General features: G+C 68.0%; 47 protein-coding genes and 1 riboswitch (2 of these 48 cut by a window edge). Of the genes, 36 read left to right on the forward strand and 11 right to left on the reverse strand.

All coding sequences use genetic code 11. The features are described 5' to 3' along the window. The 13 genes from AC1MEQ_RS15990 to AC1MEQ_RS16050 form a co-directional block, all read left to right on the forward strand. Nucleotides 1–108, forward strand: partial view of an Ig-like domain-containing protein gene (locus AC1MEQ_RS15990; protein ID WP_479792097.1) — the 3' end only. The gene continues 5,994 nt to the left of window position 1, outside the view; the window shows 108 of its 6,102 coding nt (coding positions 5,995–6,102); its start codon lies off the left edge, out of view; the stop codon is at nucleotides 106–108. A gap of 192 nt (nucleotides 109–300) precedes the next feature. Further along, nucleotides 301–6,414: an Ig-like domain-containing protein gene (locus tag AC1MEQ_RS15995; RefSeq protein WP_479792098.1), complete on the forward strand. Its 6,114-nt coding sequence runs from the start codon at nucleotides 301–303 to the stop codon at nucleotides 6,412–6,414. A gap of 55 nt (nucleotides 6,415–6,469) precedes the next feature. Then, nucleotides 6,470–7,453, forward strand: a complete 984-nt coding sequence (locus AC1MEQ_RS16000) for an AAA family ATPase (protein ID WP_479792100.1) — start codon at nucleotides 6,470–6,472, stop codon at nucleotides 7,451–7,453. Nucleotides 7,454–7,480: 27 nt separating this feature from the next. Continuing rightward, nucleotides 7,481–8,887: a DUF58 domain-containing protein gene (locus AC1MEQ_RS16005; RefSeq protein ID WP_479792101.1), complete on the forward strand. Its 1,407-nt coding sequence runs from the start codon at nucleotides 7,481–7,483 to the stop codon at nucleotides 8,885–8,887. After that, a complete protein-coding gene (locus AC1MEQ_RS16010; RefSeq protein WP_479792103.1) occupies nucleotides 8,884–11,280 on the forward strand; it encodes a transglutaminase TgpA family protein in 2,397 nt (798 codons plus the stop codon). The genes AC1MEQ_RS16005 and AC1MEQ_RS16010 overlap by 4 nt, the downstream gene beginning before the upstream one ends. 3 nt (nucleotides 11,281–11,283) lie before the next feature. Further along, a complete protein-coding gene (locus AC1MEQ_RS16015; RefSeq protein ID WP_479792105.1) occupies nucleotides 11,284–12,438 on the forward strand; it encodes an RDD family protein in 1,155 nt (384 codons plus the stop codon). Then, nucleotides 12,435–13,271, forward strand: a complete 837-nt coding sequence (locus AC1MEQ_RS16020; protein ID WP_479792108.1) for a PP2C family protein-serine/threonine phosphatase — start codon at nucleotides 12,435–12,437, stop codon at nucleotides 13,269–13,271. Before AC1MEQ_RS16015 ends, AC1MEQ_RS16020 begins: the two co-directional genes overlap by 4 nt. Then, the gene (locus tag AC1MEQ_RS16025) at nucleotides 13,268–14,956 is read left to right on the forward strand and encodes an FHA domain-containing protein (RefSeq protein WP_479792110.1); all 1,689 of its coding nucleotides are present in this window, start codon (nucleotides 13,268–13,270) and stop codon (nucleotides 14,954–14,956) included. The genes AC1MEQ_RS16020 and AC1MEQ_RS16025 overlap by 4 nt, the downstream gene beginning before the upstream one ends. Continuing rightward, nucleotides 14,953–16,692 carry a serine/threonine-protein kinase gene (locus AC1MEQ_RS16030; RefSeq protein ID WP_479792112.1) on the forward strand — a complete coding sequence of 580 codons (1,740 nt, stop codon included), beginning with the start codon at nucleotides 14,953–14,955 and terminating at the stop codon, nucleotides 16,690–16,692. The genes AC1MEQ_RS16025 and AC1MEQ_RS16030 overlap by 4 nt, the downstream gene beginning before the upstream one ends. Before the next feature lie 56 nt (nucleotides 16,693–16,748). Then, a complete protein-coding gene (locus tag AC1MEQ_RS16035; RefSeq protein WP_479792114.1) occupies nucleotides 16,749–17,450 on the forward strand; it encodes a hypothetical protein in 702 nt (233 codons plus the stop codon). Nucleotides 17,451–17,649: 199 nt separating this feature from the next. Then, nucleotides 17,650–17,949 carry an RHS repeat-associated core domain-containing protein gene (locus AC1MEQ_RS16040; RefSeq protein WP_479796159.1) on the forward strand — a complete coding sequence of 100 codons (300 nt, stop codon included), beginning with the start codon at nucleotides 17,650–17,652 and terminating at the stop codon, nucleotides 17,947–17,949. Nucleotides 17,950–18,719: 770 nt separating this feature from the next. Then, nucleotides 18,720–21,110: an NAD-dependent DNA ligase LigA gene (gene ligA / locus AC1MEQ_RS16045; RefSeq protein WP_479792116.1), complete on the forward strand. Its 2,391-nt coding sequence runs from the start codon at nucleotides 18,720–18,722 to the stop codon at nucleotides 21,108–21,110. Next, entirely contained in the window at nucleotides 21,107–21,943 is an 837-nt protein-coding gene (locus tag AC1MEQ_RS16050) for an inositol monophosphatase family protein (protein ID WP_479792117.1), read from the forward strand. The genes ligA and AC1MEQ_RS16050 overlap by 4 nt, the downstream gene beginning before the upstream one ends. A 7-nt stretch (nucleotides 21,944–21,950) precedes the next feature. On the opposite strand, the gene AC1MEQ_RS16055 is transcribed toward AC1MEQ_RS16050, so the two are convergent. After that, nucleotides 21,951–22,766: a sulfite exporter TauE/SafE family protein gene (locus AC1MEQ_RS16055; protein ID WP_479792119.1), complete on the reverse strand. Its 816-nt coding sequence runs from the start codon at nucleotides 22,764–22,766 to the stop codon at nucleotides 21,951–21,953. A gap of 40 nt (nucleotides 22,767–22,806) precedes the next feature. Here AC1MEQ_RS16055 and AC1MEQ_RS16060 point away from each other — a divergent pair, with 40 nt between their 5' ends. From AC1MEQ_RS16060 to gatB, 4 genes are all read left to right on the forward strand, one after another. Continuing rightward, entirely contained in the window at nucleotides 22,807–23,331 is a 525-nt protein-coding gene (locus tag AC1MEQ_RS16060) for a GNAT family N-acetyltransferase (RefSeq protein ID WP_479792121.1), read from the forward strand. Between the two features lie 86 nt (nucleotides 23,332–23,417). Further along, nucleotides 23,418–23,714 carry an Asp-tRNA(Asn)/Glu-tRNA(Gln) amidotransferase subunit GatC gene (gene gatC / locus AC1MEQ_RS16065; protein ID WP_479792122.1) on the forward strand — a complete coding sequence of 99 codons (297 nt, stop codon included), beginning with the start codon at nucleotides 23,418–23,420 and terminating at the stop codon, nucleotides 23,712–23,714. A gap of 3 nt (nucleotides 23,715–23,717) precedes the next feature. Beyond that, a complete protein-coding gene (gene gatA / locus AC1MEQ_RS16070; RefSeq protein WP_479792124.1) occupies nucleotides 23,718–25,265 on the forward strand; it encodes an Asp-tRNA(Asn)/Glu-tRNA(Gln) amidotransferase subunit GatA in 1,548 nt (515 codons plus the stop codon). Between the two features lies 1 nt (nucleotide 25,266). Further along, a complete protein-coding gene (gatB, locus tag AC1MEQ_RS16075; RefSeq protein ID WP_479792126.1) occupies nucleotides 25,267–26,778 on the forward strand; it encodes an Asp-tRNA(Asn)/Glu-tRNA(Gln) amidotransferase subunit GatB in 1,512 nt (503 codons plus the stop codon). A 237-nt stretch (nucleotides 26,779–27,015) separates the two neighbouring features. On the opposite strand, the gene AC1MEQ_RS16080 is transcribed toward gatB, so the two are convergent. Beyond that, nucleotides 27,016–28,029, reverse strand: a complete 1,014-nt coding sequence (locus tag AC1MEQ_RS16080) for an EcsC family protein (protein ID WP_479792128.1) — start codon at nucleotides 28,027–28,029, stop codon at nucleotides 27,016–27,018. A gap of 321 nt (nucleotides 28,030–28,350) precedes the next feature. Here AC1MEQ_RS16080 and AC1MEQ_RS16085 point away from each other — a divergent pair, with 321 nt between their 5' ends. Next, nucleotides 28,351–29,259 carry an aminoglycoside phosphotransferase family protein gene (locus AC1MEQ_RS16085; protein ID WP_479792130.1) on the forward strand — a complete coding sequence of 303 codons (909 nt, stop codon included), beginning with the start codon at nucleotides 28,351–28,353 and terminating at the stop codon, nucleotides 29,257–29,259. A 65-nt stretch (nucleotides 29,260–29,324) separates the two neighbouring features. Further along, nucleotides 29,325–30,101 carry a type 1 glutamine amidotransferase domain-containing protein gene (locus tag AC1MEQ_RS16090; protein ID WP_479792132.1) on the forward strand — a complete coding sequence of 259 codons (777 nt, stop codon included), beginning with the start codon at nucleotides 29,325–29,327 and terminating at the stop codon, nucleotides 30,099–30,101. Between the two features lie 45 nt (nucleotides 30,102–30,146). On the opposite strand, the gene AC1MEQ_RS16095 is transcribed toward AC1MEQ_RS16090, so the two are convergent. After that, nucleotides 30,147–30,632 carry a hypothetical protein gene (locus AC1MEQ_RS16095; RefSeq protein WP_479792134.1) on the reverse strand — a complete coding sequence of 162 codons (486 nt, stop codon included), beginning with the start codon at nucleotides 30,630–30,632 and terminating at the stop codon, nucleotides 30,147–30,149. A 91-nt stretch (nucleotides 30,633–30,723) separates the two neighbouring features. Next, a complete protein-coding gene (locus AC1MEQ_RS16100; protein WP_479792136.1) occupies nucleotides 30,724–31,632 on the reverse strand; it encodes a LysR family transcriptional regulator in 909 nt (302 codons plus the stop codon). Between the two features lie 128 nt (nucleotides 31,633–31,760). Between AC1MEQ_RS16100 and tdh the strand changes: the two genes are divergently transcribed. Genes tdh through AC1MEQ_RS16115 form a run of 3 tightly spaced genes read left to right on the forward strand, consistent with a single transcriptional unit; the run spans nucleotide 31,761 to nucleotide 35,290 of the window. Next, complete coding sequence (gene tdh, locus AC1MEQ_RS16105; protein WP_479792138.1) at nucleotides 31,761–32,810, forward strand: L-threonine 3-dehydrogenase; 1,050 nt, start codon at nucleotides 31,761–31,763, stop codon at nucleotides 32,808–32,810. Between the two features lie 24 nt (nucleotides 32,811–32,834). Continuing rightward, nucleotides 32,835–34,034: a glycine C-acetyltransferase gene (locus AC1MEQ_RS16110; protein ID WP_479792140.1), complete on the forward strand. Its 1,200-nt coding sequence runs from the start codon at nucleotides 32,835–32,837 to the stop codon at nucleotides 34,032–34,034. 5 nt (nucleotides 34,035–34,039) lie between these two features. After that, the gene (locus tag AC1MEQ_RS16115) at nucleotides 34,040–35,290 is read left to right on the forward strand and encodes an MFS transporter (protein WP_479792141.1); all 1,251 of its coding nucleotides are present in this window, start codon (nucleotides 34,040–34,042) and stop codon (nucleotides 35,288–35,290) included. A 4-nt stretch (nucleotides 35,291–35,294) separates the two neighbouring features. On the opposite strand, the gene AC1MEQ_RS16120 is transcribed toward AC1MEQ_RS16115, so the two are convergent. The 3 genes from AC1MEQ_RS16120 to AC1MEQ_RS16130 all read right to left on the reverse strand — a co-directional run bounded on the left by AC1MEQ_RS16120 (nucleotide 35,295) and on the right by AC1MEQ_RS16130 (nucleotide 39,203). Further along, nucleotides 35,295–35,546, reverse strand: a complete 252-nt coding sequence (locus AC1MEQ_RS16120) for a Txe/YoeB family addiction module toxin (RefSeq protein ID WP_479792143.1) — start codon at nucleotides 35,544–35,546, stop codon at nucleotides 35,295–35,297. 2 nt (nucleotides 35,547–35,548) lie between these two features. After that, nucleotides 35,549–35,806 (reverse strand): type II toxin-antitoxin system Phd/YefM family antitoxin, encoded by a 258-nt coding sequence (locus AC1MEQ_RS16125; protein ID WP_479792145.1) that lies wholly within the window; start codon nucleotides 35,804–35,806, stop codon nucleotides 35,549–35,551. A gap of 136 nt (nucleotides 35,807–35,942) precedes the next feature. Further along, complete coding sequence (locus AC1MEQ_RS16130) at nucleotides 35,943–39,203, reverse strand: efflux RND transporter permease subunit (RefSeq protein ID WP_479792146.1); 3,261 nt, start codon at nucleotides 39,201–39,203, stop codon at nucleotides 35,943–35,945. Between the two features lie 118 nt (nucleotides 39,204–39,321). Here AC1MEQ_RS16130 and AC1MEQ_RS16135 point away from each other — a divergent pair, with 118 nt between their 5' ends. Beyond that, nucleotides 39,322–39,786, forward strand: coding sequence for a MarR family transcriptional regulator (locus tag AC1MEQ_RS16135; RefSeq protein ID WP_479792147.1), 465 nt, complete (start codon nucleotides 39,322–39,324; stop codon nucleotides 39,784–39,786). Nucleotides 39,787–39,793: 7 nt separating this feature from the next. On the opposite strand, the gene AC1MEQ_RS16140 is transcribed toward AC1MEQ_RS16135, so the two are convergent. Both AC1MEQ_RS16140 and hutH read right to left on the reverse strand, forming a co-directional pair. Beyond that, complete coding sequence (locus tag AC1MEQ_RS16140) at nucleotides 39,794–40,402, reverse strand: HutD/Ves family protein (RefSeq protein ID WP_479792148.1); 609 nt, start codon at nucleotides 40,400–40,402, stop codon at nucleotides 39,794–39,796. 32 nt (nucleotides 40,403–40,434) lie between these two features. Then, the gene (hutH, locus tag AC1MEQ_RS16145) at nucleotides 40,435–41,997 is read right to left on the reverse strand and encodes a histidine ammonia-lyase (protein WP_479792149.1); all 1,563 of its coding nucleotides are present in this window, start codon (nucleotides 41,995–41,997) and stop codon (nucleotides 40,435–40,437) included. Nucleotides 41,998–42,146: 149 nt separating this feature from the next. Here hutH and AC1MEQ_RS16150 point away from each other — a divergent pair, with 149 nt between their 5' ends. From AC1MEQ_RS16150 to AC1MEQ_RS16190, 9 genes are all read left to right on the forward strand, one after another. Beyond that, complete coding sequence (locus AC1MEQ_RS16150; protein WP_479792151.1) at nucleotides 42,147–42,860, forward strand: IclR family transcriptional regulator; 714 nt, start codon at nucleotides 42,147–42,149, stop codon at nucleotides 42,858–42,860. Beyond that, complete coding sequence (hutU, locus tag AC1MEQ_RS16155; protein ID WP_479792152.1) at nucleotides 42,857–44,557, forward strand: urocanate hydratase; 1,701 nt, start codon at nucleotides 42,857–42,859, stop codon at nucleotides 44,555–44,557. The genes AC1MEQ_RS16150 and hutU overlap by 4 nt, the downstream gene beginning before the upstream one ends. Before the next feature lie 3 nt (nucleotides 44,558–44,560). Next, nucleotides 44,561–45,904 (forward strand): YjiH family protein, encoded by a 1,344-nt coding sequence (locus AC1MEQ_RS16160; protein ID WP_479792154.1) that lies wholly within the window; start codon nucleotides 44,561–44,563, stop codon nucleotides 45,902–45,904. Nucleotides 45,905–45,908: 4 nt separating this feature from the next. Then, nucleotides 45,909–47,204, forward strand: a complete 1,296-nt coding sequence (locus AC1MEQ_RS16165) for an allantoate amidohydrolase (RefSeq protein ID WP_479792156.1) — start codon at nucleotides 45,909–45,911, stop codon at nucleotides 47,202–47,204. Then, nucleotides 47,201–48,445: a formimidoylglutamate deiminase gene (locus AC1MEQ_RS16170; protein WP_479792157.1), complete on the forward strand. Its 1,245-nt coding sequence runs from the start codon at nucleotides 47,201–47,203 to the stop codon at nucleotides 48,443–48,445. Before AC1MEQ_RS16165 ends, AC1MEQ_RS16170 begins: the two co-directional genes overlap by 4 nt. Next, nucleotides 48,442–49,662: an imidazolonepropionase gene (gene hutI / locus AC1MEQ_RS16175; protein ID WP_479792158.1), complete on the forward strand. Its 1,221-nt coding sequence runs from the start codon at nucleotides 48,442–48,444 to the stop codon at nucleotides 49,660–49,662. Before AC1MEQ_RS16170 ends, hutI begins: the two co-directional genes overlap by 4 nt. Before the next feature lie 129 nt (nucleotides 49,663–49,791). Continuing rightward, nucleotides 49,792–50,508 (forward strand): hypothetical protein, encoded by a 717-nt coding sequence (locus AC1MEQ_RS16180; RefSeq protein ID WP_479792159.1) that lies wholly within the window; start codon nucleotides 49,792–49,794, stop codon nucleotides 50,506–50,508. Further along, nucleotides 50,505–51,125, forward strand: a complete 621-nt coding sequence (locus AC1MEQ_RS16185; protein ID WP_479792160.1) for an RES family NAD+ phosphorylase — start codon at nucleotides 50,505–50,507, stop codon at nucleotides 51,123–51,125. Before AC1MEQ_RS16180 ends, AC1MEQ_RS16185 begins: the two co-directional genes overlap by 4 nt. Before the next feature lie 42 nt (nucleotides 51,126–51,167). Beyond that, nucleotides 51,168–51,911 carry a CPBP family intramembrane glutamic endopeptidase gene (locus tag AC1MEQ_RS16190; RefSeq protein WP_479792161.1) on the forward strand — a complete coding sequence of 248 codons (744 nt, stop codon included), beginning with the start codon at nucleotides 51,168–51,170 and terminating at the stop codon, nucleotides 51,909–51,911. 31 nt (nucleotides 51,912–51,942) lie between these two features. Here the strand turns inward: AC1MEQ_RS16190 and AC1MEQ_RS16195 are convergent, their stop codons facing one another. Next, a complete protein-coding gene (locus AC1MEQ_RS16195; RefSeq protein ID WP_479792162.1) occupies nucleotides 51,943–52,530 on the reverse strand; it encodes a hypothetical protein in 588 nt (195 codons plus the stop codon). Between the two features lie 188 nt (nucleotides 52,531–52,718). Here AC1MEQ_RS16195 and AC1MEQ_RS16200 point away from each other — a divergent pair, with 188 nt between their 5' ends. After that, nucleotides 52,719–53,306: a TetR/AcrR family transcriptional regulator gene (locus AC1MEQ_RS16200; RefSeq protein ID WP_479792163.1), complete on the forward strand. Its 588-nt coding sequence runs from the start codon at nucleotides 52,719–52,721 to the stop codon at nucleotides 53,304–53,306. Beyond that, nucleotides 53,303–54,514 (forward strand): SGNH/GDSL hydrolase family protein, encoded by a 1,212-nt coding sequence (locus AC1MEQ_RS16205; RefSeq protein ID WP_479792164.1) that lies wholly within the window; start codon nucleotides 53,303–53,305, stop codon nucleotides 54,512–54,514. The genes AC1MEQ_RS16200 and AC1MEQ_RS16205 overlap by 4 nt, the downstream gene beginning before the upstream one ends. 391 nt (nucleotides 54,515–54,905) lie before the next feature. On the opposite strand, the gene AC1MEQ_RS16210 is transcribed toward AC1MEQ_RS16205, so the two are convergent. Further along, nucleotides 54,906–55,550, reverse strand: a complete 645-nt coding sequence (locus AC1MEQ_RS16210) for a VOC family protein (RefSeq protein WP_479792165.1) — start codon at nucleotides 55,548–55,550, stop codon at nucleotides 54,906–54,908. A 161-nt stretch (nucleotides 55,551–55,711) separates the two neighbouring features. After that, nucleotides 55,712–55,828, forward strand: a riboswitch (SAM riboswitch). Nucleotides 55,829–55,893: 65 nt separating this feature from the next. On the opposite strand from AC1MEQ_RS16210, the gene AC1MEQ_RS16215 reads away from it, so the two are divergent. Next, on the forward strand, nucleotides 55,894–57,261 hold the full coding sequence (locus AC1MEQ_RS16215; RefSeq protein ID WP_479792166.1) for a bifunctional o-acetylhomoserine/o-acetylserine sulfhydrylase: 1,368 nt from the start codon (nucleotides 55,894–55,896) through the stop codon (nucleotides 57,259–57,261). A gap of 17 nt (nucleotides 57,262–57,278) precedes the next feature. After that, nucleotides 57,279–57,671 carry the beginning of a homoserine O-acetyltransferase MetX gene (gene metX / locus AC1MEQ_RS16220; protein ID WP_479796160.1) on the forward strand. The gene runs 783 nt beyond the window's last position, so 393 of the gene's 1,176 nt are visible here — the first part of the coding sequence; its start codon is at nucleotides 57,279–57,281; its stop codon lies off the right edge, out of view.

A 57,671-nucleotide genomic window follows, 5' to 3' on the forward strand; every position in this document is an offset into this window, starting at 1 on the left:
AACTGCGAAAATCCCAAGAACGCGAACCTTCCCCTGAGCGTGAAGTTGACCATGGGAGGCCTCACGGTCTGGTCCAACGAGGACTGGACCTGGCCCTACGCCGACTGAGGTCGCAGAGTTGGGGCCCATCCAGTGAGGTGCTGGCTGTGTGTAACCGGTGTGTTCGCTGGTGTGAAACCGGGCGGATGGGGAGTTCTCCCCATGTCGCCGATTTCATCCATCCATTAGAATCGGCGGTGGCCGGTTCTGCGTCCCGTTGGGGGGCACGGATGAACGCGACATTGATGAGGAAACCACAACATGTCCCGATGGGGAGCGAACCCGGGCAAGAGCACGGGCTTCAAGGCGGCCGCCGTTTCGGTCGTCTCCGCTCTCGCGATTACCGGGGCCGTCATCTACCCGGGGTTCAAGACCGCCGATGTTGATCTGAACGACGGTGGCGTGTGGGTCGTGAACAAGACCCTGAACAAGGTCGGCCACCTCAACTACCAGTCCAAGGTGCTCGACGGCGGTGTCCTGACGCCGCTGCCGAACTACGACCTCGAGCAGAATGCCGACAAGGTCTTCGTCCGCAACAAGGAACAAGGCGCCCTGACGACGATCGACCCGGCCATGGTCCAGTTCGCCGATGACAACGCGCTGCCCGCCAACTCCTCCTTCTCCTATGGGACCGACGTGGTATCGGTGGCTGACGCCGAGCACGGCATCGTCTACGCCACCGCCACCGAGGACCTCGGCAGCTTCGCCTCGCAGGACACCCCGCCGCTGATCGACGTGCAGGGAAAGGTCCTCACCGCGGTCGGCGATGACGACCGGGTGTGGGCCGTGGACGTCGATGCCCAGCAATTCATCAGTTGGATCCGCCAAGCCGATGGAACCTTCACCGAGGAGTCGAAGAAACAGGTCGACGGCATCGCCAGCGGTGCCAAGCTCCAGCTGACCGTGGTCGGGGACACCGCGATCCTCTTCGACGAGGCCTCCGGTTCCGTAATGACCTCCGACGGCAAGAAATCCACAGTGGTGGACCCGAACGGTGGCCAGCTGCAGGCCCCCGGTCCGGATGCCGACCACGTGGCGATCGCGCTCGGCAACAAGCTGGCCAACGCTCCCCTCCGAGGCGGCGAAGCAGAATACCTCACCCTGAAATCCAGCGGAACCCCGATCCAACCGGTCCGCGTCGGCGAGTGCACCTACGCGGCATGGCAGGGCAGTGCCGAGTACCTGCGCGATTGCGAGGACGACGGCCAAGACGTCGCCCAAAAAGTCCCGGAGATGCCGAGCACCGCCGAGCTGAAGTTCCGGGTCAACCGAGATGTTGTCGTCCTCAACGACGTCACGTCCGGCCAGGTGTGGTTGGTCAACGAGGGCATGCAGATCGTTAGCAACTGGAGCGACCTGGAACCGCCCAAGGGCAAGGGGGAGGCGAAGAAGGAGGACTCCAAGGAGATCACCGACGCCATCGAACTGCCCAACCGGACGAAGGACAACAAGAAGCCCATTACCAAGCCCGATGACTTCGGCGTCCGCGCCGGACGAACCACCGCTCTACCGGTGCTGTTCAACGATGTGGATCCCGACGGGGACCTGTTGACCGCGTCGCTGGAAGGCAAGCAGCCCTCCGTCGGCACCCTGCAGCAGATCCACGACGGGACCGGGTTCCAGATGGTCGTCCCCGAGGACGCCTCGGGGCGGACCTCGTTCACCTACAAGGCCAACGACGGTCGTGGCGGCGAAGCAACCGGGACCGCCAACGTCCGGGTGGTACCGGAGGGCGAAAACCACAAGCCCACCCAGGAACGCGTCACGACGCTGCGCGTGCAGCAGGGCGAGTCCGTCACGCAGGACGTGTTGAGCGACTGGAAGGATCCGGACGGCGATGACTTGCAGCTGCTCGGCGGGTCGAGCGAGGACAAGGACATCGTGCGCGTGCGCCCCGACGGCGCGCTCACGTTCCAGGACAATGGCAAGAAGGTCGGCCGCAAGGAGATCACCGTGCAGGTCTCCGACGGTCTGGAGGGCGCCCAGGGCCGCATCGTGGTGGAGGTGTTGGCCAAGTCGGCGACCCCGCCGGTCACGGCCACCGACCACGTGACCGCCAATGTGGGGGACGAAGTGACCTTTTCTCCGCTGGAGAACGACACCGATCCCTCCGGCACCGAACTGCGGTTGGCCAACGTCGAGTCGGTGAACGGGCTGGACCTGAAGGGCAACTCCGACACGGGGACCATCACCATCCGCGGCCAGCGGACCGGGACGTTCTACGCGAAGTACGTCGCCACCAACGGCCCGGCCAGTGCCCCCGGACTAGTGCGCATCGACATCAAGGATCCCGAGCAGAATTCGGGCAACCCGGTTGCCGTGCGTGACGTCGCGCTGCTGCCGGCCGGCCAGGATGTCCTGGTCAACGTGCTGGGCAACGACACCGATCCGGCGGGTGGGGTTCTGGTGCTCACCGGCGCCGAAGTGCCCGAGGATGCCCCGTTCACGGTGTCCGTGGAACGCAACAGCTTCGTGCGTGTCACCGATGTGCGTGGGCTGACCGAACCCACCAAGGTCAAGTACACGGTCTCGAACGGCAATGGAGTTTCCACCGGTGAGATCAACGTGATCCCGGTTCCGGCACCACCGAAGCTCGACCCTCCGCGGCCGAACACGGATGACGTCGTGGTGCGTGCCGGGGATGTGGCCACCGTTGATGTGCTGGAGAACGACGTCCACCCCAATGGTGCCGAGCTCACCCTGCGACCAGGCTTGAAGGAAACCGACGACCTCGGCGACGGCTCGCTGATCAGCGTGGCCGATGACACCGTGCGGTTCCGGGCCGGGGAATTCGATGGCAAGCCCCACACCGTCTCCGCCGTTTACACCGTGGCGGGTCCCGACGGGCAGGAGGCCAACGCCCGCGTGAACTTCCACGTCAAGCCAGTGGACGTGGCGGACAACGCACCGCCGGCACCCGAGCAGATCACCGGACGTGTGTTCGCCGGCGGCACTACGGCCATCCAGGTCCCACTGGGCGGCATCGACCCGGACGGCGACTCCGTCAGCCTCGTGCAGCTCGGCAGTGCACCGAAGCTTGGCTCGGCCAAGGTCAAGGGATCCTCGATCGAATACACCGCCAGCAAGACCGCCAGTGGTACTGACGTCTTCTCGTACGTCGTCGAGGACCGTTTGGGCGCCCGCGCCACTGGAACGGTCATGGTGGGCGTCGCACCGCTGTCCTCGGAGAACAACCCGCCGGTGGCCGTCAATGATTCCATCACGGTCCGACCGGACCGTCCAGTGTCCGTGGATGTGATGGACAATGACTCCGATCCGGATGGGGACAGGACCACCCTGGTCGATGACCTGCGTACCTCCGATGGGGTCGACGCGAAGGTCGTCAACGGGCGCATTCAGGTGACCTCGCCCAAATCGAAGGGCTCCCTGTCGATCCGCTACAACATCAGCGACGGTCGTGGTGGAACCGCCAGCGCGACGCTGACGGTCCAGGCCGATCCGGAGGCCAAGTTGTTGGCTCCGATCGCCCGCGATGACCGGGCTTCCCTGCAGGAGACCGTGGGCAAGGACGAAGTCACGCTGCCCATCCTGGAGAACGACGAGGACCCGGACGGTCGGACCGACGACTTGAAGATCACCTTGCCCGATCGACCGGGTGCCGCCACCGTCACCGGCGACAACCAGCTCAAGGTCAAGGTGGGCGACAAGTCCCAGGTCATCGCCTACACCATCACCGATCAGGATGACTTGAAGTCCACGGCGTTCGCGCTGGTTCCCGGGGCTGGAGGCGCCCGACCGGTGCTGCGCAGCGATAAGGCGCAGGAGATTATGGCGGGGGAGACTCTCAAGCTCAACCTCGGCGAACTGGTCCAGGTCCGCGATGGCCATAAGCCGCGACTGACCGACGAGAACAAGGTGTCCTCGGTCCCGGATAACGACGGCGCACTGGTCAAGTCGGCGACGGAACTGACTTTCAAAGCCGACAAGAAGTACTCCGGGCCGGCCTCGGTGACCGTCGAGGTCACCGACGGCTCCGGTCCCGATGACCGGGACGGGCTGACCAGCGTGCTCTCGATCCCGATCAAGGTGCTCCCGCGTCCGGAGGACAACAAGCCACCGACCATCCAGTCCAATTCGTTGGACGTGGCCCAGGGAGAGGATCCAGCACGCCTGGATCTGAACCAGATCGCCAGCGACCCGGACAAGGACGACGCGGGCAAGCTCAAATTTTCCATCGGTGCGCAGAACATCGAGGGGGTCAAGGTCGGACTCACCGACGGACACATCCTCACCGCGGAAGCCGACGCCAAGACGCCCAAGGGCACCAAGGGATCCGTCAAGGTGTCCGTCACCGACGGGAACAACGACCCGGTCTCGGCCAACATCGCCGTCAATGTGCTGGCCTCTACCCGTGAGCTGCCCGTGGCGGTGGACGATACCGTTGCGAACGCACATCAGGGTCGAACCGAAGTTGTGGATGTGCTGGCCAACGACCACAACCCGTATGCGGATCAGGGGCCGCTGAAGATCGTGGGCGTCACCGGGCAACAAGGCGATGGTGGGGCGGAAATTCGTGGTGATCAGCTCGCCATCACGCCAGGTGAAAAATTCGTGGGGACGATGACCGTGCAGTACGAGGTGGGTGACGTGACCGAGGACCCCGATCGGCAGGTCACCGGTTCGGTTACTCTGAACGTGAAGGGCAAGCCGGACGCCCCCGGCCTACCGCTGGTGGAGTCGACGAGTGACTCCATGGCCGTGATCAGTTGGGATGCGCCGTCGAACAATGGTGCGCCGATCGAGTCGTACACGGTCTCCGGCGACGGGGTACAGCAGACCTGCCAGACGACCACCTGCACCATCACGGGCCTGGAGAATGACCACGTCTACAACTTCACCGTCACTGCCACGAACGCTGTCGGCGAATCAGCAGCCTCGGCGGCCTCTGCTGATGCGCGACCGGACGTCGAACCGGAACAGCCGGGACCTCCGTCTGCCACGTCCGGTGATGAGCAGCTCACGGTGAAGTGGAACAAACCGGCGAGCCGTGGCTCGGCAGTCACCGGGTACACGTTGGAAATTTCACCGGCGCCGGCGACCGGTGTCAGCCAGGTCACCGGCATCTCCGGGACCAGTCACACCTGGAAGGGACTGTCGAATGGCGTTGCCTACCAATTCCGGGTCCAAGCCGTGAACAAGGCGGACAAGCCGTCGCAGTGGAGTACGTATTCCGCCTCGGCGATCCCCGCTGGAAAACCCTTCCAGCCTTCGGCGCCTGCCGCCACACGTGCCCAATCAGCGGTTAATGGCGGCGTGGCCAATGTGGACTGGAATGCCCCCGGCGACAATGGGGCACCCCTGCAGGGCTACACATTGAAGGTCCACGAGGGTGGCTCCACCGTCCGGTCGATAGCGGTTTCGGCGGGGGACACGAATCAGACGGTGACCGGGTTGAAAACCACCAGTTCCTACAGTTTCTCGGTACTGGCGAAGAATAAGGTGGGCACTTCACCCGAGAGCGGTCGGTCGACCGCGGTCACCCCCTACGGCCGACCCAAGACGATCGGGAAACCGGCGGCGACGGCGACAGGTGCAAACAACAAGGTCAAGCTGGCGTTCTCTAAGCCCGGCGCGAACGGCTCGGCCATCACCGGGTACCAATACTCAACCGATGGTGGGGCCTGGCAGCCGATCTCCGGTCCGGGCGCAGTCATCGGCACCAACGCAAACGGCGATTCACACTCGTGGCGGGTTCGAGCACTTAACGCCGCCGGCGCCGGCGACCCCAGCCCGGCTTCAAATTCGAACAGCTCATACGGTCCCCTTCGAGATGGTGGGGGACGCTCGGCATCCCACACCACGACATCCATCACCTTTAATTGGAATGGAAGCGTCGGAGCCTATGAAAATGGGCGCCAGACAACGCTCCGCGCATCTATCAATGGCGGAGTAGGAAGCGTCAGCGCGACCAAGGGTAGCTTCAAGGTCACCGGTCTCGACGAGAACAATCAGCAATCCCGGACTTTGACGATAACGGCCAAGGACTCTGCCGGTCAGACTAAAAGCTGGACGATCTCGGAGACGTCCAACGCCAAGCCCAAACCGAATCCCTCGGTGACCCTCCACTCGGATGAACGGATGTATGAGCCCACATGCGACATCAACTGCTACCGGCTGGCCGTGAAGCTTAGCGACTTCACGGGAGACTACGCCGGAACGTGGGAAGCGCGATGCTACGAAAATGGCAAGAGGGACAAGTTCAGTTCATATGTGCCGACGGTTAGTTCGGACAAGTCAGGGGAACAAGCCCTGACGTGCTGGCATGGGGCCGGATACAAGATGCCGATCTCCGTCAAACTCACAAAGGGCGACATGACCATATGGTCGAATGAAGTCACACAATGGCCCAACTAGACCACGGGCCCACGCGCCTCTACGACAGCCCACCACGAACCAAGGAACACACACCATGACGACGACCATGACCAACGACCAGGCCGAATGGTTTGCCGGTACGTTTGAAAAGCTGGTGGCCAACGTGGGCCAGGCCGTCCTGGGTAAGCAGGACGTGATCAAGCTGATCCTCACGGCCATGCTGGCGGAGGGGCACGTGCTGCTCGAGGACGCGCCGGGCACCGGAAAAACCATGCTGGCCCGCTCGCTCTCGGCCACGGTGCAGGGATCGAACTCCCGCATCCAGTTCACCCCCGACCTGCTGCCCTCCGACGTCACGGGCATCACGATCTACGACCAGAAGACCCAGCTCTTCGAGTTCCACCAGGGCCCGATCTTCGCGAACATCGTGCTGGCCGACGAGATCAACCGCGCCTCGCCAAAAACCCAGTCTGCACTGCTGGAGGTCATGGAGGAGTCGCGGGTCAGCGTCGACGGCAAGACCTACACGCAGGACCGCCCGTTCATGGTCATCGCCACCCAGAACCCCATCGAGCAGGCCGGCACCTACCGGCTGCCCGAAGCGCAGCTGGACCGGTTCCTCATCAAGACCTCCATCGGATATCCGGACCGCGATTCAACGGTGAGGCTGCTCTCCGGCGCCTCGACCCGGGACCGGTCGCTGGCCCTGAAGCCGATCATCACCACCGGCGCCATCGCGGATATGGCCGATCTGGCCACGTCCACCCACGTGGACGATTCGGTACTGCACTACATCGCCGAACTCACCGAACAAACCCGCGAGGCCCCGGAAACCCGCCTGGGCGTTTCGGTCCGCGGTGCCCTGGCCATGGTCCGCGCCGCCAAGGTGTGGGCGGCCTCCGAGGGACGCAACTTCGTGCTGCCCGACGACGTGAAGGAACTGGCCCCGTACGTCTGGACCCACCGCTTCGTGATGGACCCGGAGGCGGAGTTCTCCGGCGCCACGGCCGACTCCGTGCTGGCCCGCGTCCTGGTCGAGACCGCAGCCCCCCAGCAGCGCTCCGGCGCCCACGCCTAGGCCCGGCCGGAAGGTATCCACCCCAGCATGAGCACCCCCACGCAGGACTCCGGACGGAGGTCCGCCCGTAGCCGGCAGCGATCCGGGCGGCGCACCGGCGGATCCTTGGGCACCTTGGCCGCCGCCTGGTTCACGCGTCGGACCGGGCCCCGTCCCGGCTCCACGAACCAACGTTCGCGTCTGCACCCGACGTCGTTGTCGGCCGAAATCGTCAAGCTCATCCGGCTCGAGGTCCAGCCCGCCTGGCAACGGGTCTCCGGCTGGACCGCCACCCGGCTTGAGCCGGCCACCGAAGTGGTCAGCCCGCTCGGGTGGCTGCTGGCCGCCGTCGTGCTCGTCCTGGCGGTGCTCGGCGGGATCTTCGGCTGGCAGGAGGCGAAGATCGCGGCACTGCTCGGCGCCCTGCTGCTGTTGCTGGCCATCGCCTTCATCCTGGGCCGCTCGGTGTACCGGGTGACGCTGGATTTGAACCGCACCCGGGTGGCCGTCGGCGACCGGGCCGTGGGCGGCATGGAGGTGGCGAACGCCTCGCCGAAGGCGCTGTTGCCGGTCTCCATGGAGCTACCGGTCGGTGCATCCACCGCGTTCTTCCGGATCCCGCGTCTGGCCCCGGAGGCCTCGCACGACGAACTCTTCACCATTCCCACCCACCGCCGCGCGGTCATCCAGGTCGGCCCGGTGCGCTCCATCCGGCAGGACCCCTTCGGGCTGCTGCGCCGGCAGGTGAAGTGGACCGACGCGCAGGACCTGTTCGTCCACCCGCGCACGACCGCCCTGGGCGGCACCAGCTCCGGCTTCATCCGCGACCTGGAGGGCCAGCCCACCCGCGACCTGTCCTCCTCCGACGTCTCCTTCCATGCCCTGCGCGACTATGTCCCGGGCGATGATCGACGGCACATCCACTGGAAGACCACAGCCCGCACCGGCGAGCTGATGGTCCGCCAATTCGAGGAGACCCGCCGCTCCCACCTGGCCATCGCCCTGTCATCCAACACGGGGGAGTACTCCTCGGAGGACGACTTCGAACTCGCCGTCTCCGCCGCCGCATCCATCGGCCTGCAGGCCGTGCGCGAACAGCGCAACCTCTCGGTCCTGACCCAGGGCGGGCCGGTGCGCACCGAAACCGGACGCAACCTGCTCGATGACCTCACCCGCGTCGAGGGCAAGGCCCGGCGCAGCGACCTGGTGGACCTCTCGCGCATCACCGCCGACACGGTGCCCAACGCCTCGGTCTTCTTCCTCGTTACCGGCCCGGTCGCCACGCCGTCCGAGCTGCGCCGGGCCAGCACCCACGTCCCCGTCGGGGTCCGTGCCTTCGCCGTGCGCTGCGGGACCGGCCTGGCCCCGGCCCGGGCCACCATCGGGGACCTGACGGTCGTCACCATCGGAGACCTGGCCGAACTCCCGCTCATCCTGCACCAGGTGGCCTCGTGAACAACCTTCTCCAGAACCTGCGCCCCCACCTGCCCACCGCCCGTCGGGCCATCGACGCGGCCGTCCTGCTCGTCTGCCTCAGCCTCGGCGTGCTCGGCCTGCACGCAGCGTTCGGCGGCAACTCCCGCTACCTGTTTGCCGGCATCGGCGGTGCGGTCCTGGGTCTGGCCCTGGCCCACTGCATCGTGCGCTACCGGCTGGGCTTCCTGCCCGCGGCGGGGATCGGCATCGGCATCTACCTGCTGCTGGGCACCGTCCTGGCCACGCCGGCGGAGGCCTTCTCCGGGTTCCTGCCCACCCTCGAATCGCTGCGGACCCTGCTCGCCGGCGTCGTGCTGTCCTGGAAGGACGTCCTCACGGTCGCCCCGCCCGTCGGCATCCGCGCCGGCATGCTGGTGGTGCCGTTCCTCAGCGCCTACGCCACGGCACTGGTCGCCGGGCTGCTGGCCTGGCGGCTGCGTTCGCCCTTCTGGAGCGCGATCCCGGTGATGGTGATGTTCATCGTGGGCATCGTCTTCGGCACGCGGGAGGTCCCGCTGCCGTTGCTGCGCGGCCTGGTGTTGGTCATGGCGCTGGTCTGCTGGCTGGCCTGGCGGCGCCAGGTCGACCGGGCCGTCGGCCCCGAAATGCAGTCACTGCACGACGGCGGCACCTCCCCGCTCGCGCGGGCGGGGCTGCTGCGCCGGGTCGGGATGGGGGCCATCGTGCTGCTGGTGGCCGGTGGGCTCACCGCCATCGCGGCGCCCGCGCTGCAGGTTGGCGAACAGCGACAGGTGCTGCGCGACGCCGTCGTGCCCCCGATCGACCTCTACGACTATCCGAGCCCGCTGATGCGCTTCCGCACCTATGTCAAGGACCAGACGGAGGAGCCGTTGCTCTCGGTCTCCGGGCTGCCGGAGGGCCAACGCATCCGGCTGGCCGCGCTGGACACCTATGACGGGCTGGTCTACAACGTGGATCCGCGCTCGGGCGGGAACTTCACCCCCGTCGGCGACGCGTCGAACGTCAACGCCTCGGCGGCGGATGACCCGCGGCGTGCCCGCGGCACGCTGGACATCACCATCGAGGGCTATGACGGCGTCTGGGTCCCCGGTGGCGGGAAGCTGCTGGGCCTGGACGTGGCGGGGGACCGGAGCAGCGAGCTATCCCGCTCGTTGTTCTACAACGACGACGCCGAGACGGCGTTGGCGACCACGGGGCTGCACCGGGGCGACTCCTATACCGCGAACGTCGAGTTCCCCGTGCAGATCGACCGCAAGAAGCTGCAGGCCTTCGGCCTCTCCGACGTGACGATGCCCCGGCTGTCCAACGTCCCGCAGGTCGTCTCCGGCAAGGCCGCCGAGATGGCCGGTGACGGGGACACCGGCGTCGAGCGGGCCGCGGCAATGGAGGGCATCCTGCATGAGACCGGCTACTTCTCCAACGGCAAGGAGAACGAGGTGCCCAGCCTGTCGGGGCATGGTGCCGCCCGCATCGCCGCCCTGTTGGACGCCGACGCGATGATCGGCGACGACGAGCAGTACGCCGTGGCCATGGCGTTGATGGCCCGCGACCAGGGCATGCCCGCCCGCGTGGTGATGGGGTTCTACCCCGAGAAGTACAACCCGGCGGGCACCGTGCAGCTCACGGGCGCCGACGTCCACGCCTGGGTGGAAATCGCCTTCGAGAACGTCGGCTGGGTGGCCTTCACCCCGACCCCGGACAAGGACAAGGAACCAACACCCCCGCAACAGGAACCGCAGTCCGTGCCGCAACCGCAGGTGTTGCAACCGCCGCCCCCGCCGCAGGACGACGCGAAACTTCCCCCCGAGACCGCCCCGGATCCGCAGGACGCCGATGAAACGGACGACGGCTTCTGGGCCTTCTGGGGTCCGATCCTGACGGTCGTCGGCTACATCGCGATCCCCGTGGCGATCCTGCTGCTGCCGCTGCTCCTGGTCGCGTTGCTGAAGCTGCGCCGCCGCGCGCGCCGACGCCAGCGGGGACGGACCGGCGACCGGGTCAGCGGGGGTTGGGACGAGGTCATCGCCCTGGCCACCGATCTGGGATCGAGGCCCGAGCCCAAGGGCACGCGCCGGGAGAATGCCAAGGCGCTGGCGGGGGACTTCCCCGACACTGCCCGAACCAGTGTCCTGCTGGCCCACCGGGCCGACTCCGCGGTCTTCGGCCACGAGGAACCGAGCGAGGCACAGGTCACCGATTACTGGCACCATGTGGACGGGCACCTTGCGGGGATGAGTTCATCGGTAGGATTCTGGGGGCGCATGCGCGGAAAGTACTCGCCGCGTTCCCTGGTCCTGGACGCCCGTACCCGGATCAGCGCCCGGCGGGCGCACCGCGGGGACCGGCGGGCGGCAGTCCGTAGAGTAGAGACACACAAGGAAAAGGAGTAGCCGGTGGCCCAGAACCTGAACCTGGTCAACGCCGTGGCCGCGAAGCGACTGGCGGCCGGCCTGCTGGACATCGTGCCGGTGCTGCTCGCCTGGATGGTTTTCTACGGAACCAACCTCGCCACGCTGCAATCGAGCTCCTACCTGTCCTCGTCGGACCTGATCTCGGAGATGGCTACCTCATCCATGATCGTCTCGGTCTTCGTGCTCGCCTACGCCGTGGCCCTCTGGGGCTGGGAGGCCAACACCGGCAAGACGCCGGGCAACCTGGCCCTTGGCCTGCGCACCTGCGACGAGGACGGCTTCGCCCCCGGCTGGGGGAAGGTCTTCATCCGCCGGCTGCTGGTGGCCCTGGCGGGCATCATCCCCCTTGCGGGCCCCATCGTCATGCTGCTCTCCAACCTCTGGGATGCAAACCACCAGCGCCAGGGCTGGCACGACAAGGCGGCCCGCACCCTGGTGGTCGACGTGAACCAGGGGCGCAATCCGATCACCACCGGCGGGTTGTTCGGCCCCTCGGCCTTCGCCCCGGGAGGCATGACCGCACCCGGGCAGCCCGGCCACCCCGGTTACCTGGCCTCCGAGCACCAGTGGCCGGCCCTGAGCCCCGAGCTGGCCAACGGCCCCATCACCGGAGTGCCGGGGAAGGCACCGGCTCAGGCCAGCCAACCCGTGCCGGCGGCCCCCGCCGCCCCGGCGGCACCGCAGCCTGCCGATGCCGGCGCCGTGTCGGCGTCGTCCGCCTCACCGGTACTGGACCACGACGCTGCCCAGGCCGAGGAGGAAGCCGGACACACGCAATTGCGCACCGCCACGAGTGCGCCCGTGGCCAGCGGTGCACGCCTGCGCTTCGACGACGGCCAGGTCATGGCCCTGGCAACGACCGCACTGGTGGGGCGCAACCCCTCCGCCCGGGACGACGAGGAGGTCGGCGAGCTCTTCAACTACGCCGACATCGGCCGTTCGGTGTCCAAGACGCATCTGCACCTGGCCGCCGACAGCTCGGGGGTCTGGGTGACCGACCGCAATTCCACCAACGGCTCGGGGATCGCCGCCAAAAACGGGACCCGGCGCGAGCTGGTTCCCGGGCAATCCCAGCATGCCGAGCACGGCGAAACCGTGTACTTCGGCGACCGCTACTTCACGGTCGGTCCCGCATGAGCGGCGCCGAGCCGCTCCCCGCCGGCGACCAGATCTCGCTGGACTACGGGTTCGCCACGGACCGCGGGCTGCGCCGGCCGTTGAACGAGGACGCGCTGCTGGCCGAACGGCATCTCTTTGCCGTGGCCGACGGCATGGGCGGCCACGAGGCGGGGGAGGTCGCCAGCAGCATCTGCGTGGCCACCTTCGCCCGCGGACAGGAGGCGGCCGGCGAATGGCTGAATCCGGACGACCTGCAGGAATTCATGGTCTCCGCCGACCAGGCCATCCGCGACGCGGCCGGTTCGCGGGCCGGCACCACCGTTTCCGGGGCCGCACTGGTCAGACAGGGCGGGGCGCCCTATTGGCTGGTGTTCAACGTCGGGGACTCACGGACCTACCTGCTCTCGGAGGACAAGTTCCGGCAGGTCACCGTGGACCACTCCGAGGTCCAGGAGATGGTCGACAACGGCGAGATCACCGCCGAGCAGGCGCTGACCCATCCGCGCCGCAACGTCATCACCCGGGCGTTGGGCACCGGGGAGGACAGCGACGCGGACTTCTGGATGCTCCCGGCACGCCCGGGGGACCGGCTGCTGATCTGCTCTGACGGGCTGACCAACGAGGTCTCCGACGCATCGATCCGCGACGTGATCATGTCCCGGACCCCTCCGCAGATCGCGGTCGATGACCTGCTGCAGGCGGCCTTGCGCTCGGGAGGCCGGGACAACATCACCCTGATCATCGTCGACGTCAAGCTCGAGCACGACGACGACGAGTTCTCCGATACCGCCCCCCGCGAACAGATCGAGGACGGCATGACCAAACCACGCCTGGAGGGGAGCGCGGAATGACGGCACGGATCACCTATCTGCCGGGGCCCTGGCTGGCCCTGGTGCGCCACGGCCACTTGGTCCTGCTGCCCGATTCGACCGACCCGGGGCACGTCGACGGCCTCTGGGCCGCACTCGACGGATCCACGGGGGTCGAAAAGCTGCTGTCCGCGGTCCTGTCCGCACGGGGGCTGGCCCTGACGGGAATGGATCCATTCGGGATTGTCAGCCTCGAGCCCGACGTGCACACCATCCTGCGCGGACCGGTCTCGTTGGCCGCGGAGGGCCGCGAACTGAGCACCCACGTCAACGGCCACGGCGTCACCACCTGGATGGAACGGCGCATCCCGCGCCAGGAGAGCCTCGACATCGCGTTGGACGATGTACTGCGCCAGCACGACGGCGGTGACCAGCACTGGTTGCCGATCACCGAGGGCATCATCCGCTTCGGCCGCCTGCACGTCGACCTGCCGGAGGAAGCCCCCGGGGAGATCGAACCGCTGTCGGCGCCGCAGCCCATCATCCCGCCGGCCGACCTGGAACATGCCGAGCCCGCAACCGTCTCCCCAGCCGTGGCAGCACCGGCCGCAGTGGACGATGAACCGCGGTCCGTCGAACAGAAGTCCGTGAAAGAGACGGAATGGGAGCCCGATTCCGGCACTAACGCGGATATGGAGTCTCAGCCGGAGCCCGAGCCGGAAGCCGCCAAGGAACCCCAAACCGAGCCGGAACCCGAGCCCCAGCCTTCCGCACCCGAGCCGGAACCCGAACCGGAACCCGAGCTGGAGCACGACCCCCTCTCCGCCGAAGACGCGGACGATGCGAACACCATCATGTCCAGTTCCACCCTCGAGGGCGCTCCGGAGGCCCCCGCCAGCGCGGAGGAGCCGGTCTCCGATGACACCATCGCGGGACCGCATTCTGAGGACGAGGAACTTCCCGACCCGGAAGTACTCATCGACGCCGTGCCCTGGCTGGCCGCCGCCCGGGCCCAGGCGCGGGCCGACGAAGCCGAAGCGGGTGGCACAGCCCCGGGCGTCGAACCCGCCGCGCCGGACCAGGACCTCGACGACCTGCCGACCATCAGTTCCGCCCCGCACGCCGCCGCACCGCAGCCAGCCGGGGGCGTCGACGGGGAAACCCACCCCGGTGACCACGACGGCGATACGGTGATGCGCGGTGACCTGCCCACGCAGGTGCTGCCCGTGGCCCCCGCCGCCGGCGGAGGACAGCCGGACCCGGCGACCGGACCGCAGGTTTTGGGACGGCTCTGCCCCGCCGGACATGCCAACCCTCCGACGTCCTCCACCTGCGCCCGGTGCGGCGAGCCACTGAGCGAGGATCCCCGCGAGGTGCCGCGCCCGACGCTGGGCCGCATGGTGATCTCCGATGGGGAGGCCATCGAGCTGGACCGTCCCGCAGTCGTCGGACGCCAGCCCTCGGTCAGGCGCTCCGCGAGCGGCTCGATGCCGCGCGTCGTGCAGGTCAAGAGCCCCAGCGGTGACATTTCCCGGTCGCACCTCGAGGTCCAGCTCGAGGGCTGGCACGTCATGCTGGTCGACCTGAAGGCCACCAACGGGACCATGCTCGTGCGCGCCGGAATGCCGCCGCGCCGGCTGGGTCAAGGCGAGAAGGTGATGCTGCTCGACGGCGACATCGCCGACCTCGGCGACGGGGTCTCGCTGCGGTTCGAGGGCCTTCTGTGAGCGGTAAGCGTCCGCCGGCACCACCGCCGGCGATCGAGGGCTACGACTACCTGAACCTGCTGGGTTCCGGCGGCTTCTCGGACGTCTACCTGTACCAGCAGGACCGGCCCCGCCGGAAGGTCGCCGTCAAGGTCCTGCTGTCGGACCTGAAGACCGAAAGCGCCCGCAAGCGGTTCGAGTCCGAGGCCGACCTGATGGCCCAGCTGTCCTCGCACCCCTACATCGTGACAATCTTCGAGGCGGACATCACCGCCGAGGGCCACTCGTACCTGGCCATGGAGTACTGCTCCCGGCCCAGCCTGGACGTGCGCTACCGCCGCGCGCGCCTCGGTGTCGACGAGGTCCTCTCCGTGGGCATCCAGGTGGCCTCTGCCGTGGAGACGGCACACCGTGCCGGAATCGTGCACCGCGACATCAAACCCGCGAACATCCTGGTCACCGACTACAACCGTCCCGCGCTGACGGATTTCGGCATCTCCGGAACCACCGATGCGCTCGATGACGAGGCAGGGCTCTCGATCCCGTGGTCCCCGCCCGAGGCCTTCGGGGGAGGATCGCCCAGCGGGGTGCGCATGGATGTCTGGTCGCTCGGCGCGACGATCTACACGCTGCTGGCCGGCCGCTCTCCCTTTGTCCGCGCCGGGGCGGACAACTCCCAACGCGAACTCATCTCGCGCATCTCCTCCGCGCCGCTCGCACCGCTGAACCGCCCCGACGTGCCCGCCGCCTTGGAACAGACGCTGGCCACCAGCATGGCCAAGAACCCGTCGGCCCGCTTCGAATCGGCCCGCGACCTGGCCCTGGCCTTGCAGCGGGTGCAGTCCGAGCTCGGCCTGTCGGTGACCGCCTTCGAGGTGATGGAGGACCCGGCCCCCCGCGAGGACCCGCGGGAGGGGAACGACGGCGAGGCCACGCGGGTGCGCCAGGTCGTCTCGATCGATCCGGAAGCCAGCACCGGTTCCGGCAAACCATCAGCTTCCTGGGCGGGGCCGGAAGCGGACCCCACCGTGCTGCGGCCGGCACGACAAAGCCATTCCGCCGCCGCGGATCCCGATGGCGCCGCGGAGGCAGCGGCCCCCACCTCATCCGGGACGACCGGCACGGATGACGCCACGATCATGCGTGGACGGTTGCCGGACGGTTCACTGGCCGGCTCGCGGCAACGCCAGCCGGACGGGCGTGGCGACGGGTCCCGCCAAGGATCGAGTCGTTCCGGGACGCCGACCTTCGCCCCCGGGGAGGAACCCGGCGCCCCCGGGTGGGTGCCGCAGGTGCCACCGGGCACGCCGTCCCCGGAGCCCACCGGGCAACGGTTCCCCACCGGACTGGTTGCAGGCATCGGTGCCGTGCTGGCAATCATCATCGCCGGGATCTTCGTGGTCGCCGCCCTGAACCGGGGAGTCGACGCCGACCAGGTGTCCTCGGGTGCCCCACCGAGCCAAGGTCCCGCCGACCCGTTGCTCGGCAACGAAGGCGTGATCCCGCAGGTGAAAGGCTTCGCGTCGAAGGCCACCGGAGGCCAGGTCACATTCACGTGGAAGAATCCGGATCCGCGCACCGGTGATACCTACTACTGGGCTCCGGTCACGGCCACCGACCAGGGCGAAAACCGCAAGGTCGAGAAGCCCGCCGCCACGACGGAGCTCGTGAAAGGTGCCCCCACGTGCATCCAGGTGGTGCTGGTGCGGGAAAATGGGAAAGCATCCGATGCCAGCAGGTATTGCGCCAAGAGATAGTCTGGGTGGTGGATAATCCGTTGGGGGACGACCGAACGACGCAGGGGGCGTGACGCATGGCCGAAGTAAACATCGATTTCTGCGGGGAATGGTTCCCGATTGCCGACGAACAGACCTTCACCATCGGCCGCGAGGGCGATCTGGAAGTCGATGACAACCCGTACCTCCACCGCAGGTTCCTCACGATTGCCTGCTACGACAACATCTGGTGGCTCTCCAACGTCGGCTCGCGGCTGGCGGCCACCATCGCCGACGCGACCGGTGGTATGCAGGCGTGGGTCGCCCCCGGTTCCCGCATCCCGCTGGTGTTCGGCCAAACGAACGTCGTGTTCACCGCCGGGCCGACAACGTATGAATTCTCCGTACACCTGGCCACGCCGGCGTTCCGCCAGGAGTGGAGCGCCGACGACGGCGACGGGCAGACGACGATCGGCCCCGTCGTCCTGACCGATGCCCAACGCGCGCTGGTGGTGGCCCTGGCGGAACCGATGCTGCGCCGGGACGGCAACGGGCTCAGCTCCATCCCGACGTCCGCCAAGGCCGCCAGCCGCCTGGGCTGGCCGCTGACCAAGTTCAACCGCAAGCTCGACAACGTCTGCGACAAGCTGGACAAGTCAGGTGTCGCCGGTCTGCGCGGCGGCGCCGGCAAACTCGCCACCAACCGTCGCGCCCGCCTGGTCGAACACGCGGTCACCTCCCACATGGTGGTCCCCGCCGACCTGCCGCTGCTGGACGCGGAACTGAACGCCGACGACTGAAGAGGGCAACACATTCAGCCCCTATGGGTAGACGACCCCGATTCCTAGTCGCATTCGTCACGTCATCGAGGATGCGCAAGGGCTTGTTGACATTGAGTACAACGGCAGCTTGCGACATGGTAAGTGACCCTGAGAGCCGGACCTCACAGGGACTGCCCAATGTCGCATCAGGCTCGGCGCCCGGTACTACGATCTAAGTATTGGGCGCTTCACCCAGCCAGACCCTAGTGGCCAGGAAACCAACACGTACTCCTACGTCAGCTGTAACCCGGTCAACGCATCGGATCCTTCAGGGCTTGCCGGACGGCTCTGTGCTGGCGCTGCTGCCGGCACCCTCGGAGCGGGTGTGGCATTCATTATCTACGCTGACGCCTTCTTGGGCGTCGTGGCGACCGATGGATTGCTGCTACCAGCTGCCATACCGCTCGCCGAGTCCTTCGTTAGCCTTGTTTCGGAGGCCGTAGCCCAAAAGGCCGTCTGTTGGCTATCGAACACATGAAAGCGAGATGCACATGGACGAAGGTTTTGCGCGGCAGAAGTGGATCAGTGGTTATGTCCTGGCAGTGGTCAGCCTCATTTTCCTCGTAAACGCAGTGGTTTTTTTCGTAGCTGCGGGTTGGGGCTGGGGTGCGTTATTCGCGGTGCTGGGTGTTTCGACGGGATTCCGCGCATGGAGAATGCTTCGACCGAAAACAACCCGTTAGGTCGATGACGTCAAACTGTTGAAGCTACCCGCAGAGGTGCAGGCACGCCAGTGGCCTCCATAGATTTCCACGGGGTAACCCATGAAAATCATGTTCGCGGTCTGGGTGTTCTTGGTTGGCGCTGCCGTCGCCTTCATCTTCGTCGGCTGGGGCATGTTGTTTACCCTTTCTTTGGCGTCGTGAACGCCTACAACGCCTGGCACCTGCTCAAGCCGAAATCACCGGGGTAGTCGATGAACGTGCACACAACGACGCTAGCCCTATCCGGTCATGGGCCAGGACGCCGGAATCGTGACGGCGATGCCAATAGGTCTGGGTCCGCATCCCCTCGGGCCGCGGCGATTCCGGCACCGTAGCTGAACAGGTGTCCGAAGAAGCAGTTCCTCGTACGGCCGGTGTTGCGTGCCGTACTCCAAAGGGAGCCACCTCGAAACCGCAGCCGACTTAGAAAGAGTGCGCGCCGCCGTCGGGCTCTCGGGGAACCGCCTGACTAAGGCAAGCGGAAGCACCGCGGGCCGGGTCGCTATTGCTCCCACTCGTCGGGGCCGTGGGGCAAGATAGGGGGGTGACGAAAACCGAGCAGAACACCCCGGACCGTTCCACCCCCGGCTCCTCAGAAGGCGCCACGACCGCGGCCGGCGAGGAGATCATCCCCGCCGGGAAGCTGCGCGAGGAATACCAGCAGCTCATCGAGGACGTCCGCCGCTACCGGACCGCCTACTACGTCGAGGACAGCCCCCTGGTCTCCGACGCCGAGTTCGACGTCCTGTTCCGACGGCTCGAGGAGATCGAGCAACTCCACCCCGAGATCGTCTCGAACGACTCGCCCACCCAGGAGGTCGGCGGAGAGGTCTCCGCCGCGTTCTCCCCGGTGAAGCACCTGACCCAGATGTACTCGCTCGAGGACGTGTTCTCCCTCGAGGAGCTCACCGCCTGGCTGGAACGGGCCACGGTGAATGCCGGGACCCGCGCGGCGAAGCACCAGCTGCGCTGGCTGTGCGAGGTCAAGATCGACGGGCTGGCCATCAACCTGCTCTACCGGAACGGCAAGCTCGTGCGGGCCGCCACCCGCGGGGACGGCACCACCGGCGAGGACGTCACCCACAACGTGCTGACCATTAAGGACATCCCCACCGAACTGGCAGGGGACAACTGGCCCACGGAGGTCGAGGTCCGGGGCGAGATCTTCTTCCCCTCGCAGAAGTTCCGCGAATTCAACGAGGCCCTGATCGAGGCCGGCAAGCCCGAGCTGGCCAACCCGCGTAATGCCGCCGCCGGTTCGTTGCGGCAGAAGGACCCGGCCGAGACGGCCAAGCGTCCGCTGGGTATGTTCGTCCACGGTTTCGGCGTCCGCGAGGGACTCGATGCGGCCTCCCAGTCCGAGACCTACGAGCTGCTCAAGGGCTGGGGCTTGCCGGTCACCCCGTATTCGCAGGTGGTGGACTCCATGGACGAGGTGCTGGCCTACATCGAGAAGTACGGCGCCGACCGGCACTCACTGGTCCACGAGATCGACGGGATCGTGGTCAAGGCCGATGCCTTCGCCATCCAGCGTGCGCTGGGCTACACCTCCCGCGTGCCGCGCTGGTCCGTTGCCTACAAGTACCCGCCCGAGGAGGTGCACACCAGGCTGCTGGACATCCGGGTCAACGTCGGGCGCACCGGACGCGTCACCCCCTACGGGGTGATGGAGCCGGTCAAGGTCGCCGGCTCCACCGTGGAGATGGCCACCCTGCACAACCAGGACGTCGTCAAGGCCAAGGGCGTCCTCATCGGCGACACCATCATCCTGCGCAAGGCCGGGGACGTCATCCCCGAAATCGTCGGACCGGTACTGGCGCTGCGCGAGGGACGCGAGGACGAGCTGCACGAATTCGTGATGCCCACCCACTGCCCGTCCTGCGGTGAACCGCTGGCCCCGGCCAAGGAGGGGGACATCGACATCCGGTGCCCGAACGCCAAGTCCTGCCCGGCCCAGCTGACCGAACGCATCGCCCACCTCGGTGGGCGGGGTGCCTTCGACGTCGAGGCGTTGGGTTATGAGGCCGCCCTGGCGCTCACCATGGGCCCCGGACCGGATCCGGCCGGTCTCGGGGGCATCGCCGAGCCGGCCGGCCCCGGCCCGATCACCAATGAGGCCCAGATCTTCGACCTGGCCACCGGCCACGCCGACGACACCCTGCGCGACGCACTCGCCGAGGTCAAGGTCTGGCGGGAGAAGCGGTCCAAGGGGGCCGGTACCGGGTCATTCGAGCTCGTTCCGTACTTCTGGACCAAGGGCACCGAGAAGAAACCCTCGGCGCCGACCGCCAACACGAAGAAGCTTTTCGACGAGCTGGAGAAAGCCAAGGCCCAGCCGCTCTGGCGGGTCCTGGTCGCCCTGTCCATCCGCCACGTCGGGCCGACCGCCTCCCGGGCCCTGGCCACCCACTACGGGTCCATGGACGCCATCCGGCAGGCCGTGACCGCCGAGGACGCGGTCCAGAAGCTCGCCGACGTCGACGGGGTCGGGCCGATCATTGCCGAGGCGCTCATCGAATGGTTCGGCATCGACTGGCACCTGTCCATCTTGGAGACCTGGGCCGCCGAGAAGGTCCGCATGGAGGATGAATCCCACGGGCAGACCGAACGCACGCTCGAGGGGCTGACCATCGTGGTCACGGGTTCCCTCGAGGGCTTCAGCCGCGACGAGGCCAAGGAAGCGATCATCACCCGCGGCGGCAAGGCGTCCGGCTCCGTCTCCAAGAAGACCAGCTACGTGGTCGCCGGCGAAGCCGCCGGCTCCAAGCTGGACAAGGCCCAATCCCTGGGGGTGCCCGTCCTGGACGAGGACGGTTTCCGTGCCCTGCTGGAGAACGGCCCCGAACCCACACCGGACGACGGCGAAACCACGGGCGGAAACACGGACGACGCAACCACCACCGAGGCAGACACCACCGACGGAGACACCGCATGAGCCAGCAACCCGAGACCACCACCGACCTGGTCGCCGAACTGCTGGCCACCGCGCGGCGGGCCGCCGCCGCCGGTGCCGCCATCCTGGCCGCACGCCACGGCGTCCACATCGAGGCCGACACCAAATCCGCGGCCGGGGACTGGGTCACCGACTACGACCGCCGCGCCGAACAGGCCGTCCGCGAGGTCATCACCGCCGAACGCCCGCGTGACGCCATCACCGGCGAGGAGTATGGCAACACCACGCCCGCCGACGCCAGCCCGTACCGCTGGTCGATCGACCCGCTGGACGGCACCGCCAACTTCGTGCGCGGCATCCTCTACTACGCCACCTCCGTCGCCGTCGCCGGCCCCGCACCCGAGGGCACCGGCGAGCAGGTCTGGCTCGCCGGCGTCGTACAGGCGCCCGCCCTGGGCAGTACGTGGTGGGCCTCCCGTGGTGCCGGTGCCTGGCTCGGCGGCACCATCACCGGGGACGACGCCGGTGCACGCCGGCTGACCGGGCCCGTCGCCGGGGCGGCGGGTACCCTGGTCTCCACCGGGTTCGGATACGATGCCGAGCGCCGCGACTTCCAGGTCCGGGCCCTGGCCGCGCTCATGCCCGGATTCGCCAACGTGCGCCGGATCGGCTCCGCCGCACTGGATCTGTGCATGGTCGCCGATGGCACCCTGGATGCCTACGCCGAATACGGCACCGGCGAGCACGACTGGTCCGCCGGCGCACTCATCGCCGAGGAAGCCGGTTGCCCGGTGCTGCGCCCGGAGTCCGATCCGGGCTGGCAGGCCGCCGGGTACGTGGACTTCGGCAAACTGCCCGCGCCGCCGGCCGGCTGATACCAGCTCAGGCCGGGCGGATCAACAGCATCGACACCAGCACCACGACCAGCAGCGCAATGAACGCGATGGCGTGCACCCGGTCGGGCATCTTGCCCACCAGGCGTTTCGCGACCGCGATCGTGGGCAGCGAGCCGGCCAGCAGCCCAGCTGTGGCCAGCAGGTCGATGTAGCCGAGCCGCCCCGTCGACAAGGATGATGTGGCGGCCGGCAGCGAGAACGCATACACCGCTGCACCGACCACCGAGACGGGGACCGAAAGCGGGTTGGCCATCGCCGCGGAGGTCGCCATCGGCAGGCCCAGCCGGCGCAGCAACGGCACGGTCATGATGCTCCCGCCCACGCCCAGGAAACTAGCGACGGCCCCAATCCCGAGCCCGCCGGCGCTGGTGGTCACCGGGCCGAGTCGGCGTTCGGGGGCGGTCGGTGAACGCGCGATGAATCCGCGCCGCAGCAGCGAGTCGAGGATCGTGACCGCCAGGTAGGCGATGAACAACACGTGGAGCACCGTGTCGGGAACCCGGGTCGCCACCACCGCGCCGATCAGGGCGCCGACGGCGATATAGCCGGCCAGCGGGAACAGCATTCCGGTGCGCAGCCGGCCCGACCTCCAGTGCGCGAGCGTTGCCGACAGCGAGTTGACGATCATGACCGCCGTCGAGGTGGCCACCGCCACCAGCATCGCATCGGGCCCGACGCCGGAGGCCACGGCCACCGCGTAGACCACCGGCACGATCACGAAACCCCCGCCGAAGCCGAACAACACGGTCGTCAATCCGGTCAGGACACCGAAAGCGGCGAACACCAGCAGCGAGATGAGCATGGACCGATCCTAGGGGCAGGTAGTGGCAAAATAGACCACGATGACTTCCTCCGCAGCGCGCATCCCGTCCCGCATCACCATTCGCCAGGCCACGGCGGCCGACTATCCCGCGATCGGCAGGATTACCGTCGAGTCCTACCTCTCGGCTGGTCACTTCGATGATCCGGACCACCCCTACCTGCAGGTGGTCCAACAGGTCGCCGAACGGCACGCAGCCGCCGAAATCCTCGTGGCCGAGCGCGACGGCGCCGTCATTGGGGCCGTGACCCTGGTGCGCGCGGGCAACCCGTATGCCGACATCGCCCGGGAAAACGAGCTCGAGTTCCGCATGCTCGTCGTGGACCCCGCCGTCCAGCGATCCGGTGCCGGACGGGCGATGATGCAGGAGATCATCCGCCGCGGACGCGACCTGGAGGGCGTGGACACCATCTCGCTGACGACCGGCAGCAACTGGATGGCCGCCCAGGCCCTCTATACCCACCTGGGATTCCACAACGTCCCCGAGCGCGATTGGTTGGTGCCCGACACCGACATCCTGCTCAAGGTCTACGTCCTGCCACTCTGAGCCCCGGCCCCTCGAAGGGGAACCGCCTGCCGGTCCTGAACTAGACTGTTAGGGAAAACCCACCACCCATGAATTCGGGGAGATACATGCCTGCCATCAGTCGTGAGGACGTTGCCCACCTGGCGCAACTGGCCCACCTGGAGATGAGCGAGACCGAGCTGGAGAAAATGGCCGGCGAACTCGGTGTCATCGTCGACGCGATCAAGTCGGTGAGCGAGGCAGCCGGCGAGGACGTCCCGGCCACCAGCCACCCGCTGCCGCTGGTCAACGTGATGCGCGAGGACGTGGTCGGGAAGACGCTGACCCAGGAGGAGGCGCTGCAGAACGCGCCCGACGCCGAAGACGGCCGCTTCAAGGTCCCGGCCATCCTGGAAGGGGAGTAGGACATGAACGAGATCATCAAGCTCTCCGCCGCCGACCTGGCCGCGAAGCTCCGTGACGGCTCCGTCACCTCCACGCAGGCCGTGCAGGCCCACCTGGACCGCATCGCCGCCGTCGACGGCGGGGACCGCGGCATCCACGCCTTCTTGCACCTGAACGCGGACGAGGCGCTCGCCGTCGCCGCCGAGGTCGACGCCATCCGTGCCGCCGGTGGTGCCGGTGCCGAGGCCCTGCATCCGCTGGCCGGCGTGCCGATCGCCATCAAGGACCTCATCGTCACCAAGGGCCAGCCCACCACGGCCGGCTCCAGGTTCCTCGAGGGCTGGATGAGCCCCTACGACGCCACCGTGATCGAGAAGATCCGCGCCGCCAAGCTGCCGATGCTCGGCAAGACCAACCTCGACGAATTCGCGATGGGCTCCTCCACCGAGCACTCCGCCTACGGCGACACCCGCAACCCCTGGGACCTGGATCGGATCCCCGGCGGTTCCGGCGGCGGCTCCGCTGCGGCCGTCGCGGCGTTCGAGGCCCCGCTGGCCCTGGGCACCGACACCGGGGGGTCCATTCGCCAGCCCGGCGCCGTCACCGGGACGGTCGGCGTGAAGCCCACCTACGGCGGCGTCTCGCGCTACGGTGCCATCGCCATGGCCTCCTCGCTGGACCAGATCGGCCCCGTCACCCGCACGGTGCGGGACTCCGCGCTGCTGCACGAACTCATCGGCGGGCACGACCCGAAGGATTCGACCTCCATCGACCAGCCGGTCGCGGAGTTGGCAGCCGCCGCCGAGCAGGGCGCTTCCGGTGACCTCACCGGCGTCCGCGTCGGTGTCATCCGCGAATTGCAGGGCGAGGGGTACGACGCCGGTGTCCAGGCACGCTTCGACGAATCCCTGGAGCTGCTGCGCAGCGCCGGGGCCGAGATCGTCGAGGTCTCCTGCCCGAACTTCGAGTACGCACTGGGTGCCTACTACCTGATCATGCCCTCGGAGGTCTCCTCCAACCTCGCCAAGTTCGACGGCGTGCGCTACGGCAACCGCGTGTTGCCCACCGACGGCCCGATGACGATCGAACGCGTCATGGCCGCCACCCGCTCCGCCGGGTTCGGTGACGAGGTCAAGCGCCGCATCATCCTGGGGACCTACGCCCTCTCCGCCGGCTACTACGACGCCTACTACGGCTCGGCTCAGAAGGTCCGCACCCTGATCCAGAGGGACTTCGACGCCGCCTTCGCCCAGGCCGACGTGCTCGTCTCCCCGACTTCCCCGGTCGTGGCCTTCGAGCTCGGCTCCAAGCTGGATGACCCGCTGGCGATGTACCTCAACGACGTGGCGACCATCCCGGCCAACCTGGCCGGCATCCCGGGCATCACCGTCCCCGGCGGCCTCTCCGAGAACCTGCCGGTGGGCATCCAGTTCCTGGCCCCCGCCCACGAGGACGCCCGCCTCTACCGGGCCGGTGCCGCACTGGAGAAGCTGCTGGAGGACCGCTGGGGCGGTCCGCTGATCAACCAGGCCCCCGAGCTGGCCGAATCGTCCAAGGAAGGTGTCGCCTGAGATGGCCCACGCAACGGAAGAACTCGTCGACTTCGATGAGGCCCTGGACCGCTACGACCCGGCCCTCGGGTTCGAGGTCCACGTCGAGCTGAACACCGCCACCAAGATGTTCTCCGACGCCCCGAACGCCTTCGGCGACGTCCCGAACACGAACGTCACCCCCGTGGACCTGGGCCTGCCCGGCGTCCTTCCGGTGGTGAACAAGAAGGCCGTGGAGTACTCGATCAAGATCGGCCTGGCATTGAACTGCCAGATCGCCGAGTACTGCCGCTTCGCCCGGAAGAACTACTTCTACCCGGACACCCCGAAGAACTTCCAGACCTCGCAGTACGACGAACCCATCGCGTTCGATGGCTGGCTGGACATCGAACTGTCCGACGGCGAGGTCTTCCACGTGGAGATCGAACGCGCGCACATGGAGGAGGACGCCGGGAAGCTGACCCACATGGGCACCTCCGGGCGCATCCAGGGCGCAGACTTCTCGCTCGTGGACTACAACCGGGCCGGCGTCCCGCTGGTCGAGATCGTCACCAAACCGATCCTGGGCGCCGGCAAGCGCGCTCCCGAACTGGCCAAGGCCTACGTGGCGGCGATCCGCGAGATCGTGAAGAACCTCGACGTCTCCGACGCCAAGATGGAACGCGGGAACGTCCGCTGCGATGCCAACGTCTCGCTCATGCCCAAGGGCACGACGACGCTGGGCACCCGCACCGAGACGAAGAACGTGAACTCGCTGCGCGCCGTCGAGCACGCCGTCCGCTTCGAGATCGAACGCCACGCGGCAGTCCTGGACTCCGGCGAAAAAATCGTGCAGGAGACCCGCCACTGGCACGAGGACACCCGGACCACGACCTCCGGCCGCCCCAAGTCCGACGCCGACGACTACCGCTACTTCCCGGAGCCGGACCTGGTGCCGATCGTCACCACCAGGGAATGGGTCGAGGAATTGCGCGCGCAGCTTCCCGAGCCGCCGGCCGAGCGCCGCAAGCGCCTGCAGGCGGACTGGGGCTACGCCGACGCCGAATTCCGTGACGTCGTCAACGCCGGTTTCCTGGACGCCATCGAGGAGACCATCGCCGCCGGCGCCAGCCCGGCAGTGGCCCGCAAGTGGTGGATGGGCGAAATCTCGCGCCTGGCCAAGAACGCCGACGTCGAGCCCCTGGACCTGGGCGTCACCCCGGCGACGATCATCGAGCTGAACTCGCTGATCGAAGCCAAGAAGATCAACGACAAGATCGCCCGCCAGGTCCTCGAATTCGTCGTCGCGGGGGAGGGGACGCCGACCGAGATCGTCGAGAAGCGCTCACTGGCCGTCGTCAACGACGATTCGGCGCTCGGTGCCGCGATCGATGACGCCATGGCCGCCATGCCCGACGTGGTCGCGAAGATCAAGGAAGGCAAGGTCCAGGCCATCGGTGCCCTCATCGGCCCGGTCATGAAGGCCACACGCGGGCAGGCAGACGCCGCCCGGGTGCGCGAGATCGTGCTGGAGAAGCTCGGCGTCGAGGGCTGAGCCCACGCATCACCTGCCAGGGCGGGCGGATCATCGCGATCCGCCCGCCCTGGGGCGTTTCCGGGGTGGGGTTTCGGTATCCCTGCTGGCTTTCTGGGCCTCAGCCAGCTCCTCACATAATTATTCGTTAGCTTTGCTGCCCGGGCGAGGTGCTTGGCGGCCAATGCGAGCGATCCGCTCCGAAGAACAGCAACCGAAGAACGGGACGGCCGAAGACCGCCACCCAGCGGCCATCACTTACGTGGCCTCGGGGTGGGTTTCATCGTTCTGATCGATCGCCAATGCGGCCGGCAGCGGCAACCCGTACTTCTCACACAGGAATCTGGTCTGGCAGTACCGCTGGGCGTCGGCGGCCACGTTGCCCAAGATCGCGGAATTCATTCCAGCCCCGATAAGGATACCCACGAGGGGCACGGCCTTGGCGACATTCTGAACCGGGACCCTGGAGCCGGCCGGGCCTAAGTGCTGCATCAACTTCTCAAGTGCAGCCAAGAGACGATGGTCCGCGCGGAGCTTGTCTGACCACCTTAGGCGTCCCCTGATCGCGTCGGCCGCACGCGCAACGTCACGCAACGGTTCTGCCTTGGCCGCCTGCGCCATGAACGACCGGCGTACCAGGCGTTGAATGAACATCAGTTCATCGGGGTCTTTGGCATCGTAGCCGTAGGAGTGAGCAACGCGCGTTGCGATCGACGTGCTCAGGACCTGGATGACGAGGATATCCGCCGTCATCGCAACAGGGATACCGGCAACGGGGACCATAGCTAGCAGACCCATGGCGCCACCTTCGAATGCACCGGCGGTCCGCCATGTGAGGGTGTTGAAGGTCAACAACCGGTCACAGACCTTAAGTTCCTGCTGCCGTAGTTCGGTGAAACTGTTGAGTTCAAGACCCTGCTTACGGGCGAGCTTCTCGACACTCTTCGGGTCGTTAAGCTCCATGGCCCAGTCATTGACCAACTCGAGCAGCGAGACCCCGGCTCCCAGCGCCGGCCCCACGGCCTTGTTAGCGACCGCGTCGCCTGCGCGACGGATCGGCTTCATAACCGCCTCCGGCACGGCTTCCGTCACCCGACTCACGGCATTTCCCGCCACTTCACCGGTGCGATCGAGCGCGGCACTCGCCCAGTTCGGCAGACCACGACGGTTGTCACGGCGCTGCCAGTGCTTGTTGAGCGTGTCCCAAACCTGCCCCTCGTACACGCTCATCGTGGTCGCGCCATCGACGACTAGGTCGGTGTTAGTGCTCATTGAAGTTCTCCATTTCGAGTGTGATCGCTGGGTCCATAATGTCCTACCAGCCGCGAGGTGGGTGCATCCGCAATGCGCGGGGCGGGACAGAAGTCGACCCCGCGGCCACCTGCGGGTTAGGACGGAAGGGCACGGACCGGACATCCGGGCAGATGACGTGGAGGATTGACAGCGCGACCGTCTCTCAGCCCCTGGAGTACGAGTCATCCACTTACGCTGCGAGTCGCGCACCGCCGCGAAGTCTATGACCAGCGAAGAATGCGCGGCTGGCTCTCGAACTGTCTTCCCACGCGGCGTCCGTGGGGTGTGTACCGTTGGCCCATGACCGGTGAGCACACAGAGGCGCCTGCACGCACTGCCATCCCAGCGCACGACGTGGAGATCACCGACGACCTCGCCCGGTCCCTGCTGGCGGCGCAGCACCCGGACCTGGCCGGGCTGCCGCTGCGACGTGCCGCCAACGGCTGGGACAATGTCGTGTACCAGCTCGGCGAGGACCTGGCCCTGCGCCTGCCCCGCCGGAACGCCGCCCACCAGCTGCTGCTCAACGAAGTGCGTTGGCTGCCCTTCCTGGCGCCCCGGTTGCCGCTGCCCATCCCCGCCACCCTCAGGCGCGGACGGCCGGCCGACGGCTATCCCTACCACTGGGCCGTCGTGCCCTGGTTCGACGGCGTCAGCGCCGCATCCCGCACCCCAGCCGAGCGCGACGCCTACGCCGGCGAGCTCGGGCGCTTCCTGCGCGCCCTCCACGTTCCCGCGCCCGCCGACGCCCCGCGCAACCCAGTCCGCGGCGTCGCCCTGGCCACCCGGGCGTCCGCCTTTGCCGAACGTCTCGGCGGCGCGGTGGTGCCGGTCGATGGCCCGTGGCGGCACATCTTCCAGGCAGGCCTCGACGTGCCTCCCTACCAGGGGCCTCCGCTCTGGCTACACGGCGACCCCCACCCGCACAACCTCGTGCTCGCCCCCGGGGCCGGCCCCGTGCGTATCGCCGCGGTCGCCGACTTCGGGGACATCACGGCAGGGGATCCCGCCAGCGACCTGGCCGTGTCCTGGCTGCACTTCACCGCCGCCGGACGTGAGTCGTTCAAGGCGGAACTACGGCACGACGACGACACCTGGATCCGCGCCCGCGGCTGGGCGGTGCACTACGCGCTGCTCATGGCGCTGATGCCGCCCGGGGACCCGCTGCACGAGGTGGGCCTCCACGCGCTGCGCGAACTCGCCCGCTGACTCCCGGGCTGTGCAGCCGTCGGAGTCTGTCCTAGGGTGGGAAGACCCGACGAAAGGTGCATTCCTTGAAGAAGATCCTGATGGTACTGACCAGCATCGACAAGATCGGCGACACCGACGAGGCGACCGGCTACAACGTGGCGGAAGCCGCGCACCCCTGGAAGGTGTTCAAGGACTCCGGGCACTTCGTGGACTTCGCCTCGATCAAGGGCGGCCAGCCGCCGCGCGACGAGGTAGACACCGAGGACCCCATCCAGGTCGCCTTCACCGAGGACGAGACGACCCGAGCCGGCCTGTACAACACCGCCCGCGTCGACGTGGTCGACCCGGCCCAGTATGACGCCGTCTTCCTGGTCGGCGGCCACGGCACCATGTGGGACTTCCCCGACAGCGAGGGGCTGCAGAAGCTCGTGGGCAGCGTCTACGATTCCGGCGGAGTGGTCGGCGCGGTCTGCCACGGCCCCGCCGGATTGCTGAACGTCGAACTGTCCAACGGCTTCCGTCTGGTCGAGGGGCGCAAGGTGTCCGCCTTCACGAACGACGAGGAGGTGGCCGCCGGCAAGGACAAGGTCATTCCGTTCTTCCTGGCCGACCGGCTACAGGAGCAGGGTGCGACGCATGTCCAGGCCGACGTCTTCGAGGAGAAGGTCCAGGTGGACGAACGGGTCGTCACCGGCCAGAACCCCGCCTCGGCCGCCGGCGTCGCCAAGGAGATGGAGAAGCTGCTGGCCGAGGTCATCCACCAGGAAAAGGCCGAGGAGCAGAGTGAGTCGCAGGCGCTCCGGGCCGAGAAGGACGCGGAAAAGGCGGCGGCAGAGTCCGAGGCCGAATCCGGCCACTGAGCCCTCCAGCGCAGCGTTCGTTGCCGCCCGGCGGGGTCGCGGTGGTTAGGTGCGGACGACGAGGAGCCAGTATTCGGTCCCTTCGGGCACCTCCAGGGTGAGGATCCCGGAATCCGCGCCGAGCGGGAGGGTGCCGCTGCTGGCCCCATCGGCGGAACAGGTGCCGGCATATGAAGCGCCGAAAGTTGCTCGGAACTCCGCGTCGCCGGCGCAGGTGACGTAGATCCGCACCCCGGAAGCGTCCGCCAGGTCCGCGGCCGAGAGCCTGAAGCCGGCGGGGCCGGTCCCCCGGTGGTGCACGATGGGGACGGGAAGGCGCGCGGTTTCCACGCCGTCGGCCTGGGCCGCAGCCCAGTAGTCAGCCTGGGGGTCGGACAAGCCCACTGCGCCGGCGGGCTTGACGGGCTCGCGGAGCGCTGTCGGTACCGGCACCGGGACGGCATCGTCCCGGTCCGGTAGGGCGTTTGCGGTGCAGGCGGTGGCCAGGGCCAACACGGCAACGGCAAGACCCCCGGCGATGCGTCGTTGCATTGCGGCCTCCATGAGCGTTTGGACCATCGTCAGTGGCCCACCCGGAATTGTCAACTGAATTGACTATTATGGCGTGGCATGGCGCCGTGCGTCAGCCGCCGGTCCGTTCGGCCATGGTGGCCCGCAGTGCTTCGGCCACGTGCCGGACCGAGACCCGGCGCATCGACTCCGGCCTGGCCAGCAGGTCGATCCGACGCCGGTTGGCGATGCCCTCCAGGGGGAGCAGGACGACCCCGGGGCCCACGAGGGCGCCGGCCGTGTAGCGGGGGATGACGCCCAGGACGTTTCCGGTGCCGACGAGTTCGGCGACGGTCGCGTAGTCGTTGATCCGGTGGACGATGTCCGGCGCGCCGCCGGAGACGGCGGCGATGGCTCCGAGGATGTCGGCGGGGGAGTAGCCCTCGCGGCTCACGGCCCAGCGCTCGCCCACCAGGTCTTCGGGCCGCACGGCCCGGTATCCGGCCAGGCGGTGCCCCGCGGGCACGGCAATGTCCAGCGGCTCGTGCGCCAGCGGCACCACCGTCACCTGGCCCGCCGGCCAGGCCGGCGTGTGGTCCATCCGGTGGGCCAGGACCAGATCGTAGCGCGAGGCCAGGGCCGGGAAGTCGTGCTGGGCGACGTCCTCATCGGAAAACAGCGGTTGCGGGCCGCCCGACGCCTTCAGCCGGGCCAGCAGCGGGGCGAACAGGGATTGGCCCACCGAGTGGAACCCCGCGAGCGTGACCGGGGCATCGGCGTCGTTCTGGTAGTTTCCGATGGCCGCCCGTGCATCGGCGAGCGATGCGACGACGGCGGCGCCGGCGTCGGCCAGGATCCGTCCGGCGTCGGTCAGCACCAGCGTCCTGCCCTCCTTGCGGGTGAGCGGGACGTCGACTCCGCGCTGGAGCAGGGCCAGTTGCTGGGAGACCGCCGAGGGCGTCACGAACATCGCTTGGGCAACTGCCCGGACGCTGCCGAGGTCGCCGAGCTCGCGGAGGATCTGCAGCTGGTGGACTTCCATTAGCCCATCCTAAATCGTCCTTTGAGATACTCGCGCATGATCTTAACTATCGATGAGGCCGAACCGGTGCCAGACTGGGTCCAGACCCGGCGTGACCCGCCGACCGCCCGCAGCCCAGTGAGGAACCCATGAAGGCACTGTACAAATCCGGCCCGCACGCAGGGCTCGAGCTCGTCGACCGCCCCGAACCCGTGACCGGCCCGCATGAGGTCAAGATCCGGGTCATGACCGCCGGCATCTGCGGCACCGACCTGCACATCCTCGCGTACGACGACGCCGCGCAGGCCATGATCAACGCACCTCTGGTCCCCGGCCACGAGTTCTACGGCGAGGTCGTCGAGGTCGGGGAGCTGGCCACCCACGTCGCCGTCGGGGACCGCGTCTCCGGCGAGGGCCACGTGGTCTGCGGGATGTGCCGCAACTGCCGGGCAGGACGGCGCCAGATGTGCATCAACACGGTCTCCGTCGGCGTCCAGCGCGACGGGGCCTTTGCCGAATACGTCGTCATCCCCGAGACGAACGTCTGGGTCCACCGCGATGAGACGATCACCCCGGAGCTCGGGGCCATCTTCGACCCGTTCGGCAATGCCGTGCACACCGCGCTGGCCTACCCGCTCGTCGGCGAGGACGTGCTGATCACCGGTGCCGGGCCCATCGGGCTGATGGCGGCCGAGGTCGCCCGCCACGCCGGTGCCCGGAAGATCGTCATCACCGACGTCTCCGCACCGCGCCTCGAGCTCGCCCGCACCATGGGCGTTGACCTGGCCATCGACGTCTCGGCGTCCCGCATCCGCGAGTCCCAACGCGAGATGGGCATGGTCGAGGGCTTCGACATCGGCCTGGAGATGTCCGGGCACGCCTCCGCCCTGCCGGAAATGATCGACAACATGAACCACGGGGGAAAAATCGCGATGTTGGGGCTGCCCAGCACGCCGATCGACATCAACTGGGGCAAGGTCGTCACCCACATGCTCACGCTCAAGGGCATCTACGGACGCGAGATGTACGAGACCTGGTACGCCATGTCCGCCATGCTCGCCTCCAACGCCCAGCTGCGCGATCGCATCTCCTCCATCGTCACCGACCGGCTGCCCGCGACCGAGTGGGAGGCCGGCTTCGAGGCCGCCCGCGCCGGACAGGGCGGCAAGGTCGTGCTCGACTGGACCGTCTTCAACTAACCCGCCGTCCCGAAAGGCAGCACCATGTACTCCACCCTCAAGGGCCAGCTCACCGCCGACCTGGCGGCCATCGCCGACGCCGGCACCTTCAAGCACGAACGCCGCATCGACTCTGCCCAGTCCAGCCACATCGCCGCCGGCGCCCTCGGGGCCCCGTCCCGCGACGTGCTGAACTTCTGCGCCAACAACTACCTCGGCCTGGCCGACGACCCGCGCCTCATCGAGGCGGCCAAAACCGCCCTGGAGGAGCGCGGCTTCGGCATGGCCTCCGTGCGCTTCATCTGCGGCACCCAGGACCTGCACCTCGAGCTCGAGCGGCGCGTCTCGGCCTTCCTGGGCACCGAGGACACCATCCTGTTCTCCAGCTGCTTCGACGCCAACGGCGGGGTCTTCGAATCGCTCTTCGGCCCCGAGGACGCCATCATCTCCGACGCGCTGAACCACGCCTCCATCATCGACGGCATCCGCCTGTCCAAGGCCAAGCGCTTCCGCTACGCCAACCAGGACATGGAGGACCTGCGCGTCCAGCTCACCGCGGCCAAGGACATGAACGACGGCGGCGGGCCGCGTCGGTCGATCATCGTCACCGACGGGGTCTTCTCCATGGACGGCTACCTGGCCCCGCTCGCGGCGATCTGCGACCTGGCCGACGAATTCGGTGCCCTGGTCATGGTCGACGACTCCCACGCCGTCGGGTTCATGGGCGACACCGGCGCCGGCACCCCCGAACACGCCGGTGTCTCGGACCGGGTCGACATCTACACCGGCACCTTCGGCAAGGCCCTGGGAGGGGCCTCCGGCGGCTACGTCTCCGCCCGCTCCGAGATCGTGGCCCTGCTGCGGCAGAAGGCCCGCCCCTATCTGTTCTCCAATTCGCTGGCGCCGGCCATCGTCGCCGCCACCCTCAAGGCCCTGGAACTGGTCGTCGAATCAGCGGAGCTGCGCACGCAGCTGTTCGAGAACGCGGCCCTGTTCCGCCGTCGGATGACCGAGGAGGGCTTCGAATTGCTCGAGGGCGAACACGCCATCGTCCCGGTGATGTTTGGTGATGCCGCGAAGGCCGCGCAGGTCGCCGACGCGATGCTCGAGCACGGCGTCTACGTCACCGCGTTCAGCTTCCCGGTGGTCCCGCGGGACGCGGCCCGCATCCGTGTCCAACTCTCCGCCGCCCACTCGGCCGAGGACATCGAGGCCTGCGTGCAGGCCTTCGTGGCCGCCCGGTAAAGCCCATGGCCCGGGGGAGCGGTTCCGAACGGCTGGGTCGGAAGTTCGGCTGGCTGTGGTCCTCCTCCGCGTTGTCCAACCTCGCCGACGGCGTCCTGAAGGTCGCCCTGCCGCTGGTGGCCCTGCGCTTCACGGAATCCCCGACGCTCATCGCCGGTCTCGGGGTGGCCCTGAGCCTGCCGTGGCTGCTCTTCTCGCTGCCGGCGGGAGCCCTGGCGGACCGCTGGGACCGGCGGCGCAGCATGCTCGCGGCGAACCTGGTCCGTGGCGGGGTCGTGGTGGCCCTGGGTATCGCCTTCGCGGTGGGCGACGGAAACCTCTGGCTGCTCTATGCCGCGGCGGTCATCATCGGCAGCACCGAGACGCTGTATGACACCTCGGCGCAATCCATCCTGCCGCAGCTGGTCCCCACCGCCGCCCTGGACCGCGCCAATGGCCGACTGCAGGCCGCCGAGCTGACCACCAACCAGTTCATCGGCCCGCCGTTGGGCGGCCTGCTGGCCGCCGGTGGTGCCGCGTTGTCGTTCGCGACGCCCGCCGGGCTCTGGCTCGTGGCGGTCGGGGCCTTGTGGATGGTGCGCGGGAACTTCCGCATTGAACGCACCGGGCCGCCCGTGACCCTCCGCGGGGACATCGCCGAGGGCCTGCGTTTCCTGTGGTCCAACCCCGTCCTGCGCGTGCTCGCCGCCATGACCGGTGCGTTCAACCTGGCCACCAGTGCCGCCTTTGCGGTCTTTGTGCTCTACGCCGTCGGCCCGGGCTCCGTACTCCACCTGGATGGCGGCGGGTACGGGCTGTTGCTGGCCTCCACCGCGGCCGGCGCCGTGGCGGGATCGTTGTTCGCGGGCCAGGCCGTGGCCCGGCTGGGACGGGCCGCCTCGCTGCTGATCGCCATCTGCACCGGCACACTCCTCGTGGGCACGCCGGCGCTGACCTCGAACGTCTGGGTGGTCGGAGCGGTTTTCGTGCTCGGTGGGATCGGGATTGCCTTCTGGAACGTGGTTACGGTGACACTGCGCCAGCGCATCACCCCGGCCCGCCTGTTGGGCCGCGTCAACAGTGGCTACCGGCTGCTCGCCTGGGGCACCATGCCCATCGGGGCCGCGCTCGGCGGGTTGATCGGCGAGGCCTGGGGGCTGCGGGCGGTCTTCGCCATCATGGCAGCGCTGACGCTGACCCTGTTGGTGGGCCTCATCTGGGTCACCAACCGGCACATCGCCGAGGCCGAAGAGGCCGCCGAACGCGCTGCCCGCTGACGGTTCAGTAGTGGTATCGGCAGGCTGCGATCAGGATGTTCTCACCGTCGATGCGGTAGACCAACCGGTGCTCCTGGTCGATTCGACGTGACCAATAGCCGTGGAGGGCGTGCTTCAAGGGCTCCGGTTTTCCGATGCCCTGGTTCCCGTGGCGTTGCACGTCCCTGATCAGGGAGTTGATCCGTTTCAGTACTCGGCGGTCCTCGGTTTGCCACCTCAGGTAGTCATCCCACGCGGCGTCGGACCAGGTCAGCATAGCTATCCGGCATCCGGGATGGCACGGACGGTTCCCCGGCCCGACTCCAGCTGGTCGATGGCATCCATGAGACGGCGTGCATTGGACGGGCTGCGCAGCAAGTGCGCGGTTTCCACGAGTGAATCATATTCGGACTGGGCGACCATGACGACAGGCTCGCGGCCCGCGCGGGTGATGACCACTTCCTCGAGATCGTCGACCACGGCGTCCAGGGTCGCCGCGTAGTTGGCCCTCGATTCCGAGTAGCTCACAGTTTTCATGACAATCCTTTCACGTACAAGATATTGTACGCTCAATAATGATTTGACGGTAACCGCGTCTGCTGGCGTGGAGCCTTGGTGGATCCACAGGCAAAGGGCCGACCCGCTGGTGCGGATCGACCCTCGGGTGGATGGACTATGCGTTCGTCGCGGTGTGTGGCGGCAGATCCGGTTCGACCGGTGCCGCGTGGGCTCCGTGTCCTCCACCGCGGGCTGACTTGCGTTGTTCCCGCTTTTCCTTGCGTCCCTCGACCAGCCGGTAGAGGACCGGCACCAGGATCAGCGTCAGGGCGGTCGAGGACACCAGCCCGCCGATGACCACGATCGCCAAGTCCTGGGAGATGAATCCACTGGACCCGGTGACGCCGAGCGCCATGGGGGTCAGCGCGAAGATCGTCGCCAGAGCGGTCATCAGGATGGGCCGCAGGCGTTGCCGGGCACCGTTGACGACGGCGTCCTGCACGCTTTGGCCCTGTCTGCGGTATTGGTTGACGAGATCGATCAACACGATCGCGTTGGTGACCACGATGCCGATGAGCATCAGCAGGCCGATCAGCGATGCCACACCCATCGGCTTTCCGGAGACAAGCATGAGCAGGATCGCCCCGGTCGCGGCGAACGGGATGGACACCAGCAGGATCAGCGGCTGGATGAGCGAGCGGAACTCGGCGACCATCAGCAGGTAGACGATCGCGATGGCGACCAGCATGGCCAGGCCGAGCTGCTTGAACGAGTCCGTCTGCTGGGTGCTGACACCACCGAGCTCGACCGAAACGCCGTCGGGCAGGTCGATTCCGTCCAGCTTCTGCTGGACCGAGCTGGTCACGGCCCCGAGCTCCCCGTCGTCCGGGGTAAGGGACACCGTGGCCACCAGCTGGCCGCCCTGGCGGCTGACGGAGGAGGGCACGCTGGCGCGTTGGATGTCGGTGAGCTCGGAGAGCTTCTTCATTCCCGCGGCCGTTGGGATCGCGAAGTCCTCCAGGTCCTTCATCGAGGACACCGACGTCGCGCCGTCGACATAGATTGACAGGTCCTTCCCGTCGATGCGGATGCTGTCGACGGCCTGCGGGTTCGCGGCCGAGGCGACGAGCCCGGAGACCTGCATTTCCGTCAGACCGGCCTCGGCGGCTTTCTTGCGGTCGACCTTGATCTCGATGGTCGGCTGGTCGGCTGCGAGGTCGCTGGAGATGTCGGTGGCCTTGGGGGTGTCCTGCAGCGCAGCGAGGACCTTCTTCGAGGCATCCGTCAGGGCTGCCTTGTCGTCGTGCGCCTTCACAATCACGTCCACCGTACTGCTGCCGTAGGCGGCGGCCTGCCCGACGGAGATCGTGTCCCCGGCCGGGAGCTTGGACAACCGGTCCTGGATGGCGGTGCTGATGGCTGCCTGGTCACCGTCCTTGTTCGTGTTCACGATGTATGTCGCCGTGCTGCCGCCACCGCCCATCATCGCGGCCAGCCCCTCGCCGCCGACGCCCGCGGTGAGCAGGACGCTCTCGACACCGCTCGAAGCCAGCAGTGCATCCTCGGTGGCCTGGGCGGTGTTGCTGATGGTTTTCAGGTCGGCCCCGGAATCGAACTGCTGGGTGACTTGGAGGCTGTTCTGCCCGGTGCTTCCCAGGAAGTCGACCTTCAGCAGCGGCAGGATGCCGGCGGTCAGCACGAGGATCAGCAGGGCGCCAACCAGGGTCCAGGCCGGATGGCGCTGGGTTCCCCGCAGGATGGGCAGGTATCCGCGCTGCAGCCAGCTCTTGCGTTCCTTCTCCTCGGAGGCGGTGCGCACCTGGACGGGGTCGACGTCGTGGGTTGGCTGGCGCATGAACCAGAAGGCGAGGATCGGCACGATGGTCAGCGCCACGAACAGCGAGGACAACATGGCGATGGCCACCGTGAGGGCGAAGGGCCGGAACAGCTCGCCGACCATGTCCCCGACCAGTGCGATGGGCAGGAACACCATGATGGTGGTCAGGGTGGAGGCGGTGATGGCACCGGAGACCTCCTTGACCGCGGTCAGGATGGCGTGGCGCTTCTCCTCCCCGTAGCCCAGATGGCGTTTGATGTTCTCGATCACCACGATCGAATCGTCCACGACGCGGCCGATCGCGATGGTCAGGGCTCCGAGGGTGAGCATGTTCAGCGAGTAGCCGCCGAGGTTCAGCCCGATGAAGGTCACCAGGACCGAGATGGGGATCGAGATCGCGGTGACCAGGGTCGAGCGCAGGGAGAGTAGGAAGACCAGGATGACGACGACGGCGAATACCAGTCCCAGCAGGCCCTCGATGGCCAGGTGGCTGATCGACTGCTCGATGAATGGGGCCTGGTCGAAGATCGGGGTGATGGACCCTCCCTGTCCCAGCGCGGCCTTGAAGTCGTCCATCTTGTCGTTGACGGCATGCGAGATGGAGACGACGTCGGCGCCAGGCATCGCGGTGACCTGGACCGAGAGGCTGGGCACTCCGTTGGTGCGGGTGATGGACGTCTGCTTCTCGTTGGTCACCTTGACCGTGGCGACGTCGCCGATCGTCTTGACCGGCCCGGCTGCCGGGGCGGCAGGCACCTGCGGCATCCGGGCGCCCTGTTGCGCGGCTCCGGCGCCTGCCGGCCCACCTGGCGTGGAGGGTTGAGCCCCCGAGCCGGCCCCCGTTCCGGCGGAGGCCGACGCGGGCAGGAGGGGGAGCGCCTTGATGGCCTCCAGGGAATCGACGGGGTCGCCGGCCTGGACGGAGACCGACTGGTTATCCTCGACGATCGTCCCGGCGGGAAGGGTCGTTCCGTTGGAGGTGAGTGCCGAGGAGATGCTCTGCGCGCCCAGCCCGGCGGCGGCGAGCTTCTTGGCGTCCGGCGTGATGGTGATCCGCTGCTTCGTCGCACCGCTGAGCTGGACGTCGCGGACGCCCTCGATGCCCTGGATTTCCGGGAGGACCGCGGTGTCCAGGGTCCGGCTCAGGTCTTCGGCCGAGGCGTCGGAGGATGCTGTCAGCATCACGACCGGGATGTCGGACGTGCTACCGGCCAGGATCTCGGGGGTGGAACCCTCGGGAAGAGTAGAGGACACCGTGTCGATGGCTTCGCGCAGGCTCGACTCGAGCTTGTCCTGGTCCAGCCCGTATTCGGTGGAGACGGTGATGGTCGAGACCGACGGGGCCGACGTCGCGTTGACGGTATTGACGCCGCTGACACCCTTCAGGGCGCTGGACAGCGGCAAGCTGATCTGCTGGTCGATCAGTTCCGGGCTCGAGCCGACGGCGGTCGTCAGTATCGTCGTCTGGGGGATGTTGATCGGCGGGATCAGTTCCTGTTTCAGCGAGGTCATGGACACCACGCCGGCGACGGCGATGATGAGCGTCAACAGGGCGACGACCGCCCGGTTGGCAAGACTGAGTCGCGCGAGGTGGTGCACAGGGAATCCTTCGACGGAAAACAGGGAGAACGCAGCGGTAGGCTGTCAAAATAAGCATAGCTGTCGGCTAAGCATCCAAGAGGTGCAGTGGCCCGGGGGCGACGAAGGAGCGGGGACGATGGACGAACGGGAATCGCTGCTGGACCGTATCGATGCGCTGGAAGCTGCTTCGGCACGGATGCGCCTGGACGCCTCGGTGGAGGCGCTCATGTCGCTGCCATTGACCGTGCAGCAGCTCAAGGCCACGGCCGTGGTCATCACCGGAAACGGCGACACGACGGCCCAGCACATCGCCGAGGTGCTGCAGGTGTCCCTCGCCACGGTCTCCGGCATCGTGGATCGGCTGGTCACCCATGGGGTCGTAGTACGCCTCCCGGATGAGCGGGACCGGCGCGCTCGCCGGCTGGTGGCCACGGACCGCGGCCGGGAGATCATCCACTCGCTCATGATGGAGGCCGACGGGTTCCGACGGGCAGCCATGGCGCGCCTGGAGATCGAGGATCTCCGGGCCCTGGTGCAGGGCATGGAGGCGCTGATGCGGGTGGCGTTCGCGGGCGAGGAGCCCGCACCGGCCGGGGAGTAGCTGGCGTCTAGACCGGGTCGACGGACACCACTGCGAGGAATCCGCGCCCGGAAATCTCCGGCGGCGCCTCGTCGTTGCCGACCACGGTATCCAGGCGTTCCAGCGTGGTGCCCTCCGCTTCCCCGGGTGCCGGGGTGGCGACGGCGTTGCCCTGCAAGAGCACGGCGTGCTGGCCGCCGAAGACCGGGTGCGGACGCTTCTTGGACAGTTCCACGATCACGACATGGCCGCGGTACCCGGGTCCGGTGATCAGGTTCAGGTCCCGGATGTGCCCCTCCGGCAGGCTGGCGCTGGTCTCGGCTCCGCCGTTGAAGCGGAACGGACGGTACTTCTGCAGGCCCTGTTCCGCCCCGTCCACGGTGAGCAGCATGAACTCGCCCTCGATCACCGTCAGGATCCGTTCGCATCCCTCGAACGCCGAGAACGCGCCCTCTTTCGCCACGTCGGCGACGCTGAGCCGCCAGTCCCAGCCCGGCCCGGAAGGCGAGGTGCCCCCGGTGCCGGACTCCGCCGTCGTGCTGGAGCGGGCGATCTCCACCGTGGTGCCCCCGCCGTTGCGCCAACGCTCGGGGGGGAGATCGGCGAAGCGGATGAGGTGCGCTGGGGTGGGGTTCATGCGGGTGTCCTGACGTGAGGGGGTGCTGGCGCCTACTGTAGCGGGGCGGTGGCTGCCCCGTTGGCGGCGGCGAGGATCGTGCCGTCGGCGACGAGGGTGTAGACGGCTTCGATCTCGGGTGCCAGGTACCGGTCGGTGCCCGGGCCTTCGACGACGGCGCGGATGGTCTGGCGCACCGCGGTGACGATGGGGGAGGACTTGCCGGTGGCGAGTCCGCCGTCGCGCATGTCCAGGGCGCGGGCGCTGGTGAGCAGTTCCACGGCCAGCACGCGCTGCAATCCGTCGATGGAGCGGCGCAGCTTCAGCCCGGCGGCCCAGCCCATCGAGACGTGGTCCTCCTGCATCGCCGAGCTGGGGATCGAGTCCACCGAAGCGGGCACGGCGAGGCGCTTGAGCTCGGAGACGATGCCGGCCTGGGTGTACTGGGCGATCATGTGGCCCGAATCCACGCCCGGGTCGTCCGCCAGGAAGGCGTTCAACCCATGGCTGCGGGCCTTGTCCAGGAAGCGGTCGGTGCGGCGCTCGGAGATGGAGGCGAGGTCCGCGACGGCGATGGCCAGGAAGTCCAGCACGTAGCCGACCGGGGCACCGTGGAAGTTGCCGTTGGATTCGACGCGGCCGTCGGTGGTGACGACCGGGTTGTCGATGGCCGAGGCCAGTTCCAGGTCGGCGACGGATTCTGCGTGGGCCAGCGTGGCGCGCACGGCTCCGTGGACCTGGGGGGCGCAACGCAGCGAGTAGGCGTCCTGCACGCGGGTGAAGGCGTGCGAGCCCTCCTTCTGCTCGCGGATCAGGGTCGAGTCCTTCAGGACCGCGAGCATGTTCGCGGCCGAGGCGATCTGCCCCGGGTGCGGGCGCAGCGCGTGCAGATCGGCGGCGAAGACGTCGTCGGTGCCCAGCAGGCCCTCGATGCTCATGGCTGCGGAGAGATCGGCCGTGGAGACCAGGCTGTGTAGGTCCTCGGCCGCCATGAGCAGCATGCCCAGCATGCCGTCGGTGCCGTTGATCAGCGCCAGGCCTTCCTTTTCGGCCAGCACGACCGGCTCGATGCCGGCGGCGGACAGTGCCTCGGCGGCCTCTACGAGGTCGCCGGCGGCATTGCGGACCTTGCCCTCACCCATGACGGCCAGGGCGCAGTGGGAGAGCGGGGCCAGATCGCCGGAGCAACCCAGCGAACCGTATTCGCCGACCACCGGGGTGATGCCGGCGTTCAGGACCGCTGCGTAGGCGCGGGCGACCTCGGGACGCACGCCGGTGCGGCCGGTGGTCATGGTGTGCAGGCGGTTGAGCATGAGCCCGCGCACGACCTCGCGGTCGACCTCCGCGCCGGAGGACGCAGCATGGGAACGGATCAGCGAGCGCTGCAGTTGGGCACGGAGCTCAATGGGGATCTGCTTGGTGGCGAGGGCCCCGAACCCGGTGGAGACGCCGTAGTGCGGGCGGGTGTCGGTGACGAGCGCATCGATGACCGCGCGCGATTCCGACATGGCGCGCATCGACTCCTCGGAGATCTCGACGCGCCCATCGTGGCGGGCCACGCGCACGACGTCGTGCGCGGCCAGGGCCGCCGGGCTCAGGGTGATGGTCTCTGCCATGGGTTGTCCTTTCGGTGGGGCTCCCGGCAAGCGAGGCTTGCCAAGTGGTGCAATTCACGTTTCAATAAGTGAAACGTAAATTTTGGCTGGTGGCAAGACGAACCACAGGTTGGTTCTCCCATCCGCCACCCACCACCCCAGGAGGAACGATGGCCGAACCGTCCACGCGAACGGTGGAACGGGCGCTGCAGCTGCTCGGCTCCGTCTGCGATGCCGGGTACATCACCCTGGCGGAGGCGGCCCGTGAAACGGAGCTGTCGGCCTCGACCGCGCTTCGCCTGCTGCGCACGTTGGAGGCCAGCGGGTTTGTCCGCCGGGATCCCGAGGCCGGCTACCGGCCCGGGATGCGGATCGTCCAGCTCGGTGCCCAGGCCCTGAGCCACGAGTCGTTGGTCTCACTGGCCATGGAGTCGCTGCGCCACCTGGTCGCCTCCACGGGGGAGTCCGCCTACCTCAGCGTGCCCTCGTTGGGCGGCACGGCTGCCGAGCACAGCGTCTACATCGCCGTCGAGGAGGGAACCCACTCGGTCCGCCATACCTCGTGGGTCGGACGCAGCATCCCCCTCGAGGGCAGTGCCGTCGGCGTCGTCCTGCGCGGGCAGACCCCCGCGGAGGGCTACGTGGTCGTGGACCGCGGCGTCGAGAAGGACGTCACCGCGATCGCCGCGCCCATCACGGTCGGCCGCGGGGACGAGACCCGGGTGATCGCCGCGTTGTCCGTGGTGGCGCCCTCCTACCGCATGACCGCCGACCTCGTATCCGCCATCGGCCTGCAGGTCGCCGCGGAAGCACACACCATCCTCACCGCACACCAAGACACCGATGCCGGCACCGCCGCCGGCAGCAAGGAGAAGACGGCATGAGCCAGTCATTTACCCAGCACGATCCCTCACGCAGCATCCGGGCCGCCCGCGGCACGAAGCTGACCGCCAAGTCCTGGCAGACCGAGGCGCCGCTGCGCATGCTCATGAACAACCTGGACCCCGAGGTCGCCGAACGCCCCGAGGATCTGGTCGTCTACGGCGGCACCGGCCGGGCCGCCCGCTCCTGGGAGGCCTTCGACGCGATCACCCGCACGCTGGAGACCCTCGAGGACAACGAGACCCTGCTGGTCCAGTCCGGCAAACCGGTCGGTGTCTTCACCACCAACAAGTGGGCCCCGCGCGTGCTGATCGCCAACTCCCACCTGGTCGGCGACTGGGCCACCTGGCCCGAATTCCGCAAGCTCGAGGCCGAGGGCCTGATGATGTACGGGCAGATGACCGCCGGTTCCTGGATCTACATCGGCACCCAGGGCATCCTGCAGGGCACCTACGAGACCTTCGCCGCCATCGGGCGCAAGCTCTACGCGGACGACGGCGGCACCCTGGCCGGGACGCTGACCCTCACCGGAGGCTGCGGCGGCATGGGCGGTGCCCAGCCGCTGGCCGTGACCCTCAACGGCGGGGTCTGCCTCATCGTGGACGTCTCCGAGGAGCGGCTGCGTCGTCGCGCCGGCAAACGCTACCTCGACGAGGTCGAGACCGACCTGGATGCCGCGCTGGCCAAGGTCCTCGCCGCCAAGTCCGAGAAGCGGGCCCTGTCGGTCGGCTACGTCGGCAACGCCGCCGAGGTCTTCCCCGAACTGCTGCGCCGCCATCAGGCCGGCGAGTTCACCATCGACATCGTCACCGACCAGACCAGCGCCCACGATCCACTGAGCTACCTGCCCGTCGAGTACGCCCTGGAGCAGTGGGACGCCGAGGCGAAGGCCGATCCGGTCGGGTTCACGAAGAAGGCCCAGGAATCCATGGCCGTCCACGTCGAGGCCATGGTCGGCTTCCAGGACGCCGGCGCCGAGGTCTTCGACTACGGCAACTCCATCCGCGACGAGGCCCGCCAGGGCGGCTTCGCCCGCGCCTTTGAGTTCCCCGGCTTCGTCCCGGCCTACATCCGCCCGCTGTTCTGCGAAGGCATGGGCCCGTTCCGCTGGGTCGCCCTCTCCGGGGACCCGGAGGACATCCGCGTCACCGACGAGGCGCTCAAGGAGCTCTTCCCCGAGAACGCGCACCTGCACCGCTGGCTCGACGCCGCCGCCGAGCACGTCGAATTCGAGGGCCTGCCCGCCCGCATCTGCTGGCTAGGCTACGGCGACCGCGCCAAGGCCGGACTGCTGTTCAACCAGCTGGTCGCCGACGGCAAGGTCTCCGCGCCGATCGTCATCGGCCGCGACCACCTCGACTCCGGCTCCGTGGCCTCCCCCTACCGCGAAACGGAGTCCATGAAGGACGGTTCGGACGCCATCGCGGACTGGCCGCTGCTCAACGCCCTGACCGCGGCCTCCTCCGGCGCCACCTGGGTGTCCATCCACCACGGCGGCGGTGTTGGGATCGGACGTTCCATCCACGCCGGCCAGGTCTCCGTCGCCGACGGCACCGAGCTCGCCGCGGCCAAGCTCGAGGCCCTGCTGACCAACGATCCGGGCATGGGCGTCATCCGCCACGTCGACGCCGGCTACGACCGGGCCATCGAAGTCGCCGCCGAACGCGGTGTGCGCGTCCCGATGACCGACACGGTATAGGGCATGGGAAACACCTCGATGCCCGTCGACACGGGCACAGCCACCACGCTGAAGCCGCGCGCCCCCTGGCGGTTCTTCGTCTACAGCGCCATCGGCGTGTTCATGTTCTTCATCCCGATCACCCTCGGCGGCAAGAACACCATCGCGCTGGACCACCTGGTCACCCTCGTCTCCACCCTGCTGGGCGAGGGCGTGCGCTACATCGCCCTGGCCCTCATCCTGGCCGGGACCATCTACCCCTTCGCCACCGGCCGGTGGCGCCAGTCCGGGCTCAAGACGCTCTTTGCGTTCCTGAACATCCTGGGCTTGGCCACCGGCACGGCGCTGGTGTTCGGGGTCGGTCCTGCCTGGCTGTTCGATCCGGACCTGGGCCCGTTCCTGTTCGACAAGCTGGTGATCCCCGTCGGGCTGATCGTCCCCATCGGGGCGGTCTTCCTGGCCCTGCTCGTCGGCTACGGGCTCATGGAATACGTCGGCGTGCTGGTCCAGCCGGTCATGCGCCCGGTCTGGAAAACCCCGGGCCGCTCGGCGATCGACGCCGTGGCCTCCTTCGTGGGCAGCTACTCGCTGGGCCTGCTCATCACCAACCGGGTCTACCAGGCCGGGCGGTACACGGCGCGGGAGGCCGCGATCATCGCCACCGGGTTCTCCACCGTCTCGGTGACGTTCATGCTGATCGTCGCCAAGACGCTGGACCTCATGCACCTGTGGCTGCCGTATTTCTTCCTGACGTTCGCCGTCACGTTCCTGGTCACCGCCATCAGCGTGCGCATCCCGCCGCTGAGCCGGATCAAGGACGACTACCATCCGGGTGCCGAACCGCAGCCCGAGGTCCCGGTGACCTCCCGCCGCGTGGCGACCGCCTGGCGCGAGGCCATGGGCATGCTCCATCAGGCCCCGGGGCTCGGGCGGAACATCTGGGAGAACTTCCGTGACGGGGTGCTCATGGCCATGGCCATCCTGCCTTCCATCCTCTCGGTGGGCCTGATCGGCCTGGTCCTGGCCCGCTTCACGCCGGTCTTCGACTGGCTGGGATACATCTTCTTCCCGATCACCTGGGCCCTCCAGCTGCCCGACCCGATGCTGGCCGCCAAGGCCTCGGCAGTGGGGATCGCGGAGATGTTCCTGCCCGCCACCGTGGTCGCCGGCCACGAATCCGAGCTGCTGCGCCTGGTCATCGCCGTCGTCTGCGTCTCGGCCATCATCTTCTTCTCCGCCCTGGTGCCCTGCATCCTGGCGACGGAGATCCCCATCAAGGTGTGGCAACTGGTCGTGCTCTGGGCCCAGCGCGTGGCCCTGACGCTGATCATCACCACCCCCATCGCCTACCTCATGGTTGGAAGGTAACCGCATGACCGAAACAAGCACTGTCAACTCGTTGATGGCGGCCATCGCCGACACCGGACGCGACAGCCGCCGCGGCGGCTACTCCCGCCCCGTCTACTCCACGCCCGAACTCGAATTGCGCGACTGGTTCACCGCCGAGGCGACCTCCCGCGGACTCGCCCTCGAACGCGACGCCAACGGCATCATCTGGGCCTGGTGGGATCTACTTTCCGGGCACGACGGCGGTGCCCCCTCCGGCGCCGATCCGCGCCGGGGAGCCCTGGTCACCGGATCCCACCTGGACTCCGTGCCCGGGGGAGGGGCCTTCGACGGCCCGCTCGGCGTCGCCTCCGCCCTGGCGGCCTTCGACGTGCTGGCCGCGCGGGAGGCCGCCGGCCAGCTGCACCGCAACCGGGCGATGGCCATCACGGTCTTCCCCGAGGAGGAGGGCTCCGCGTTCGGCGTCGCCTGCCTGGGCTCCCGGCTGCTCACCGGAGCCATCGACACCGCCCGGGCGTTGAACCTGCGGGACGGCTCCGGCACCACCTTCGCCGATGCCTCCCGCGCCCAGGGGCTGGACCCCGACACCATGGGCCGCGATGAGGCGGCACTGGCGCGCATCGGCGACTTCGTCGAACTGCACGTCGAACAGGGCCTGGGCCTGAACTCGGAGGAGTACACCGACGCCGCCGGGCGCGGACCCGCAATGGCCGTCGCCTCGTCGATCCTCGGGCACGGACGCTGGCGGTTCTCGGTGGTCGGGCAGGGCAACCATGCCGGCACCACGCTGATGACCGACCGCGCCGACCCCATGGTCGCCGCCGCCCAGATGGTCCTCGCCGTCCGCAAGACCGCCGCCGCCCAGGCCGACGCCCGAGCCACGGTCGGCCGGCTCGAACCGGTTCCCGGCGGCACCAACGTCATCGCCTCGCGGGTGGACTTCTGGATGGACGTGCGCCACCCCGACGATGCGGTCACCGCCGCCCTGGTCGAACGCATCCACGGCCAGGCCCAGAAGATCGCCGCGTTCGAGGGCTGCTCGGTCGCCATGACGGAGGAGTCCTACTCGGGCACCGTGCACTTCGACGCGGCCTTGACCCGGGCGCTGCAGGGATCCGTGCAACGCACCACCCCCGGCGCACCGGCCCTGTCCACCGGCGCCGGGCACGACGCCGGGGTGCTGGCTGCCGAGGTCCCCACCGGGATGCTCTTTGTGCGCAACCCCTCGGGCATCAGCCACTCGCCCGAGGAACACGTCGAGGACGATGACGCCACCGCCAGCACCATCGCCCTGGCAGACACGCTGGAGGACCTGCTGTGAGCGGCACCGACCAGCAACTGGCCCGCGTCCCCGGACCCGTCAACGCCCACTCGCATGCCTTCCACCGGATCCTGCGCGGCCGCACCCACGAGGGTGCGGCCGGCGGGGCCGGGGACTTCTGGACCTGGCGCGAGCAGATGTACGCCGCCGCCGACCAGCTGGACCCTGCAGGCTACGAGCAGCTGGCCACCGCGGTCTTCGCCGAGATGGCCGTCACCGGCTGGACCGCCGTCGGCGAGTTCCACTACCTGCACCACGGCCCCGGAGGCACCGCCTATCCGGACCACGACATGGAACGCGCCCTGGCCCGGGCCGCCCGCACCGCCGGCATCCGGCTGGTCCTGCTGGACACCTGCTACCTCTCCGGCGGCCTCGACGCGGCAGGGCACCCGGTGGAACTGAACGAAACCCAGCTGCGCTTCTCCGACGGCGATGCCGCCGGGTGGGCCGCCCGCCACACCGCCCTGCGCGCCGCCCTCGCCGCCGACGAGCCCGCCACCGCAGCGGCCGGTGCCGGACTGGTCACCCTCGGTGCCGCCATCCACTCGGTCCGTGCCGTCCCGCCGGCCGCGCTGGAGGTCATCGCCGGCGCACTGGATCCGGGCGAGCCGCTGCATGTGCACCTGTCCGAGCAGCCTGCCGAGAACGAGGCCTGCCTCGCCGCCCACGGGCTGACCCCGACCGCACTGCTGGCCGAACACGGGCTGCTCACCGACCGGCTCTCGGCAGTGCATGCCACCCATCTGACCCGGGCGGACATCGCCGCGCTGGGCACAGCCGGCTGCTCGATCGTCATGTGCCCGACCACCGAGGCCGACCTGGCCGACGGCATCGGCCCGGCCCGCCAGCTCGCCGACGCCGGGGCAACCATCGCCCTGGGCACCGACCAGCACGCCGTCGTCGACCCCTACCTGGAGATGCGCGCCCTCGAACACGGCGAGCGGTTGCGCACCGGCATCCGCGGCAGGTTCTCCCCGGCAGAGCTCGCCGCGGCCTCCCGGACGGGTGGACTGCGCAGCCTGGCGCTGGCGGAAAACGACGACCACGTCCTCCTCGACACCGCCAGCCTGCGCACCGCCGGCAGCCGGGAAGCCCAGCTGCCCTTGACGGCCACCGCCGCCGACGTCCACGCTGTGGTCATCAACGGCATCGAGGTCGCCCGCGACGGGATCCACACCCGGCTCGGCGATCCCGCCGTCTTGTTCCGCAAATTCACCTACGAGCATCGGGAGTTCGCATGAGCGCCACCTTGGTGACCAACATCGGGGAACTGACCACCCTGGATCCCGATGGGCGCGTGTTGGCCGGCGCCGCCGTCGTGCTGGATCGCGGGCGCATCGCCTGGATCGGGCACCCGCGCCACGCTCCGGCAGCCGATGCCGTGTACGACGCCGGTGGCCGCGCCGCCCTGCCCGGCTGGGTGGATTCTCACACCCACCTGCTCTTCGCCGGAGACCGGGCCGCCGAGTTCGAGGCCCGCATGGCGGGACAGGACTACGCCGCCGGTGGGATCAGCGTGACGATGGAGGCGACCCGGGCCGCCACCGACTACGACCTCACCCGGCTGCTCATGGGCCGCGTCGCCGAGGCAGCCGCCGGGGGAACCACCTACCTGGAGACGAAAACCGGGTACGGACTCGACGTCAACGAGGAGGCACGCCATGCCCGGATCGCCTCCACGATCGTGGACCAGGTGACCTTCCTGGGCGCCCATCTGGTGCCGCCGGGTGCCGACGCCGATGAGTACACGGACCTGGTCTGCGGCGACATGCTTTCGGCGGTGCGCCCCTACGTGAAATGGGCCGATGTGTTCTGCGAACGCGGGGCCTTCACCGAGGAGCAGTCCCGCCGCGTGCTCGGTGCCTGCCGGGACGCCGGGCTGGGACTGCGCGTGCACGGCAACCAGCTCGGCACCGGCCCGGGCGTCCGGCTGGCAGTCGACTTCGGTGCGGCCAGCGTAGACCACGTGAACTACCTGGACGACGCGGACGTCGAGGCGCTCGCCGGCACGTGGTCCGGCTGGAACCGCGAGACGCGCTCCGGTGAGGTCGGAACCGTGGCCACCTGCCTGCCGGCCTGCGACCTGTCCACCCGCCAACCGCTGGCCGACGGGCGTCGGCTGATCGATGCGGGGGTCCAGATCGCCTTGGCGTCGAACTGCAATCCGGGGACCAGCTACACCAGCTCGATGCCGTTCTGCGTGTCCACTGCAGTGCTGCAGATGCACCTGAGCCTGACGGAGGCGCTTCACGCGGCGACGATGGGCGGCGCCCTGGCTCTGGGCGTCCAGGACCACGTGGGCAGCATCGAGGTCGGCAAGCGCGCGGACCTGCAGCTGCTCAACGCACCCTCGGCCGCCCACTTGGCTTACCGGCCGGGCATGCCGCTCACCGGTGCGGTCTGGCGGGCGGGGGAGCGCGTGGACCGCACCGCCGTGGGTTCGGCACCGCTGGCGTGAGCATGACGGGACCGCCACCACCGACGCCAACCCGCGATCTGGTCCAGGACTACATCCGGACCCGCCGCGTGTAGTCCTGGCTCTATTTCCTGACGATGCTGACGCGTACACTTGATGTAGTAGGCGTCAGTGGAGGAAACCATGCCCAAGGGTGCACACCGAGGATCCCATCAGGCCGAGGCCGTCCAAGAGGCCAGCGTTGTCGAACTGGTCGACTACGTGCGGACTCTCGATGAAAAGTCTGACTTTGATTCGGAGGCGGTGGTCGAAGCGACTTTGGGGACGCCCGCCGCCAAAACGGCCACAGCGCCATCGGGAGGTGCAGTGACACGGGCGCTGCTCGACTCCCAGCGCGGCCGTCTCATCATGGCCGCGATCAACATGGAGCGGAGCGTCGCGGCGCTCGGGCCGGCGCTGGCAGAGGTCGAGGTTGAAACCTCGCCCCAACTCGCTCGAAGCATGCAGTCCACAGAGAACGCCTGGCGCCGGATGGAAGTGGAGTTCGGATTGCTGACCAGCATCGAGGTCTCCCGGGCTGTCGGTTCAAAGTCGCCGAATCGGAGCTACGCTTCGGACCAACGCGCGGCCGGGAAGCTGCTTGCGGTGAAGCGGCCGGGAGGATATAGATATCCGGGTTTCCAGCTCGACCTCCGCGAGCACTCAGTTCGCCCGGTGATCCGCGACCTGATTGAACTCGCAACGGAGGCGGATCGGTCGGAATCCGGTCTGGCATTGTGGATGGCTTCCCCGAGCGGCTACCTTGACGGCTCCCGGCCGGTTGACCTTCTGGATGAGCCAGAAAAAGTGGTTGAAGCGGCCCGGCAGTCCTTCAACGTCCAATGGTGAGACGAAAGCCTCCGGAGCCATTCGAACCGCACGACTGGACGCTCGAAGCCGGGACGCCCCTCTTCCGGGTATACGAGAATCGTCCAGGTCGATCGGTAACGACCTTCAACCCGGGGGCCGGCGAGCCCACCCGCTTCGCGTTTTTCGGCAGCCCGGTCGTCCCTGTTCTATATGCCGCCGAGTCGGAAGAGGCGGCCGTCTGTGAATCCATCCTCCATGACGTGCCGCCCGGGCCCGGCACGGTTCTGTATGACAACGTCAAGGGACGCGTTTGTGCCCAGCTGGCGCCGACCCGCGACCTGAGGTTGGCCGCGTTCATGGGAGATGGTCTCCGGGCGCTCGGGACTGAGGCGAAATATGTGACGACGACGATGGCTTCCCAGTATTCGAGAACCGTGCTCTGGTCGGAATCCGCACATGCAGCCGGATATGACGGGGTGGTATGGATGAGCCATCGGCGCGAAACGGATCGTGCAGTCGTCCTGTTTGGCGACAGGGTGGCTGCGCAAGATGTGGTGCACGCACCCGATCTTGCCCACACGTTCGCTGCCGGTTCCGGCTACGACTGGCTCGCCGACTACCTGGCGAGCCTCAAGCTCGAGATCCTCATGACCTGAGGGCTCCCGCCGTCGTACAGGGTCCTGCCATAGGCTAGCCCAATGCGCAGCAAGAGCCTTTGGCCGGAAATCATCATCGTCCTGGGACTCTCGCTGGGGCAGTCGGCCATCTACGCGATCGTCTCGCTGTCCGACAAGCTGTCGCGGGGGCCACTCTCCGGCCAGACGACCACGATGAACAATGCGCTCAGCGACCGGCAGTTCTTCGACCTGACCTACCAGCTGCTGGACATCGTGTTCTCGCTGGTCCCGGTGCTGCTGGTGTTCTACCTGTTCCACCTGGCCGGGCGCAACGGGTTCCGTGACCTCGGCTTCGACCTGCGGCGCCCGGGGCGCGACGCCTGGCAGGGGGCCGGCCTGTTCCTGGTCATCGGCATCGGGACCCTGGGCGTCTACTGGCTCGGCAGGACGCTGGGGGTGACCACGGCGATCGTCCCCGAGGCCATGGCCCCCTACTGGTGGACCATCCCCGTGCTGCTGTTCTCGGCCATCCGCCACGGGATCCTCGAGGAGACGATCGTCATCGGCTACCTCTTCGACCGGCTCCGGACGCGGGGGTGGGGGATCTGGCCGATCATCCTCACCAGCGCCGTGCTGCGCGGCAGCTACCACCTCTACCAGGGATTCGGCCCGTTCGTGGGAAACGTCATCATGGGCGTGATCTTCGGCTGGATCTACACCAAGACCGGCAGGGTGATGCCGCTGGTGATCGCCCACGCGCTGCTCGATACCGCGGGATTCGTCGGGTATTCGCTGATCGGGCCGGCCATCGGGTTGGGGACCTAGGCCGGGACGAACAGCCCGCCCGAGCGTACGGCTACGCCGTGGGCGACCCCTCGCCCCGCCGCAGGTTTTGGTTGAGTTGCTGCTGCAAATTGAGCTGGGCTTGCTGGTTCAGCAGGCTCTTGGTTTGCATGTCCATGTTCTCATCATGGCGCAGGCGCCCCTGGTCGGCGAACACCCGGGCGTTGATTTCGTCGCGGAAGCTCTCCAGCTTGGACTTCTCCAGAATGGAGACCCTGAGCCTGCTTTGCCCGCCGCCATGGTTGGTGATGGTCAGCGCCGCGGACAAGGCATTGAGGAGCATCGACAGGCCGAGGATGAGGAGCAACCAGCCGAAGACGTTGTCCAGCAGGTTGATCCCGACGAGGAAGAAGATGAGCCCGAAGAGGGCCCGGCCCACCGAGAACTTCACCTCGACACCCACGCTGGCCGTGCTCGCCAGGGGGAATGCGGCGTCCTTGTAGCCCAGGGGGATGAGGCCGAACAGGGTGTTGGGGCTCCGCGAAACCACGCGCATACTGCTCACGGCGATTTCGGTTTTGAGCCAGAAAAGGATGACCGAGGGGCTGAATTTCTGGCTGGTCACATTGCCCTCACCGGGCGCGAAATTGATGTTGCTCACGACGTTCCAATCTGGATGAATCGAGGTTGGAACCCAGGAATCGATTCCCCTCGGGGCCGATGATGAGCCGAACAATACCCTGCGTTGTAAATACTGACAAGTACTTAAGTAGTGCCTTCCAACCAGAACGGGAACCGACTCTGGCCTAATAGGTGTAGGCGATACCCGATATGCTGTAGTCTGGGTTCATGGAACGAACCCCCTTAAGTCGCGCCTCGCTCATTGCAGCCGCCGCCGATCTCGCCGACAGAGAGGGTTTCCCCGCCGTGACGGTCTCCGCCGTGGCGCGGCAGGCCGGCGTCAAACCCGCCAGCATCTACTCCCACCTCACGGACCTGGCCGACCTGCTGGACGGTGTCCACGAGGTGGCACTCGCGGAATTGGCGGACCGCGTCGCCGGCGCCATCGCCGGACGATCCGGCCGCGACGCCCTGGCCGCCATGGCCCAGGCCCACCGCGACTATGCGAGGAGGCACCCGGGCCGCTGGGCGGCCCTGCAGCGGGCGGCCGCTCCCGGGGTCGCCGGATCCGACGCCGCCCGCAAACTCGTCGACTACACCTGGGCGGTCCTGCGTGGGTACCGCCTGCCCGACACGGAGCTGGTGCACGCCACCCGGTTCGTCGGCGCGACCCTCAACGGGTACCTGGCCCTGGAAAAGGCGGGCTCCTTCGGCCATCGCAACGAACAGACCGACCTGTCCTGGCAGCGTGCCATCGACGCGCTCGACCGGGCCCTGGACTCCTGGGATCAGAACCAGCCGGAAGGAACACGATGATCACCACACCCCTGACGCAGGACATCATCCGCGGCGCCGCGGAACTGGAGGGCGGCCCGCACGGCGTGCGGATCCACCGGCTGCCCGGCTGGGTCCGTCGGCAGTTCCCGGAGCCCCAGCTGCTGGCCGTGGAGGCGCAGCCCTCCGGGGTCCGGATCGCCGTGTGGACCACCGCGACACGGATCGAACTCGTCTCACATCTCTCACCGGTGCTCTACCCCGGGACCAACCGGCCGCGGGGGCGCATCGACGTCCTCGTGGACGGCGAGCTGCGGCTGGGCGATGAACTCACGGGCGGGGACGCCACCGAAATCGACCTCACCAATGGATCGATGCGCCACGTCCCCGGTCCGCCACACACCACCGTCGTCGATGGATTGGCCGCGACGTCGAAGGCCGTGGAGTTCTTCCTGCCGCACAACGAGCCGCTCGAACTGGTCAGCCTGGCCTCCGACGCCCCGCTCGCACCCCTGGAGCGGACGAAGCCGCTGTGGATCCACCACGGCAGCTCCATCAGCCAGGGGTCCAATGCCGCCTCCCCGTCTGCGATCTGGCCGGCGCTGGCCGCCCGGCGCGGCAACGTGGAGCTGCGCAACCTCGGGCTCGGGGGCAGCTGCTTCGTAGACCCCTTCATTGCGCGGGTCATCCGCGATGCGCCGGCGGACTTCATCAGCATCAAGCTGGGCATCAACATCGTGAACCTGGACGGGATGCGGGTGCGCGCCCTGGTCCCGGCGATCCACGGCTTCCTGGACACCATCCGCGACGGGCATCCCACGACGCCGATCGTGCTGGTGTCCCCGATCTTCTGCGGGATCCATGAGGACACTCCGGGCCCCGGGGGCTTCGACCCGGCCAGCATGGGCACGGAGCAGGTGAAGTTCATCGCCACCGGGACCCCGGGGGACGAGGCCTTGGGGCGGTTGACGTTGCAAGTGATCCGCCGGGAGATGCGTTCGCTGGCAGGACGCCGCTCGGCCGATGCGAACCTGCACTACCTCGAGGGAACCGACCTGTACGGAGCAGCGGATGCCACCGACCTGCCGTTGCCCGACAACCTGCACCCGGATACTGCGGCGCATCGGTTGATCGGCGAACGCTTCGCGGACTACGCCTTCGCGGATTCCGGACCCTTCGGTGCGGTGGGCAGCGGGGCGAGGGCGGCAGGAGCCGGGCCGGGCCGGTTGGCCGGTGGCGCATCTCAGTAGTTTCCGGGCAGCAGCGGGTAGGGACTACCTGTCCTGCGGTGAATAGTCAGGTACGGTGTGGCGCACCATCTGCCACCGGTACGGGCTACCGTCGGGATCGACGGCTGGCGGTTCAGTCGAGGCCACAGGCCGGGGCGCACCACGGAGCCCGCACCGGCCATCGGTCGGGTGGACCGTCACGATGGGGGTCTGTTGCGCCACCATCGACACCCCGGGGCCGCCGCACTGGTGGTGGAACCGCAGCGGTTGCCCACCCTCCCGTCGGGAACCCAGGCAGGGGACCCTGGCGGAGGAGTCGCGGCGGCCGGGGTGCCGCCGCCCGCGAGGGGCAAGACAAACGACGGCGGCCCGGGGGCCGCCGTCGTGCAGTTTCTTGATCCGGGACTCCGGGTCAGAGGGTGATGGTCCCCTGTGGGGTCTCAAAGGTCACCGACATGATGCCCGGGGTGCCATTGGGTGCTTCCCACTCGACGGCGACATCCCCCAGCGGCGACTCCGCCGGGGTGCCCAGCCATTCCCGGACGCGCTCGACCGAACCCGCGATCGTGATGCCGGAGATGCGGCTGTTGGGCTCCAGCGCCTTGGACGGGTGAAGGTGGTCGGTGCCGTCATCCCAGCGCAGCATGTAGGGCACCTGGGGGTCGGCGATCAGGCCCTTGATGCCGATCTGCTGCCAGGTCAGTTCCTGGCCGTCGGGGAACTTGCGGTTGCCCGGAACGGAGGAGCGGCCCAGGCGCTCCTCGAACGGGGCCAGATCGTCGACGCAGACGCACCAGCCCATCCAACCGCCGCCCATTTCGGAGCGGGCGCGAACGGCCTGCCCGAAGGGGGCCTTGTCCGACGCCGGGTGGTCCAGGACCTCCACGACCTCCAGATACTGCGTGTTCAGCAACGGGAAAATGACATTCCTCGTGCCGAAGCGGGGATGGATGCCGCCCTTGACGGACTCGATCCCCAGGGTCTTGGCTACACGGGCAGCCGTGGCGGCCAGCCCGTCTGGTCCGCATGCGTATGAAACGTGATCCAACCTCATCATGCGTTCATGATGGCACTTTGTGAGGTGTGTCTCGACTTAGGATCACCTAAGTCACATGGTGTGCGCATTTCCAGTCCGCGGCCTGGGCGATTGTTGCGCGCATCGTCACATTGGGCGGGCATGGGTTGCGGGGCATCGGACGATCTAGAACACTGGATGCAGGTCATGAGTGCCAGCGCAAAACCCCGGTTTGCTGGCCGGCAACCCTCCACTCGCGGTGGGGTGCCCCGGGTGAAGACCGGGTCCGCCTCCGCTCGGAGAACGGGCAAGCGCGGGTCACCTCCCGGCACCCCGAGGGGGCGTCGTGGAACAGGGGCCCCTGAGCAGTAGAAGGGGACAACACATGTCCGCATCATGGTCTTTTGAAACCCGCCAGGTCCACGCCGGACAGGCTCCCGATCCCACCACCGGTGCCCGGGCGCTGCCGATCTACCAGACGACGTCGTTCGTCTTCCCGAGCGCCGAGAGTGCCGCCGCCCGTTTCGCCCTGCAGGAGCTCGAGCCGATCTACACCCGCATCGGCAACCCGACGCAGGAAGCGGTGGAAAACCGCATCGCAGACCTCGAAGGCGGCGTCGGCGCGCTGCTGCTGGCCTCCGGGCAGGCAGCCACCACCTTCTCGATCCTCAACCTCGCCGGATCCGGTGACCACATCGTGGCCAGCCCGAGTCTGTACGGCGGAACGCAGAACCTGCTCAAGCACACGCTGCGCCGGCTGGGCATCGAGGTCACGTTCGTGGCGCACCCGGACAACATCGACGAGTGGCGTGCCGCGGTCCAGCCGAACACGAAGGCCTTCTTCGGCGAAGCGGTCTCCAACCCACGCCAGGACGTGCTGGACATCGAAGGCATCAGCCAGGTGGCCCACGCCGCCGGCGTCCCGCTGATCGTGGACAACACGCTGGCCACCCCGTACCTGATCCGCCCCATCGAATGGGGTGCCGACATCGTGGTGCACTCGGCCACCAAGTACCTGGGCGGCCACGGCACCGCCGTCGCCGGGGTCATCGTGGATTCGGGCAAGTTCGACTTCGCGCAGGATCCGGAGAAATTCCCGGGTTTCAACACCCCGGACGAGTCCTACAACGGGCTGGTTTTCGCCCGCGACCTCGGCGTCAACGGCGCCCTGGGGGCCAATCTGGCGTTCATCCTCAAGGCGCGCGTGCAGCTGCTGCGCGACCTGGGATCCGCCGTTGCCCCCTTCAACGCCTTCCTCATCGCGCAGGGCCTGGAGACCCTCAGCCTGCGCATGGAACGCCACGTGGCGAACGCGCAAAAGGTCGCCGAGTGGCTCGAGGCCCATTCCCAGGTCGAATCCGTCGCCTTCGCCGGGCTGGCATCCAGCCGCTGGTACGACCGTGGCCGCAAGTACGGGCCCCGGGGCATCGGCGCGGTCCTCGCCTTCGAGATCACCGGTGGCGAGGCGGCCGGGCGTGCCTTCGTCGACGGGCTGGAACTGCACTCCAACGTCGCGAACATCGGCGACGTCCGCTCGCTGGTCATCCACCCGGCCTCCACCACCCACTCCCAGCTCAGCGAGTCCGAGCAGGTGGCAGCCGGGGTGAGCCCCGGGTTGGTGCGCCTGTCCGTTGGCATCGAGCACATCGACGACATCATCGCCGACCTCGAGCTCGGATTCGCCGCGGCAGTGCCCGCCGGTGCCACCGCTGACGCAGCAGCAGGCGCTGGGGAAACCCAGGGCGCCCGGTGACCCAGGGCGTCGGCAACGTGACGGAACAGGTCCGCACCGGCAGCACGCCGGTCATCCGCGACGGCATCCTCAAGTGCGTCCCGATCGGTGGCTACCGGTTCGAGACGGGCGGCTGGCTGCCCGAGGTGACGATGGGATATGAGACCTGGGGAACGCTGAACCCCGATTCCTCCAACGCTGTCCTGCTGCTCCACGCGTTGACCGGCGACACCCATGTCGCCCGCGGACATGGCCGCGAGGACGGGTGGTGGGATGGGTTCGTCGGTCCCGGCAAGACCATCGACACCGACCGGTTCTTCGTGGTCGCGCCGAACATGGTCGGTGGATGCTACGGCTCGACCGGCCCGTCCAGCCTCGATCCGGACGGCCGGCCGTGGGGATCCCGCTTCCCGTTCACGACCGTCCGGGAC

The organism is Arthrobacter sp. ASL1, assembly GCF_056680475.1.

Excerpts from the sequence above, each read along its gene's own strand:
- AC1MEQ_RS16135 (WP_479792147.1), top strand. The coding sequence starts at position 39,322 with ATGGACGAACGGGAATCGCTGCTGGACCGTATCGATGCGCTGGAAGCT.
- AC1MEQ_RS16115 (WP_479792141.1), top strand. The coding sequence starts at position 34,040 with ATGGCCCGGGGGAGCGGTTCCGAACGGCTGGGTCGGAAGTTCGGCTGG.
- AC1MEQ_RS16085 (WP_479792130.1), top strand. The coding sequence starts at position 28,351 with ATGACCGGTGAGCACACAGAGGCGCCTGCACGCACTGCCATCCCAGCG.
- AC1MEQ_RS16055 (WP_479792119.1), bottom strand. The coding sequence starts at position 22,766 with ATGCTCATCTCGCTGCTGGTGTTCGCCGCTTTCGGTGTCCTGACCGGA.
- hutI (WP_479792158.1), top strand. The coding sequence starts at position 48,442 with ATGAGCGCCACCTTGGTGACCAACATCGGGGAACTGACCACCCTGGAT.
- hutH (WP_479792149.1), bottom strand. The coding sequence starts at position 41,997 with ATGGCAGAGACCATCACCCTGAGCCCGGCGGCCCTGGCCGCGCACGAC.
- AC1MEQ_RS16125 (WP_479792145.1), bottom strand. The coding sequence starts at position 35,806 with ATGAAAACTGTGAGCTACTCGGAATCGAGGGCCAACTACGCGGCGACC.
- AC1MEQ_RS16150 (WP_479792151.1), top strand. The coding sequence starts at position 42,147 with ATGGCCGAACCGTCCACGCGAACGGTGGAACGGGCGCTGCAGCTGCTC.
- AC1MEQ_RS16160 (WP_479792154.1), top strand. The coding sequence starts at position 44,561 with ATGGGAAACACCTCGATGCCCGTCGACACGGGCACAGCCACCACGCTG.
- AC1MEQ_RS16020 (WP_479792108.1), top strand. The coding sequence starts at position 12,435 with ATGAGCGGCGCCGAGCCGCTCCCCGCCGGCGACCAGATCTCGCTGGAC.
- AC1MEQ_RS16210 (WP_479792165.1), bottom strand. The coding sequence starts at position 55,550 with ATGATGAGGTTGGATCACGTTTCATACGCATGCGGACCAGACGGGCTG.
- hutU (WP_479792152.1), top strand. The coding sequence starts at position 42,857 with ATGAGCCAGTCATTTACCCAGCACGATCCCTCACGCAGCATCCGGGCC.
- AC1MEQ_RS16060 (WP_479792121.1), top strand. The coding sequence starts at position 22,807 with ATGACTTCCTCCGCAGCGCGCATCCCGTCCCGCATCACCATTCGCCAG.
- AC1MEQ_RS16005 (WP_479792101.1), top strand. The coding sequence starts at position 7,481 with ATGAGCACCCCCACGCAGGACTCCGGACGGAGGTCCGCCCGTAGCCGG.
- AC1MEQ_RS16110 (WP_479792140.1), top strand. The coding sequence starts at position 32,835 with ATGTACTCCACCCTCAAGGGCCAGCTCACCGCCGACCTGGCGGCCATC.
- AC1MEQ_RS16215 (WP_479792166.1), top strand. The coding sequence starts at position 55,894 with ATGTCCGCATCATGGTCTTTTGAAACCCGCCAGGTCCACGCCGGACAG.
- AC1MEQ_RS16050 (WP_479792117.1), top strand. The coding sequence starts at position 21,107 with ATGAGCCAGCAACCCGAGACCACCACCGACCTGGTCGCCGAACTGCTG.
- AC1MEQ_RS16035 (WP_479792114.1), top strand. The coding sequence starts at position 16,749 with ATGGCCGAAGTAAACATCGATTTCTGCGGGGAATGGTTCCCGATTGCC.
- AC1MEQ_RS16095 (WP_479792134.1), bottom strand. The coding sequence starts at position 30,632 with ATGCAACGACGCATCGCCGGGGGTCTTGCCGTTGCCGTGTTGGCCCTG.
- AC1MEQ_RS16120 (WP_479792143.1), bottom strand. The coding sequence starts at position 35,546 with ATGCTGACCTGGTCCGACGCCGCGTGGGATGACTACCTGAGGTGGCAA.
- AC1MEQ_RS16140 (WP_479792148.1), bottom strand. The coding sequence starts at position 40,402 with ATGAACCCCACCCCAGCGCACCTCATCCGCTTCGCCGATCTCCCCCCC.
- AC1MEQ_RS16000 (WP_479792100.1), top strand. The coding sequence starts at position 6,470 with ATGACGACGACCATGACCAACGACCAGGCCGAATGGTTTGCCGGTACG.
- AC1MEQ_RS16080 (WP_479792128.1), bottom strand. The coding sequence starts at position 28,029 with ATGAGCACTAACACCGACCTAGTCGTCGATGGCGCGACCACGATGAGC.
- gatC (WP_479792122.1), top strand. The coding sequence starts at position 23,418 with ATGCCTGCCATCAGTCGTGAGGACGTTGCCCACCTGGCGCAACTGGCC.
- tdh (WP_479792138.1), top strand. The coding sequence starts at position 31,761 with ATGAAGGCACTGTACAAATCCGGCCCGCACGCAGGGCTCGAGCTCGTC.
- AC1MEQ_RS16025 (WP_479792110.1), top strand. The coding sequence starts at position 13,268 with ATGACGGCACGGATCACCTATCTGCCGGGGCCCTGGCTGGCCCTGGTG.
- gatA (WP_479792124.1), top strand. The coding sequence starts at position 23,718 with ATGAACGAGATCATCAAGCTCTCCGCCGCCGACCTGGCCGCGAAGCTC.
- AC1MEQ_RS16190 (WP_479792161.1), top strand. The coding sequence starts at position 51,168 with ATGCGCAGCAAGAGCCTTTGGCCGGAAATCATCATCGTCCTGGGACTC.
- AC1MEQ_RS15995 (WP_479792098.1), top strand. The coding sequence starts at position 301 with ATGTCCCGATGGGGAGCGAACCCGGGCAAGAGCACGGGCTTCAAGGCG.
- gatB (WP_479792126.1), top strand. The coding sequence starts at position 25,267 with ATGGCCCACGCAACGGAAGAACTCGTCGACTTCGATGAGGCCCTGGAC.
- AC1MEQ_RS16200 (WP_479792163.1), top strand. The coding sequence starts at position 52,719 with ATGGAACGAACCCCCTTAAGTCGCGCCTCGCTCATTGCAGCCGCCGCC.
- AC1MEQ_RS16165 (WP_479792156.1), top strand. The coding sequence starts at position 45,909 with ATGACCGAAACAAGCACTGTCAACTCGTTGATGGCGGCCATCGCCGAC.
- AC1MEQ_RS16100 (WP_479792136.1), bottom strand. The coding sequence starts at position 31,632 with ATGGAAGTCCACCAGCTGCAGATCCTCCGCGAGCTCGGCGACCTCGGC.
- AC1MEQ_RS16205 (WP_479792164.1), top strand. The coding sequence starts at position 53,303 with ATGATCACCACACCCCTGACGCAGGACATCATCCGCGGCGCCGCGGAA.